The organism is Bradyrhizobium sp. LB11.1 (assembly GCF_040549385.1).
Classification (GTDB): Bacteria; Pseudomonadota; Alphaproteobacteria; order Rhizobiales; family Xanthobacteraceae; genus Bradyrhizobium.
Genome location: NZ_JBEPTH010000024.1, coordinates 1 through 45,596, shown reverse-complemented (window position 1 = coordinate 45,596; position 45,596 = coordinate 1). Strand labels below are relative to the sequence as shown.

The following is a 45,596-nucleotide window of genomic DNA, read 5'->3' as shown; positions in this document are numbered from 1 at the left end:
CTCGTCATCGTCTCTCCTGATTCGCGGGACAATCTTGCCCGCCGTCAGGCAGAAGCTCCACTTATCCCCTTGTTCAGATTTGCGAAGCCGGCTCTCCAGCCCAGGTGAATCGTTCCGTCCCAATCTGAGATTTAGCGTCCTGATCGCACCGCGGATGGCGCGCTGACCCTGTTTTGACCCTTGAATCGCTCTGTAACCACTGATTCGGCAACCGAACATGAATTAACTGGCTATTTGGTTCGATCGGGATCCATATAGCTCCATCACCGCCGCACCACGGGCATCCACCGGTGACAGAGAGTGTTGCGCTCCCGCTTATTCGAGGGAGGCATCCTATGCCCCAATCTCAACGCATGTCGTCCGCCATTCCGCCGGTTGCATTTGGGCGCCCCGCCTGTCCGGAGTGCAAGGCCGAGATGATGCTTACCCGTATCGAGCCAGCACGCCCAGGCGTCGACTTGCATACGTTTCAATGTGCTGTCTGCAATCACGTAGTCACGGCCCTTGCCGCGTATGAAGATCCTATGAAGTCCAAGGCTCTTGGACGCTGGCTTCAAGGCGATTTGCACCCGCCGACGTAAGCGTAAAGACAAAAGGCCAAATTAGGCCTCGAGCTCCCGGGAAACTCCGATGCGACTTTCGACCCACCGACAAGAAATCGCGTAGTGAGCAAACGCAAAAGGAGGAGGAGATGAGGGATTACGCACACGAACGAAAGGTGCCCACCGCGGCCGAGTGTGAGGCTCGAAAGGCCTTCAAGGAAGCGGATGCCAAAGTAGCTTTGTCCGAATATGAACGCACTCAACGGGCGTTCCATGCAAACCGAGAGCGGTTAAGGGCGGAGCGATTGGCTCGCGACGCCGAAGCAGCGCGGAAGCTCAAAACCTGATTGGAGGCTTTCGGTCAAATCTGAGTAGCTCTCGAACCTGTTAGGCTGAAATATCTGGCCGTACTTGGCGGTGATCTGCACCTGCCATCCGGCCCAAACTTGGGTGCGAGCTTTCGCAACCGCCAGCATTGGACTGACGTGGCTCGCAACGACGGTTTCCCGTCCTCCTACCTCGCATGAATGCTGAACGTCATCGCATCCTCAAAAAGGAAAGGCCGGCGGGCGTTACGCCGCTCTGCAGGTGTATTAGCTGCAACCACTGATGGCCGGCACCGCCTGGTCATACGTCGGTCGATATCTGCCCCTCAGCGAAAGCCAGCATAGATGCGTGCGCTCGACACCTCGTCCCTTACCCACTGGGTGTGACAGTTACACTGTCCTTTACGACAGCTAGGTCACTGCAAGCGTCGATTCGGTGTCACGACTGAAATGACCAATGTCTCAATTGGGTCACAAGCAGCGGTGGAGGACCGCGCTCAGCCGTGTCCGGTCCACCTCAGACTGCCGACATTGCAGCGTCAGGTGTAGTCTTCAGATCCGGGCCGAGGTTGGTAGGCGATCCAGGTAAGGAGGAAGTCGGCGGCGACGCGAGCGCGGCCTCGATGCTTGGTGTTTGCTCAATCGTGTTAGACTTTGCCTACCCGATCAGGGAGAACAGCCATGACAGCCGAGTTCGATGAAGACCGCTTCAATATGGCTATCCGTAAATTTCTGAAGCATGTCGGAGTTACATCGCAGCGTGAAATCGAGAACCTAGTGCGTAGCGGGGTGGTGAAAGGTGGCAAGCTCAAGCTGCGAATGATCCTGTCCGCTGAGGGGACGCCGCTGAAACATGTTGTCGAGGAAACAGTCGCACTCTGACGAGGTCCCGGCTGCCCCGGCATTGCCGCCCTCTTGGTGGAGGATTCAATCCTGCTGATTTCCAATTTGGTCTGTGGTGTCGATTCAAAAACTTCCGTGGTAGGGGCTCTGACCGCGAGAGAAGTCTTACCTACAAACGACGCAGGAAATAGAGCAGGAGAGTTGTTTCCATGATCGAGGGGATCAGCGCGGTCACGCTCGGCACCCACGAAATGCCACGGGCTGTCCGATTCTACCGCGCCTTGGGGTTTGAGGTCCTGCATGGCGGCGAACAGTCGTCATTCACCAGCTTTCGGGCTGGAGCGAGTTATCTCAACCTCATCGCCCAGCCTGCCGATCGGTGCTGGTCCTGGTGGGGACGCATAATCTTTTATGTTGCCGATGTTGACACACTTTACGACCGTTCGCTTGCAGCAGGATACCAGCCGGCTACTGTCCCCCGCGACGCCGAATGGGGTGAGCGCTACTTCCACCTGATTGATCCCGACGGCCACGAACTCAGTTTCGCCCGGCCTCTGCTCCCGGTTTCCGTCCAATAGCAGCTCGAAGCGACCTACCATCCCGCGCGGCAGCCGACCTGGATACTCAAATGCCACGCCGCATCACAATTATCCTCGGTGACGGCGTGACGCGTTCATCATCCGCCCGTCGCCGCGTCGCGCTAATGCGAACATCGCCGGATGTCGCAGAAGGGTCACACTCGGTACTCCCCATTTCACGCGAACCTTGTCCGCTCTACCTGCGACAACTGACGAGGACGCCGGCGGCTCGGGCCGTAGCGTCGCGAAGACCAGCAACTCGCGTCGCGCGCGTGAGACGCGACGTAAAAGGCGGCGGTAGCCGCCTTTGTTGTTGGGCGAGGATATCTGGGCTGTGATGCGGCCGGTCTTGTCAGGACCGACGGCCACCGAGAAGATGATACGTCCCGTTCGTCGCCCTGTACATTCTCGATGTTCTTGACCAGGATGGGTTCGTTCGTCTGGTTGCGGCCGAAATGGGCCTCCAGCGACGGGTCGCTGCGGCGGGCCTGGTCGAGCAGTTCTCGATCAGGCGCGGCTGGTCGTCGTTGAACGTGACGACCCGGAACACGGTTCGCCGGCGCAGGCTTTTGTCACTTCAGATCGCCCTTGATGCGCCGTTAGCGCGTGAGGTCAGGACGATCCGGCCTCTCGATGCAGTTCGCCACCCCGCATCAAGTCGCGACGAAGTGCGCGAAGTCAGCGACGCCTCTGCAGAGAAGTGACCGCCGCGCCTTTTTGAAACGCGGGGCCGCTTCCGCCATCGCAGCAGGGTTTGCCGCGCGCCGGAAATTGGAACTCATGTGGCCGCGCCGTACGGTGTTACCCATGCGCAATTGTGCCTGATAGCGCACTTGCATCTAAGCCCCGATGATGTTGCAAGAAGAAAATCCGCTTCGTGGTTGCGGGCGTTTTTGAGTTTAACTGTTGAGCGTGAAAGCGTTTGGAAGTGAACTGGATCTCGGTACGAATAGAGAAGGCTGCCCCGAACAGATGTTGAGGCCACTGGTCCGCGCCGCTCGGAATGGAGAAGGCGGCCGATGCCTCACCCTGCAGTGACGCGTCCCGGCGGAAGTGGTAACCGGCTTCTGGCAGCACTGCTGCCACCGGACTTCGCTCTGCTGGCGCCCGAGCTGGAAGCGGTCGCGCTCGATCAGAACGCGGTCCTCGCGCGAGCGGGTGACGAGGTCGAGCATGTCTTCTTCCCTCATAGCGGCGCCATCTCGCTGATGATCGACATGGCGAACGGGCAGACGGTTGCCACCGCGGCAATCGGGTGTGAGGGAGCAGTCGGCATCCTCTCCGCGCTAGGGCCCTCACCTTCGGCCATTACCGCCATCGTGCACGCGGCAGGGACCGCCTCGCGGATCCCCGCCTCCCGATTTCGCGCCGCTTTCAACCGCAGCCCCGCGCTCCGGCACGCGCTCCAGGCCCACCTCAGCGCGATGCTGACACAGTTCCAGCTCGGCGCGGCCTGCAATGCGCTGCATCCGGTCCAAGTCCGCATGGCACGCTGGCTGCTCCATTTAAGCGACCACATCGACCGCAACGTCCTCCCGCTCACCCAGGAAGCGCTGTCGCAAATACTCGGTGTGCGACGAACGACGGTGACGCTCCTGATGCGCAGTCTGCGCGCGTCGGGCGCGATCAGATCTGATCGACGAGGCCAGATCGAGATCGACCGATCGCGCCTCGCGGCGGTGGCGTGCGGATGCCACGAGACCATGTGTTTCGAAGTTGAGGAATCTTCCTCGACGAATACGGCCCGATCTCGCTTTCTGGATGTTGAAGATGATGAGCGCGTCTCACTAGGTGCATTGGTTGCTCGCTCCGGCAAGGACTACTCGGTAACCGCGCACCCGACCAGCGTTGGGAACAGGCTCTTGGCGGCGTTGCCGCCGGCGGATCTCGACCTGCTCACGCCCCACTTCCAGAAAATCTCGTTCGAACCCGACGCCGTGTTGGTGCGGGCGGGCGATGAGCTCGATCAGGTTTATTTTCCCCATAGCGGCGCCATCGCCTTCATGGTCGACATGCCCGACGGGCAAACGGTCGCGACCACGTTGATGGGACGGGAAGGCGCATTGGCCTCGCTCTCGGTGCTCGGCCCATCGCGGTCGTCCGTGACCGCGATTGCTCGCGTGGCCGGCACCGCATCGCGGATTTCCGCCGCGAAATTCCGGCTCGCCTATGCGCGAAGCGCAGCCATCAGGCACGTGGTGCAGGTCCACGCCCGCACCCTGCTGTTGCAGCTCCAGCACGTGGCCGCCTGCAACGCGCTGCATCGGGTGGAAGGTCGCATGGCGCGATGGCTGCTGCAGATTCACGACCGCGTTCCCGACGACGTGCTTTCGCTGACGCAGGAGGCACTTGCCCAATTGCTCGGGGTGCGGCGGACGACGGTGACGCTGACGATGAGCAAGCTTCGCGCGGCGGGGGCCATCATGTCCGACCGGCGCGGCTTGGTCGAGGTCGACCGGGCGCGGCTCGACGGCATGGCGTGTGAATGCTACGCGCTGATGCAGAGCAGGATCGATCGTATGTCCTGCCAGGAATTGTCCGCGCCGCGACTTGCCCTTGCGCTGTTCCAGGAAAGCTCCTTCGTCACCTCCGGTGAAGCCGGCGAAGACCGTGCTGAAATCAAGGCCGCTTCGCCGGTGAGGTAGTAGCGGGTCCCTCCGTCCCGATCAGGCTCTCTCCGGCCGATCAAAGTGTCGCCCCGGCCTTCCTAGCACCCCAACCCAGCCTACGGGTTATCAATGGCTCCGGGCTACGAAACCCTGGCCCCGGATCGCGACGGTTTGTGAGGCAGTTCCCGCCGTGAAACAGGTGTCGGGAACCGCCTCATTCAATAGTCGTTTCAGATCAGTCCTGGAACTGCATCTCCGAAAATCGGGGGCCATCCAAACGGGACAAAGCGCGCCGCGGGCGCCACAACTGATGGTCAACGGCCATGAAAAGCGCCGTTCCTTCCAAAAGCCAGAACTCCCGGATGCTTCGACGCATGGCAATCATGCTGGTCGCTGTCGGACTGGTTTTGGGGGCCGTGTTCGGATTCGAAGCTTTTCGGGCCAGGATGATCCAGAAGTCGATCGCCGGACTGCGCAACCCGCCGCAGACGGTTTCCACGATCACGGCGGGCACGCAGCGGTGGCAGGACCGCCTGGAGGCCGTGGGCAGCACCCGGGCGGAAAAGGGAGCCGACCTCAGTCCGCAGGTCGCCGGTACCGTCAAAGCCATCCACTTCCAGTCCGGCGAAGAAGTCGAGCAGGGAACATTGCTCGTCGAGCTGGAAGATGCCGATGACGTCGCGCATTTGCACGCTCTGGAGGCAACGACGGCGCTGGCGCAGCTCAACTACGATCGCGACGTCAGGTTGCTCAAGAGCCAGTCCGTGAGCCAGCAGACTGCTGATACGGACTTGGCGACGCTCAAGAACGACCAGGCGCAGGTTGCGCAACAACAGGCGCTTGTCGGCTACAAGTCGATCCGAGCACCTTTCTCCGGCCGAATAGGCATCCGTCAGGTCGACCTCGGCCAGTATATCGCGCCGGGCGCGCCGATCGTGACGTTGCAGAAGCTCGATCCGATCTTCGTGGATTTCTACCTGCCGCAGCAGGACCTGGCAAAGATCAGGGTCGGCCAACCCGTCATTGCGAAGGTCGACACCTATCCTGATCAGACATTCACCGGCACGATCATGGCGATCAACTCCCTCGTCAATACGGCGACCCGGAATGTCCAGGTCCGGGCGACATTCAAGAATCCCGACGAGAAGCTGCTGCCGGGAATGTTCGCGACCGTCGATATCGAAGTGGGGACGCAGAAGGATTACGTGACGCTGCCGAAGACGGCGATCTACTACAACGCGTATGGAGATATTGCCTATCTGGTCGAAGATGCCGGCAGGGACGAGAGCGGGCAGGAGCAGAAGATTGCGCACCAGGTCTTCGTGAAAACCGGCCAGACCCGCGGCGATCAGGTCGCAGTGCTAGATGGGATCAAGCCTGCCGATGTCGTGGTCACGGCCGGGCAGAACAAGCTGCACAACGGATCGCCGGTCCAGATCAATAATGAAGTCACCACGCCTTTCAGCGCGAACCCTCAGGTCTCCGAACAATGAGAGGCCTGCCATGAACTTCACCGACCTCTTCATTCGCCGGCCCGTTCTTGCCACTGTAGTCAATCTGATGATACTCGCGCTCGGCCTGCGCGCCATGACCTCGCTGCCTGTGTTGCAATATCCGCGCACGCAGAATGCGGTCGTCACCGTTACCACCACCTATTACGGCGCTGCTCCCGATGTGATCGCCGGCTTCATCACAACGCCGCTCGAGAACGCGATTGCCCAAGCGAACGGCATCGATTACATGAGCTCGAATAGCGCAAGCGGCGCCAGCACGATCACCATCAACCTCCGCCTCAACTACGATGCCGACAAGGCACTGACGGAAATCAACACCAGGGTCAGCTCGGTGCTCAACCAGCTTCCCTCAGGGTCGCAGCAACCGGTGCTGAGGGTGCAGATCGGTCAGACGATCGACGCCATGTATCTCGGCTTCGACAGCGACGTGCTGGGACGGAATCAAATCACCGATTATCTCACCCGCGCCGTTCAGCCGAAGCTGCAGGCCGTACCGGGCGTCCAGACTGCGGAAATTCTGGGCGGACAGAACTTTGCCCTGCGGGCGTGGCTCGACCCGAAAAAGCTGGCTGCTTATGGCCTCAGCGCCGCTGATGTAGCGGCTGCGTTGACGCAGAACAATTTTATCTCCGGGCTCGGCACCACCAAGGGACAGATGGTGGAGGTCAATCTCACAGCATCGACCGGCCTACATTCGGAAAACGAATTTGCCAACTTGATTGTCAAGCAGGCGGGTGGCGCGATCGTGCGGTTGAAGGATGTCGCAATCGTCTCGCTCGGCGCGGACGACTACGACACACAGGTCGCATTCGACGGCAAGCCGGCGGTCTATATCGGCATCCAGGTGGCGCCGACTGCCAACCTGCTCGACGTGATCGCGGGCGTGCACCGGATCGTCCCGGGCATACAAGAACAGCTGCCCAACGGGCTGCGCGGACAGATCGTTTACGATTCCACCAAATTCGTGCGCGCAGCGATCTATGACGTCGTGCAGACGCTCGTCGAGGCCGTGCTGATCGTCAATCTCGTCGTGTTCCTATTCCTGGGGTCGGGGCGTTCCGTCCTGATCCCGATGGTCGCGATCCCGCTGTCGCTGGTGGGCGCCTTCACCATCATGCTGGCGGTCGGTTTCTCGATCAATCTATTGACGCTGCTGGCGCTGGTGCTTGCGATCGGGCTCGTGGTCGATGATGCCATCATCGTCGTCGAAAACGTCAACCGTCACCTTGAGGCCGGCAAGGCGCCGGTCGTTGCGGCGATCGAGGCGGCGCGAGAGCTCGGCCGCCCGATCATCGCCATGACGGTTGTCCTTGTCGCGGTCTACGTCCCGATCGCGTTCCAGGGCGGTCTGACCGGCGCGCTGTTCACGGAATTCGCCTTCACCCTGGTCGGCACGGTGACAATATCGGCCGTTGCCGCGCTGACGCTGTCGCCGATGATGAGCTCCCGTCTGCTCAGGCCGCATGGCGCAACGCGCGGCTGGCAGGCACGATTCACTGCCCTCGTTGATCGCCGTTTTGAGGCGCTACGTCGGCTTTATCTGAGCTGGCTGCACGGCAGCCTCGACTATATACCTGTAACAGGCGTCTTCGCACTGCTCGTGCTGTCCAGCATCTATTTCCTTTATGCAGGCACCAAGAGCGAACTCGCTCCCCAGGAAGACCAGGGCGTGGTGATTGCGACGTCCACGTTGGCGCCGGACGCGACCCTGCAGCAAAAGGTGCTGTATGCGCGGCAGGTCTTCCAGATCATGAAGAAATATCCTGAGACCGATCACGTCTTCCAGATCAACTCGCCTGCGCGCGTTGTTTCGGGCATGGTGTTGACGCCGTGGGACGAGCGCACAAGGACGAGCAACCAGCTGCAGCCGATCGTTCAGCAGCAACTCGACCAGGTTGCCGGGGCGCGGATCGCCGCCTTTCAGCTGGCTCCGCTGCCGGGCAGCCAGGGGCTGCCGATCCAGTTCGTGATCAAGACGACCGATTCGTTCGACAAGCTCGACGATGCCGCCCAGCAGTTCCTGAAGGCTGCGATCGCCAGCGGGATGTTCATCTTCCTCGACACGGATCTGAAGATCGACAATCCCGAAGCAGTCGTCGAGATCGATCGCGACAAGGCTGCGCAACTTGGGCTCAAGATGAGCGATGTCGGCAACGCGATGGGGGCGATGCTGGGCGGTGGGTATGTGAACTACTTCAGCCTCGACCAGCGTTCCTACAAGGTAATCCCGCAAGTCCAGCGACGGTTTCGTCTGAATACCGATCAGCTGCTCAACTACTACGTGGCCAACGTTTCGGGCATTCCCGTGCCGCTGTCGACGATCGCGCACATCGCAATCAAAACGGTCCCGGAGACGCTCAATCATTTCCAGCAGCTTAACAGCGCCACCATTCAGGGCGTTGCGGCGCCCGGCGTAGCGCAGTCCGACGCACTGGACTTCCTCAGCAATCTTGCTGCCAAGACGTTACCGCGAGGCTACACCGACGATTACAGCGGCTTGTCCCGGCAATATATCCAGGAATCCTCCGGCTTTGTCGCCACGTTCGGATTTGCGTTGGTGATCATCTTCCTGTCGCTTGCGGCGCTGTTCGAAAGCTTCCGCGATCCATGCATCATATTGGTATCGGTGCCGATGTCTATCGCCGGTGCGTTGATCTTCGTGAGCCTCGGCATCGGCGGCGCATCGTTGAACATCTACACCGATGTCGGCCTGGTGACGTTGATGGGTCTGATCAGCAAGCACGGCATTCTGATTGTCGAATTCGCAAACGAGCTGCAGCGCGCCGGCGTCGCCAAGCGCGAAGCCATCGAACAGGCGGCCGGAATCAGATTGCGGCCGATCCTCATGACCACCGCGGCAATGGTCTTTGGCGTGGTTCCGCTGATCCTCGCAAGCGGCGCTGGAGCGGTCTCGCGTTTCAACATGGGACTTGTCATCGCAAGCGGACTCTCGATCGGTACACTGTTCACGCTCTTCGTGGTGCCGGCCATTTATCTCCTGATCGCGACCGATCATTCCCACCAGGTAGCGCAGGACGCATCACAGCTTGCGCCGTCGGGTGATGAGGCGAGAACAGTCTGACCCGGCAATCTGTCTCACCCCGACGGCTGATCGGCAAGGCCAGGCGCAGGTCAGCTTGTGACGGAGTACTCACACGGTGACTACCACGGTTGAACGCGACGACGGCCGCGCTGCGACTGACAACGCGACGCGCTGCGTGAGCGGTCGGCAGATTCGTGCGCGTTACAGCGGAGGCGAGCGGGCAACATCCGTCTTCGCGATCACGACCTCGCAGAGCAACCCGTCGTGGCCAAACGGCAGCAGGCGCTGCTCGACGTCGCGCAGCATCGCGTCGACTCTTTCCCCGAATGCCGCAAGCGACGAAGTCGAAAAAGTGAGTGTGCGGGCGGCAAACCTTCGCCGGCATCGAAGTCATCGAGCGTCCGCTGCCGCGCATCGTCCCGCCGCTACCCCCTCCCCGGATCGGGCGAGGCTTGAGAGTGGCGGACGGAGCGGGCGCTGTGAAATACCTGATTTTCCTGTTCATGCTCCTGTCGACCGTCGCGCGGACCGACGACTGCAAGCCGGATGCGCCGACGAAGCAGTCGGCCACGCCCGTTCGCGTTACCTGATCGAGAGGGAACGGGGCGAAGATGGCCGATGCAAAGTCGTCTGACTATCTCTCCACCTGCCCACCAATCTGCCTCGCCCCTTATCTACCCTCCGCCCCACCAGCCATCCGCCATTCCTAAACTTCCCTCTGCGCGTTGCGCGGAAAACCGATACTTGAGTTGGTCGGGCCGCTGCTGAGAGATTCGGGTAAGCGGCGACCACGTCCTACACGTGATGGGCCCAGTCTGGTCCCGCAACGCCGGCTCTTACTTGACCTTTTCGGCGTCCGAGCTATTGGCAGGCTTTCCGGTCAACGGCTCGCCCTTCCGATAGGTCGATTTCTCGTAGCGGTTGCCGTTCTTCGTGATTTTGGTAGTCCACCCGGTATTCCAGTTGATCACAGCAGCATTGCCCTCTTCCTTCCAGCTGCCTGTCATTCCCTCCCCGCGCGTGGCCTTCGCAGTCGCACCGCCTGACAGGGTGATCTCGAACGGTTGTCCGGCCGTGTCCTTGACTTTCCACACGCCCTCGAAGTCGCTGGCCGCAAAGCTAGCCGAGCTCATCGTCCCGATCAGCCACGCCGCCATGACCGTCACAATCGTTGCTTGCTTCATGACGTCTTCCTCCAAAAAACAACGCCATCATCGAAACTACTTCATAGATCGAAGGGTTCCGCGGCGGTCGTTCTGCGGCAAGCATGCCTCTTTGGGTAAAATCGGACGCCACGATTCCGCTGACCGGCGTTACTAGAGCGGCCCTGTGCCTGGAGAGGTCAGAAACTCACCCATCCGGTCCCGCCGATAAAATCGCTCGCTTGCCGATCACGAAACTCGCTATTGACGCTTGACGACGCGTTGCCGCCGCGCTGCATTGGCAGACGCCGCGATCACAGACGCCGATTATGAAACGAGCGCTTCCAATCTGCGTTTGATGAGCATTGCCTGCGAGGGTGCTGCAGTTAGACTGGCGATCAAGGAGCGCTCCTGCTTGGTCGAAACTGCCGAAGCGATCGAGCTCTACCTCGGTTCCGTACCGCTTGATGATCCAGTGCGGTTCCTTTCGCGCAGCCGTAAGCCACGGCATCCTCTCGCCTTAGCGCGAGAGGATATCTATGTTGCGGAGTACCTGCAGTGCCCCAAAGTGACAATGGGAGGTATGCTCGTGGACACGCCTAGCAAGGAATTTGCGCTGGCGGGCAGCCTTGAGGAGCTGAAGATCAAGGGGCGGCTCGCTGTGCACGGTGGCCATCGTCCGATCCTCGTCATCTACGACCGCGGGCGTGTCTTCGCCCTCGACAATCGGTGCCCGCACATGGGCTTCCCGCTCGAGCGCGGCAGCGTCGAGGACGGCATCTTGACCTGTCACTGGCACCACGCTCGCTTCGATCTCGAAAGCGGCTGCACCTTCGACCTATGGGCGGATGACGTGCCGACCTGCCCGGTCGAGGTGCGCAATGGCGACGTCTGGGTGAAGACCACGTTCACTGATGCCGATCCCGCCGTGCACTGGCATCAGCGGCTTGCGAACGGCCTCGTCCACGACCTCAGCCTCGTCATTGCCAAGGCCGTCCATGGCCAGCTCGCCGCCGGCGTAGCGCAGGCCGAAATCGTACGGCAGGTGGCGCTGTTCGGGGCGCAAAACCGCGACGGCTGGGGCGTGGGTCTTACGATTCTTACGGCACTCGCCAATCTCCTGTCTGCGCTGCCGGAGGACGAAGCCTATCTCGCTCTGTTTCACGGCGCCCGCCACGTGGCGACGGACTGCGACGGCGCGGCGCCGCGGCGGGAACGCGCGCCGCTTGGCAGCCAGCCGCAGCTGGCTGCGCTCAAACGCTGGCTGCGGCGTTGGACAAACGTGCGCCATCGCGAGGCGGCCGAGCGCACCCTACTCACGATGATCGCGGCCGGCTTCTCCCCGGCTGAACTCGCTGATGCCCTGTTCGCCGCCGCGACCGAGCGGGCTTTCGCCGACACCGGACATTCGCTCGACTTCATCAACAAGGCGTTCGAGTGCCTCGAGCTGGTGGGCTGGGGAACACGCAGCGGCTCTGCTGCCGACTGTCGTCGGTCAGATGGTCGCGGCCCGTGGCGCCGAGGAATCAACGGCCTGGCGCCAGCCCGGTGACCTTGTTGCGTTGTGTGAGGAATCGACCAGCGAGCTCGCGGACCTGCTCGCTGCCGGATGCGGCTCGCGTGATTGGTCGGGCCACGCCGCACTTGCTCAAGAGCTGCTCGGTGACGATCCGGCCAGGATCGTTGACGCGCTCAGGGAGGCTATCCGCGCCGGCGCTGCTCCAGCCGACCTTGGCCAATCCCTCGCCTACGCGGCAGCGCTCAGGGTTGCGCACTTCGGCAATGCCAACGAGCACGCCGACTGGGAGACGGCGCATCACGTCTTCACCTACGCCAACGCGGCCCACCAGATGCTGACGCGCATCGGGACTGCCAACATCGACGCTCACGTCACAGCCGTCCGCGGCGTGTTGCACGGCGCGATGGCGCTGTACCTTGCGCGCTATCTGAATGTGCCGCCGGCGCGCATCCCGGGCGACGGCGGCGAGGGGCTCGATGATCTGCCCGCGGATCAATTGACGATCGGCGTCGCCTTGCTCAACGCCTTCGACCGGCAGAGACAGGTCGATTTCGCCGCGCGCCTAGTAGCACGGCATCTTAAGCTCGGCCATTCGCCGCCGGCGCTGATCGCCACGCTCGTACACGCCGTGCTGCGCGAAGATGCCGGCTTCCACGCGTATCAGATGCTGGAGGCGGGAGTCCGGCAGTTCGGCGCGTGGGGCAATACGGCCGAGGGCCGGCACATCCTCATCGCAGTCGGCCGCTATTTGGCAGCCCATTTCCCGACGGAACGCGCGGCGCTGCAGACAGCCGACGTCGCCCGCCGCTTGATGCGGGGTGGCGAGTTGCATCAAGAAACTGTGGGCGATCCAAACTGACAAAAGCCCGCGAACCGAGTGCGGAACTTTCCCGCGTTGGCTCTGCCTTGCGCTGAGTATGGCGCCTGGATCATGTCCCGGACAGAACCGCAATAGCACGGCTCAGTTGGGGGTCGTCTGACCCGGCGGAGGCCGCGCCTGCCTGGACCTCGATCGTCGGCATCACGCCCACGCCCTCCAGGCGTTCGCCATCGACCCGGACATCTTCGACTGCGAGCAGCAGTAGGCCGTTTCCGATGAGGAATGCGGTTGCGGCAAGGACAGCGCCCTCCGTGCGGGTGCCGATGAGCTCGCCCAACCCGTACTTTTTGAACCCGTAGGCAAGGACCTCCTTGCCGCTGCCCGTACGGCCGTTGATAAGCATCGCAACCGGCTTGCGCCACTTCACATTCACGAATTCGCTGGTGCCGCTTCGGCCTGTGACCTGCATTGTCGGCGCGCGGGCATTGAAGAGATCGAGATATTCGGGTTGCGCGCCGCCCCAGCCATCCCGCAAATCCCAGATCAGCGCGTCCGCGTCTTTCAACGCCCCTTGAGACAGCAGCTGTTCAAGCGCGCGTTGATAGATGGTGCCGGCATAGCACCAAACATGGACATAGCCGATGCGTCGTCCGTTGGACTCAATGACGCGCGCGCTCGACTCCAACCCACGGAGGAACATTTTCGTGGGCTCGAGGTCGATCGGCATGAGCGGGATTTGCACCACGGACACGCCCCGATGTACCTCCAAGACAACCGATTTGCCGACCTTGCCACGGAATGACCCGATCGGCTCCAATGCCGCCCCGTCAGCCGCAATTATTTCGTCAGCGGCACGGAGGCCCGCCTGCTGAGCCGGCGTTCCATCTATGACCCCGGTGATCGTGCTGCGACCAGTCGCCTCGAAACCTGAAATGATACCTATGCCAGGGTACGAAATGCGGCCGTCTGGAAAGGCACGCTGCAGTCCCCGGCGTCGCAGCGCGCCGGCAAAGATGTCTGCAAGCTGACAATATTCCGGCTCATCCGGCGTATAGAAGCGCGTGTGTGAGGCGTGCAACTCAGACAACATGGCATTGATGACGCGCGCCAAAGAACTCTGGTACGCCGCCCGCTGAACGTCGGGGAGATACCTCTCCCGAGTCGCCGGCCAGTCCAGTCCGTTGTGACGCGGATCGTAAAAGCGATCACGTACGATCTGCCAAACCCTCTCGAAGGTAGAGACGCCGTCACCGGGAATAGAGGAGTTATTTGCCTCCTCCTTTAGAGGCTCCGCGGCGTTCGGGGCCTTCGCAACCACGGCAGATGCCGTAACTATGGCTGCCAGTCGCAACACTTGGCGACGCGAAGGCGAAGTATCGATAGCCTGTTTCATCGTCCGATCTCGCGGGGAAGCGCCTGCCGGTCCCATTCGCCGGCCGTGCGATACCGCTACCGAATGCTCGCGCTCCGCTGGCGAAAGGAGCCGGCGGGTGATTGAGACTACTACGGAATTTCTGCTTGTCGGAATGGCATTCGAGGCTGCTGCCGCTTGCGGCAAGGCGTGACGACTGCCGACTAGGCTCGACAGCTACTACACATCAGTGCTTACGTTCCAGAAGTGAGCGCGCGACCTCAGCGCTGCCCCGTCAAATGCCATCCAGTGACAGCCAACGTGAGCTAGCGTGGATCAGTCCAATCCATCATGGGCAAGTTTCAGCTAGCTCCAGCAACCGAAGTCTAACTGGATCCTACCAACGACGGTATCGATCGCCGATGGAAATACAGAAGTTCGAATCCTCCTCCTTGCCCGTCACAGAACACATGCGACAATACCACCACGGTAGTCGTACCCATGGATACCGTCGTCATGAGGCGATCACACTCACTACAATCCCATAATTCCGGCAATCCTAACGGACGGAGCAGCCTACGACCCTCGGCGACTATAGAATTGCCGGCGACCGACGTGTCAACCGCAGTCCGGTTCGGGAACACAAAACACCGCGATCCCGACATCGCTGATGGGGGCCATCTGAAGTAGGGAGTTCGTTCCGAAGCTACACAGCACGGTAATTCTGGTGCACAAGGATCCCACTCGATACCCTACTTGCACGATTGGTCACGGCTAGCCATTCGCGCGCGGCTTCAGCGGTGTGGATCGTCGTTTTGGCGTAATCGTTTGTGCCGGGAATCCAAAGATCCGATGTGATCTACAGCGACGTCTGGACGCCGGGCTACGATCGCCGAAAAGGCGCATCGAGATCACGCCCGCTGAACTAAAAAGGCCCCGCATTTCTGCCGGGCCTTTCCAGTTGATGGCATGCTGAACGGTTGGACTTAGAAGTCCATACCACCCATACCGCCCATTCCACCACCGCCAGCCGGCATACCGCCGCCGGCGCCGGCGTTCTTCTTCGGCAGTTCGGCGACCATGGCTTCGGTGGTGATCAGCAGCGCCGCAACCGAAGCTGCGTTCTGGATCGCCACGCGAACCACCTTGGTCGGGTCGATGATGCCCTTGGCGACCAAATTGCCGTACTCGCCGGTCTGAGAGTCGAAGCCGTAGGAATACTGCTCCTTTTCCAGGATCTTGCCGACGATCACCGAGCCGTCTTCGCCAGCGTTGATCGCGATCTGGCGGGCCGGCGCGGATAGCGCCTTGCGCACGATCTCGACGCCGGTCTTCTGGTCGTCGTTCTTGGTGCGCAGGCCCTTGAGATGCTCGGAGGCGCGCAACAACGCGACGCCGCCGCCCGGCACGATACCTTCCTCAACCGCCGCACGGGTCGCATGCATCGCGTCATCAACGCGATCCTTGCGCTCCCTCACCTCGACTTCGGTCGCGCCGCCGACGCGGATCACCGCGACGCCGCCCGCGAGCTTGGCCAGACGCTCCTGCAGCTTCTCACGGTCGTAGTCCGAGGTGGTCTCCTCGATCTGCGCCTTAATCTGGGCCACGCGTGCCTCGATGTCAGCCTTCTTGCCGGCACCGCTGACGATGGTGGTGTTCTCCTTGTCGATCATCACCCTCTTGGCTCGGCCGAGCATGGCAAGCGTGACGTTCTCCATCTTGATGCCGAGATCTTCCGAGATTGCTTGACCGCCGGTCAGCACTGCGATGTCCTGCAGCATGGCCTTGCGGCGATCGCCGAAGCCCGGAGCCTTGACGGCGGCAACCTTGAGGCCACCGCGCAGACGGTTGACGACGAGGGTGGCGAGCGCCTCGCCTTCGACGTCTTCCGCGATAATTACAAGCGGCTTGCCGCTCTGCACCACGGCTTCAAGCAAGGGAAGCAATTCATTCAACTGAGACAGCTTCTTTTCATTGATGAGGACGTAGGCATCTTCCATTTCAACGCGCATCTTGTCGGCGTTGGTGACAAAGTATGGCGAGATGTAACCGCGGTCGAACTGCATGCCTTCGACGACCTCGAGTTCGGTCTCGAGCGACTTCGCTTCCTCGACCGTGATCACGCCCTCGTTGCCGACCTTCTTCATGGCGTCGGAGAGGAACTTGCCGATCTCGGCGTCGCCGTTGGCCGAGATGGTGCCGACCTGCGCGATCTCGTCGTTCGAGGTGACCTTCTTGGAGTTCTTGACGAGGTCGGCGACCACGGCTTCAACCGCCAGATCGATACCGCGCTTCAGGTCCATCGGGTTCATGCCGGCGGCAACCGACTTGGCGCCTTCACGGACGATCGCAGCCGCGAGCACGGTTGCGGTGGTGGTGCCATCGCCGGCCGCATCGGCGGACTTGGAGGCGACTTCGCGCACCATCTGCGCGCCCATGTTCTCGAACTTGTCGTCGAGCTCGATCTCCTTGGCGACGGTGACGCCGTCCTTGGTGATGCGGGGAGCGCCGAACGACTTGTCGAGCACGACGTTGCGGCCCTTGGGGCCGAGCGTCACCTTGACGGCGTTGTTGAGGATGTCGACACCGCGCAGCATGCGATCGCGGGCATCGACGCCGAATTTGACTTCTTTGGCTGACATAATGGTCTCCGTTTTCAACATCCCAAGACCCCGCGACTGGGCGAGTTCTTGAGGGATGAGATTTGAACTTGCGAGCCTCATCCTTCGAGACGCCGGCTCATCAGGATGAGGAAAGCTGACTGCCGCTTACGCGGCTTTCTTCTTGGCGGCAGGCAGATCGGTGAGAACGCCCATAATGTCGCTTTCCTTCATGATCAATAAATCCTGACCATCGAGCTTGACCTCAGTGCCTGACCACTTGCCGAACAGCACACGATCGCCAACCTTGAGATCGATCGGTATCAGCTTGCCGGCTTCGTCGCGGCCGCCTGGGCCGACCGCGGTGATCTCGCCCTGTGAAGGTTTTTCCTTGGCGCTGTCCGGAATGATGATGCCGCCGGTGGTCTTCTCTTCGGCGTCGATACGCTTGACCACAATGCGGTCGTGCAGCGGACGAAATTTCATGGCGTCCTCCTGGGTTTGGTTTTTGTGTGAAATTGGCACTCAAGGTTGGCGAGTGCTAGACACGTTGCACATAAGCCCGCGTTGCGCAGGCACAAGGCCTCATGACCGGCCCCTACGTGACTTTCCGTGAATTTGGGAATGTTGCGATGGTCCGCTCACCTCGCGCAATGGGCTGACAGCCACGTTTCGCAAGCTTTCCGACGCGGTACACAGTCAGTGACTATTCAATACGTTGGCCCGCACGCCAGCCCATTTCCCAGAAGTCGGCCTCGAGCCGGGTGGCTTCCTTGAAGATCGCGATCAGCTCTGCCTCGCGGGCCGGGGTGACGTAGAGATCCGCGAGACCCTCCAGGTGGGCCTGCGCTTTCGCCGCGACCTCCTGGTATGGTGCGCCGGCATACTCGGCGATCCAAACGCCATATGGGTTCGTTGCAGCGTGCGCATCGGGTCGCGAGGCGAGCCGCCTCGCGATCTCCGCGTAGCCGATCACGCAGGGGGCAAGCGCCACCTTGAGTGCCAGCAGATCGCCGCGCATTCCCGCGTCGAGTACGTAGCGTGTATAGGCCAGCATCTCGACCGCCGGAGGGGTTTGTTCAAGGTCGCTGGGCGATAAGCCCCAGCCAGCGCAGAGCTTCACATGCATGTTCATCTCGACGTCGAGGATGGCCGAGATGCCGGCCGCCGCTTCACGCATGTCGGCGAGCTTGGGCGATTTATAGACGGAGAGCGCGTAGGCACGAGCAAACTCGATGAGGAACAGGTAGTCCTGAACGAGGTAGTGACGAAACGCCGCTTCGGCGAGCGAACCGTCTGCCAACCCGTTCGTGAAGGGATGCTCGGTGTAGGCCCGCCACTCGGCGGATGCATCTGTCTTCAGACGCTCGAAGAAACTCATGATCTTTCGCCGGGTTTGCTTCTCAATGAGTGGCTTTGGCTCGCCACCATAGCACGTCGCAAACCGGGTGGACCTTGACCTTGTCCGCCTCAATCACCAGTGCCGGGATTTGGTGAGAAGTATCGGAGTTTGTCCGGCTTCCCCTCCCACTCCTTAGAGTCGGGCGGGGGCGCCTTTTTGATCGTGATATTTGGCCAGATTTTCGCGTATTCCGCATTCAGCGACAGCCATTTCTCAAGCCCCGGCTCGGTGTCGGCTTTGATCGCGTCGTACGGGCATTCCGGCTCGCAGACTCCGCAATCGATGCATTCGTCCGGGTGGATGACGAGCATGTTCTCACCCTCGTAGAAGCAGTCCACGGGACACACGTCGACGCAGTCCATGCTTTTGCAGCGAATACAGCTCTCGTTGACGACGAAGGTCAAGTAAGCGTCCCTTCAGCAGAGCGCAGTGTGAACTCATTCATGGTGTCCGTCCGTCCTCGCGGTGCTCGTTCGTTGGTTGAAAATGGATGCACAGAAGACCTACGTCCTCTGGCTCAATCGGAACACCGAGGAGCAGGCATTCAGCAGCCGAGGAGCTCGCGCTCGGCGGGTTGCCGCACATCTCTGCGCCGAAATGCGCGCAGTCCGGGCAAACACCGATCCGCCGATGCGCACCACTCGTAGCTAGAGTGGACAGCACTTGGTGCAGAGCGCGACGCATCGCAGTTCGCTGCGGCGCATCGAGCGAATCCACGGCGCGCACCAGAACTTCGAACGGATCGCGTGCAAGCGCTTTTTGGCCCTTGCTCGTCAGTCGCAGACTTACGCTTCGCCCGTCCGTCTTGAATGGCTGTCGGACCAGGTACCCACCCGCTTCAAGCGCCTTAATGACTTGTGTGGCGGTGCCGCGTGTTGTCGCTTGAAATTCCGCGAATGCCGACGGGGTCCGCGAGAACGGGTTGGCGCGCGCGAAGAAGCGGAGCGCCATCCATTGGGCCGGACTGAGTTCGCCGTCATAGCCCTCAGCTTGTACGAGCCGTCCCACCTGCAGCAGCAGCTCTGCCGTTTCGCGCGCTGACATGATTGCCTCTTTTGATCATATAATAGCGTTTCGAAATCAACTTGACAAGCGATCGGATGCGGATAATTTTGTTTCGAAACTAGTTGGAGGGCTTGATCATGGCCCGCAGCGCGGCCCTGCCGATACTTACGGCGGAACCAGGCCTCACCCATTATCTTGAGGAAATTCGGCGGTTCCCGATGTTGGAGCGCCAGCAAGAATACATCCTGGCCAAGCGCTGGCGCGAGCACGGCGATCGCGACGCGGCGCACAAGCTCGTCACCAGCCATCTGCGGCTCGTGCCCAAGATCGCCAGGGACTATCGCGGCTACGGCCTGCCGATCTCCGAGGCGATCTCCGAGGGCAATGTCGGCCTGATGCAGGCGGTCGAGCGCTTCGAGCCGGAGAAGGGCTTCCGGTTCGCCGCCTACGCCGTGTGGTGGATCAAGGCGGCGATCCAGGAATACATCCTGCGCTCGTGGTCGCTGGTGAAGATGGGCACCACGGCCAACCAGAAGAAGCTGTTCTTCAACCTCCGCAAGGCCCAGAGCAAAATCTCGATCCTCGCCGATGGCGACATGCGGCTGGACCAGGTGAAGCTCATCGCCGGGCGGATCGGCGTCACCGCAACGGACGTGATTTACATGAACCGGCGGCTCGGCGGCGACGCATCGCTCAACGCCGCGATCCGTGAGGACGGCAATTCCGGCGAGTGGCAGGACTGGCTGGTGGACGAATCCCCGGACCAGGAGACGATGCTCGCCGCACGCGAGGAGTTCGATAACCGTCGCAAGAGGTTGTCCGATGCGCTCACCGTGCTCAACGAGCGCGAGCGGCGCATCTTCGAGACGCGCCGGCTCGCCGAGAAACAGATCACGCTCGTGGAGCTGGCCGAAGAATTCGGCGTCTCGCGCGAGCGCGTGCGCCAGATCGAGGTGAGCGCCTTCGCGAAGGTCCAGAACGCAGTGAAGCACCACGTCGCGGGGATGGCGCCCCCGGCGCCTCTACAGGTGGGCTAGCTCGACGCGAGGCCGCCATGGCCGAAGCCGCTTTTCGCAATTTCACCATCAATTTTGGACCCCAGCACCCGGCGGCCCATGGTGTCCTACGGCTCATAATCGAGCTCGATGGCGAGGTCGTCGAACGCGTCGATCCGCATATCGGACTTTTGCACCGTGGCACGGAAAAGCTGATCGAGCATAAAACATACCTGCAGGCGCTGCCCTACTTCGACCGGCTCGACTATGTCGCGCCGATGAACCAGGAACACGCGTTTTGTCTAGCAACCGAGAAACTGCTGGGCATCACCGTTCCCAGGCGCGGTCAGCTTATCCGGGTGCTCTTTTGCGAGATCGGCCGCCTGCTCTCGCACCTTCTCAACGTCACAACGCAAGCGATGGATGTCGGCGCGTTGACACCGCCGCTGTGGGGCTTCGAGGAGCGTGAGAAGCTGATGGTGTTCTACGAGCGCGCCTCGGGCGCGCGGATGCATGCAAACTATTTCCGGGTCGGCGGCGTGCATCAGGATCTGCCGCCGAAGCTACTCGACGACATTTGGGCATTCTGCGATCCGTTCCTCAAAGTCTGCGACGATCTCGAGGGCCTGCTGACGGACAATCGTATTTTCAAGCAGCGCAACGTCGGAATCGCCGAAGTCAAGCTCGCGGACGCCTGGGGGTGGGGCTTTTCAGGCGTCATGGTGCGCGGCTCCGGTGCCGCTTGGGACCTGCGCAAAGCGCAACCCTACGAATGTTATGCCGAGCTCGATTTCGACATTCCCGTTGGCAAGAACGGCGACTGCTACGACCGCTATCTCTTGCGCATGGAAGAGATGCGCCAGTCGGTGCACATCATGAAGCAGTGCTTAGAAAAGCTGCGGCTGCCCGAAGGTCAGGGGCCGGTCGCCATCGTGAACCGTAAGATCGTTCCGCCGCGGCGCGCCGAAATGAAGCGCTCCATGGAGGCCATGATCGAGCATTTCAAGCTATATAGTGAAGGTCATCGTGTTCCCGCCGGCGAGGTTTACGCTGCTGTCGAGGCGCCCAAGGGGGAGTTCGGTGTCTATCTCGTCTCTGATGGCACCAACCAACCCTACAAATGCAAGATCCGGGCGCCCTCCTTCGCTCATCTGCAGGCAATGGATTTCCTGTGCCGCGGCCACATGCTGGCCGACGTCCCGGCGATCATCGGTTCGCTCGATATTGTGTTCGGGGAAATCGATCGATAGACGCCCACCGCTCTTGACCGTCAGAGGGCCAATACATGACTGAGACGCTCGCCAAGAGAACATGCACGCCCTGTCGCAGCGGCATCCCGCCACTCACGTATGATCAATCTCAACGCTTCCAGTCCCCGGCCCTGGGTTGGGAACTGCGCGATGATGCCCATCGTATCGAGCACACCTTTCGATTTCGCAATTTTCGCGACGCACTCACCTTTGTTCAGCAAGTTGGTGAGCTTGCCGAGGCCGAGGTGTAAATCGGCGCCGAAGCATGACCCCTCCAATGTCATATGGATCAGAGACTTATCGTGCCGATCGGCGTCGGGCCCCCGCGCTGATTAACACAAAGGACTGCTTGTGAATGACTTCACTGAGCCTTGTCGTCCTTGGAGAGGCGCAACAGGCGCAACCACGATTCCAAGGAAGATGACGCTCGCAAGCGAACGGTGAAACTATCGGCCCCCTCCGCCCGAAACGGCACCACGCTCTCAATCTTGGACGAACAACAGACGCCGTCGCAGCGACCGTTGCCGCTCCTTGAGTTCAAGGACGTCAATACCTACTACGGCGAGCTTCACGTCCTGAAGGGCGTCAATTACTGCGTTGGCGAAGGCGAGATCGTCTGTCTGCTCGGCGGCAACGCCAGCGGAAAGTCCACCACCATGAAGGCGATCCTCGGCATCGTGACGCCGAAGAGCGGCGCAGTCACCTATGCGGGGGCGCGCATCAATGCCCTGCCGACCGCCGAGCGGGTGAAACGGGGCATTGCGCCCGTGCCGGAGGCGCGGCGCCTGTTCCCGCGCATGACCGTGCTCGAAAATCTGGAAATGGGCGCCTTCACGCGCCGCGACGCGATCGAGATCGAGGTCGACAAGGAACGCGTCTTCGGCCTGTTCCCGCGCATTAGGGACCGCCTCAAATAACAGGCGGGCACGCTGTCAGGCGGCGAGCAGCAGATGGTCGCCATAGGTCGTGCGCTGATGGCGCGTCCGAAGCTCCTGTGCATGGACGAGCCATCCATGGGTTTGTCGCCCGCATTCGTCGAGCAGGTGTTCGAAATCATTCAGGCGATCAATCGCCAGGGTACCAGCATCTTCATGGTCGAGCAGAACGCCAACATGGCTCTGTCGATCGCCAACTACGGCTACGTTCTGCAGACCGGCCAGGTGGTGCTGCACGGCTCGGCTCAGAGTTTGCGCGATAACGAAATTGTGCAGCAGGCCTATCTTGGCCAGATGAAATCGTGATCAATCTATGTTGACGACCGCCGGTGATCATGCGGATGGGGCGACCTGCATCAGCACAATCTTAGAAGGCAACCGCGTCACAGCAACGCGCGAAAGTTGAGAATTGCATCCACGTAAGGCGCTCTGTCGCGGCAGCGTTCTCGCCGTCGGGGGCGCAGCCCTCGGCCCAACGGATTCTACGGTGCCTTTCTAAATTGGGCCTCGAAGAGCCGGCCATCGGGAGTAATGATATCCGTCGTTATGCTTATTGCGCGCCCGTCCAATCGGTCGGAACTTCGTGGCGGAGTTGATGTTTTCATGATCGGGCCGACAAGACCGTCCTAGAGGCGGCAAGGGCATGAGGTTCGCGCGCTGTGCGGACGGGGGCGGACGGGAGGAAGCTGTGGCGCAAGCCGCTGCCGCTCAAGCGGACACATTCCCTAAGCTATTGATTCGAAACGCCCTTTTGTTTGGCTCCCGACCGAGCATGCGGCACAAAGACCTCGGCGTCTGGCAGACCTGGACCTGGAGCCAGGTAGCCGGGCTTGTTCGTGCTTACGCCATTGGGCTGCACCGGCTCGGCCTCAAGCCCGGCGAGACCATCGCCATCGCCGGTACCAACCGGCCGCGGCTGTATTGGACGATGATGGCGGCGCAGATGCTCGGCGCTATTCCGGTGCCAGTCTATGCCGATGCGGTGGCCAACGAGCTTGCCTTCGTGCTGGTACACGCCGAAGCACGCTTCGCGGCGGTCGAGGATCAAGAGCAGGTCGACAAGATCAGTTCGGTCCAGCAGAGCTTGCCCAAGTTGGAGCGCATCCTCTACGACGAGAAACGGGGGCTGCGCGACTACGACCACAGCCACCTGCACAGCATGGACGAGGTAATCGCCGATGGACGGCAGGCGCTCGCCAAGGACGCTCGCCTCTCCAGCTGGCTTGATGCCGAAATCGAGAACGGCAGGGGGTCTGACCCCTCCATTATCCTTTACACCTCCGGCACCACCGGCACCTCGAAAGGTGTGGTGTTTACGAGCGCGCGCTCGATTGCCGCAGCCACTGACACGGTGGCCTTCGACAAGCTCACCGAGAGAGATGTCGCGCTTGCCTATCTGCCGCTGGCCTGGGTCGGCGACCACTACCTCAACTATGCACAGGGGTTGGTGTCCGGCTTTTGCATGGCCTGTCCGGAGAGCCCCGACACGGCCATGGCCGATCTGCGCGAGATAGGTCCGACCTTCTATTTCGCGCCGCCGCGGACGCTCGAGGCGCTGCTGACCCGCCTGATGATCCGAATGGAGGACGCCGGTTATCTCAAGCGCAAGATGTTCCACTATTTCATCGGCGTCGCGCGCGCCTACGGCGGACGCATCCTCAACAAGCAGCCAGTGCCGCTAGCCGCACGGCTGCTCTACGCGCTCGGCAACATCCTGGTCTACGGCCCGTTAAAGAACGTGCTCGGCTTCTCGCGCGTACGCGTTGCCTATACCGCCGGCGAGGCCATCGGGCCCGATCTGTTCGGCTTCTATCGCTCGATCGGGCTCAACCTGAAGCAGCTTTACGGGCAGACTGAAGCTTTCCTGTATCTCACCGCCCAGCCCGACGGAGAGATCTACTCCGACACCGTCGGGCCCACCATCGCCAACGTCGATATTCGCATCGCCGAGAACGGCGAGGTTCTGTTCAAGTCGCCGGGTATGTTCAGTGGCTACTTCAAGGACGAGGAAAAAACCGCCGAGGCGTTCACAAGCGACGGCTATGTGAGGACCGGCGATGCCGGCTACTTCGACAAGCGGACCGGTCACCTGAAGATCATCGACCGCGCCAAGGACGTCGGCAAGCTCAATGACGGCACGCTGTTCTCGCCGAAATACATCGAGAACAAGCTTAAGTTTTATCCCAACGTCCGAGAGGCGGTCGCCTATGGCGACGGCCGCGACTTCGTCGCCGTCATGATCAATATCGACCTCACGGCGGTCGGAAACTGGGCCGAGCGCAACAATGTGACGTATGCCTCGTATCAGGAGTTGGCCGGTCACCCGCAAGTCTACGACATGATCGAGAAGCACGTCGCCGAGGTGAACAGTTCGCTTGCTACCGACAGCAAAATGGCGGGCGCGCAGATCAAGCGCTTCCTGATCCTTCACAAGGAACTCGATGCCGACGACGGCGAGCTAACCCGGACACAGAAGGTGCGGCGCCGCTTCATCGTCGAACGCTATGAGCCATTGGTGAAGGCCCTCTACGACGGTTCCAAGGAAGCCGATATCGCGACCGAGGTGACCCTCGAGGACGGCCGTAAGGGCACGATCAAAGCCCGGGTGAAGATCCGCGACATGGCGACCGCGCCGACTGCATCCGCCATGGAGAAAGCGGCATGAGAGCCCCCGGCCGAGCTGAAGCTGCCGTCGACACCGTGCTGTTGTCGGTGGAGCAGGTCTCGCTGGCATTCGGCGGTGTCAAGGCGCTGAGCGGCGTCTCGTTCGGCATCCGCAAAGGTGAAATCTGCGCCATCATCGGCCCCAATGGCGCTGGCAAGACATCTATGCTCAACGTCATCAACGGCTTCTATCAGCCGCAACATGGCCGCATCACCTTCAAGGGAGAGACGCGCGCCAAGATGCGCCCGTACGAGGCTGCGCGCGGTGGCATCGCCCGAACCTTCCAAAACGTAGCGCTGTTTCGCGGCATGACCGCACTCGACAACATCATGGCCGGCCGCTCGCTGAAGATGCACCGGAACTTCTTCTGGCAGCTGCTGCGCCACGGGCCTGCATTGAAGGAGGAGATCGAGCACCGCCTGCGAGTCGAGGAGATCATCGACTTTCTCAATATCCAGGAAATCCGTCGTGTACCGGTTGGCCGATTGCCTTACGGCCTGCAGAAGCGCGTCGAACTCGGCCGCGCGCTTGCCATGGAGCCGGACTTGCTACTGCTCGACGAGCCGATGGCCGGCATGAACCTTGAAGAAAAGGAGGACATGTCGCGCTTCGTCCTTGACCTCAACGACGAGTACGGCACCACGATCGCACTGATCGAGCATGACATGAGCATCGTGATGGATTTGTCCGACCGCGTAGTGGTGCTCGATCACGGCATCAAGATTGCTGACGGCACGCCCGACAAGGTGAGGAGCAACCAGGTCGTGATCGATGCCTATCTCGGCGTCGCACACTAAGGGAGACGTCATGGAGCTTCTCTACATGGTCTTCGTCGACCCCTTCGCGCAGATGGCACGGTCGCCCGATCTCTTGGCGCAGACGTTGTGGGAGGGGCTGGTCAGCGGCACGCTCTATGCGCTCATCGCCCTCGGCTTTGTGCTGATCTTCAAAGCCTCGGGCGTATTCAACTTTGCGCAGGGCATCATGGTGGTGTTCGCCGCGCTGACGCTGGTTGGCCTACACGACGCTGGCGTTCCGGCCTTTCTCGCGCTCGCGCTCGCGGTTGCGGTGATGTTCTCTCTTGCCCTCGCTGTGGAGCGGCTGGTGTTGCGGCCGCTGGTGAATCAACCCGACATCATTCTGTTCATGGCCACCTTCGGCATCACCTATTTCCTCATAGGCTTCGGCGAATTGGTGTTCGGCGGCGACCCAAAGGTGATGATTACGGACGAGCTGTACCTGCCGCGAGGACCCGTCACCTACCACACGTTGGGTGGAATCGTGCAGCTGCAGAAGCTAGACATCGCTTCCGCCGCAGTCGCCTCGTTGATGGTGGCAGGGCTCGGCCTGTTCTTCTCAACGACGCGCATCGGACGCGCGCTGCGGGCGGTTGCGGACAGTCACGCGGCAGCACTTTCGGTTGGCATCTCGCTTGAGCAGATCTGGGTGATCGTCTGGTTCGCTGCCGGCCTGGTGGCACTAGTCACCGGCATCTTCTGGGGCGCACGCTCGGACGTCTCGTTTGCGCTCGACGTGATCGCACTGAAGGCACTGCCGGTGCTGATCCTTGGCGGCCTCACCTCGATCCCCGGCGCTATCGTCGGCGGTCTCATCATAGGGGTCGGCGAGAAGCTCGCCGAGTTCTACTGGGGACCTTTAGTTGGCGGCGGCACCGACGCCTGGTTCGCCTATGTGATTGCGCTGATCTTCCTGCTGTTCCGTCCACAAGGGCTGTTCGGTGAGCGGATCATCGAGCGGATATGAGCTGTAGCTGGTAGTCCCATGCTTTATCGCGAAACTGGACAATTCAAGACCGACTACGCCAGCGATCAGGCGATCTTTCCGATCCTGCAGGACCGCATCGGCATCGCGATCATCCTGGCAATCGCCATCGCCATTCCATTCACCGGGAACGACTTCCTCCTCAACGCCGTGCTGATCCCGTTTCTTATCTTCGCGCTCGCGTCGATCGGGCTCAACCTGCTCACCGGCTATACCGGGTTGCTGTCGCTCGGCACAGGCGCCTTCATGGGGGTTGGCGCCTATGCGTGTTACCGGCTGACGTCGTCGTTCCCGGACGTAAACATCCTTGTCTGGATCATTGCTTCGGGACTCATCACCGCTGCGGTAGGCGCGGTGTTCGGCATACCCTCGCTGCGCATAAAGGGTTTCTATCTCGCTGTCGCGACGTTGGCGGCGCAGTTCTTTCTGGAATGGTGCTTCATCCGCATCCCTTGGCTCTACAACTACAACACCTCGGGCGCCATCGAGGTGCCGCAACGCGAATTGTTCGGCGTCATCATCACCGGGCCGCGCGCCACGTCGGCGACCCGCTACTACGTCGTGCTCGCCTTTGTGATAATCATGACCTGGTTCGCCTCCAACCTGGTGCATGGGCGCATCGGCCGCATGTGGATGGCGGTGCGCGACATGGACATCGCCGCAGAGTTGATGGGCATCCGCCTGCTGCCAACCAAGCTTCTTGCCTTCGCGGTGTCCTCCTTCTATTGCGGCGTGGCCGGCGCGTTGATGGTATTCCTCTGGTACGGCGGAGCGGAAGCTTCTGCTTTCAGCATCAACCAGAGTTTCACGGTCCTGTTCATGATCATCATTGGCGGTCTGGGCAGCCTGCTGGGCTCCTTCCTGGGCGCCGCGCTGATCTACATTCTTCCGATCGTCGTGCGCCTGCTGCCGGAATCACTCGGCCTGCCGCTGCACGCGGACACCGTGGAACACATCACCTCCATGACACTCGGCGTGTTGATCATCGTCTTCCTGGTCAGCGAACCGGCCGGGCTGGCGCGTCTGTGGCAGATAGGAAAGCAGAAACTGAGGGTGTGGCCATTTCCGTATTGATGGAGCAAGAGAGGAGCAATTTTCGACCCGTAGCCGGTTTTTGAGGCCGCGGCTCCCAAATTGTCGCCTCGCAAAGCGGGGGCGAAGCTAGATGCGCCGTCTATCGGCGCGGTTTGATGGGAGAATGTCATGAATACAAGACAACTGCTTATCGCCATTGCCTGTGCTGGTTTGCTGGGAACCTCTGCGCTGACCAGCCCGGCTCTGGCGCAAGACTCGATCTACGTGCCACTGTTTACCTACCGCACCGGTCCCTATGCCAATTCCGGCATCCCGATCGCCAACGGCATGCACGACTATCTCACCATGCTCAACGAGCGCGACGGCGGAATCGGCGGCGTCAAGCTCAAGGTCGACGAATGCGAAACCGGCTACGACGTCAAACGGGGCGTCGAATGCTGGGAGTCGGTGAAGGACAAGAACCCGACAGTCGTCAACCCGTTCTCGACCGGCATTACACTGCAGGTGATTCCGAAGGCCGCGGTCGACAAGATTCCGATTTTGTCGATGTCCTATGGCTTGTCGGAATCCGCGATCGGCCAGGACTTCCCCTGGGTGTTCAATCCGCCCGCCACCTACTGGGACGGCATGTCGATGATCATCCGCTACATCGGCGACAAGGACGGCGGCCTGGCAAAGCTCAAGGGCAAGACGATCGGCTTCATCTTTCTCGACGCCGGTTATGGCCGCGAGCCGATCCCGCTGCTCCAGCAATTGGGCAAGGACTACGGTTTCAATGTGAAACTATATCCGGTGGCCGGCAAGGAGATGTCCGATCAGTCCGGACAATGGCTGTCCGTCCGCCGCGACCGTCCGAACTGGATGATCATGTGGGGTTGGGGTGCCATGAACCCGACCGCGGTCAAGCGCGCAGCCGAGAACGGCTATCCTATGGACCACTTCATCGGCATCTGGTGGTCGGGAGCCGATAGTGACGCGAGCGCCGCAGGTCAGCAGGCCAAGGGCTATCTAGCGCTCAATATCAGCGGTCTGGGCTCAAACTACCCTGCCATCCAGGACATCAAGAAATATGTCGTGGACAAGGGCAAGAGCCAGGTCGAGAGCGATCGGTTCGGCAACACCTTTTACGATCGTGGCGTCTATAACAGCGTGCTGATCGCCGAGGCCATCCGAAACGCGCAGAAGATCACCGACAAGAAAGTCGTGACCGGCCCGGATGTCCGGCGCGGCCTCGAGACGCTGAATATCACCGAGGCGCGCTGGAAGGAACTCGGCCTTCCGAACTTCGGAACGGTCGTCCATACGAGCTGCGAGGACCATAACGGCCACAGTCCTGCTTACATGCAGCAGTGGGATGGCGCCAAGTGGGTGAAAGTCTCCGACTGGATCGAGCCGATGAAGGACAAGGTGCTGCCACTCCTGGAAAAGGGTGCAGCCGAGTACGTTGAGAAGAATACCGGTTGGCCGAAGCGCACCGAGGCTTGCGATAAGCCGTCGTAACTTGAGAAAGCCCTCGTCCGTGAGGAGCGTTGTTGGACGCGTCCCTTACGGACGAGGGATAAATTGGCCAATTGCCCCCATCCTTCGAGACGGCGCCTCCTCCGGATGGGGGTGGCTCCAACAACGGAAAGACTGGCATGGCTACCGTCGAACTCGCCGCTTCCAAGCCAACGACCGCGCCCGCTAATCTCCTGCTGTCGGTCAACAATATCGAGGTCATCTACGACCGCATCATCCTGGTGCTCAAGGGCGTATCGCTCGACGTGCCCAAAGGCGGCATCGTGGCATTGCTCGGCGCCAACGGCGCCGGCAAGACCACCACCCTAAAAGCGATCTCCAATCTGCTTCACGCCGAACGCGGCAACGTCACCAAGGGAGCCATCCTGTTCGACGGCACCGAGGTGCAACATCTCTCGCCCAACGAGCTGGTGCGGCGCGGCTGCATCCAGGTGATGGAAGGCCGTCATTGTTTCGGTCACCTCACCATCGAGGAGAATTTGCTCACCGGTGCCTTCACCCGGCGCGACGGCAAGACCGCCATAAGGCGCGATCTGGATCTGGTGTATAGCTATTTCCCCCTTCTCGCCCGGCGGAAGAATGCGCTGTCCGGCTACACCTCCGGCGGAGAGCAGCAGATGTGCGCGTTGGGGCGCGCGTTGATGTCGCGCCCGAAGATGATATTGCTTGACGAGCCCTCTATGGGGCTGGCACCACAGATCGTCGAGGAGATCTTCCGCATCGTCAAAGACCTGAACGAGAAGGAAGTCGTATCGTTTTTGCTCGCCGAGCAGAACACCCATATGGCGCTACAATTCGCGCGTTACGGTTACATCCTGGAGAACGGCCGCGTGGTGATGGATGGCGAGGCCAAGGCGCTCGCCGCCAACGAGGATGTGAAGGAATTCTACCTCGGCATTTCCGAAGATCGCCGCAAGAGTTTCCGTGACAGCAAGCACTACCGCCGCCGCAAACGGTGGCTGGCGTAGCGATCTCGTCAGTGCTGGCGCGTGGCGCGCCTCGATCCTGGGGATCCGGCATCCAGGCGTAACCTCTACGGGCACGCTATCGACCGCTCGGTCAATATGTAGTCGTCCGTTAAGAAGCCGAATTGAGTGGGGCTGGACAGGCGAGCGTGCGCCATAGCGGGAGCAGGAGCAGGCACAAGAGTTGTCTGAGCCAGGCGAGGATGCGGCGGAAGTTGTGGCCCACGGCTGAGAGGACGATGTTGGCGGCGTCTCCTCGGCGGCCTTTGAGATAGCAGCGGCCGAGGTGACCTTCGGCCTTGAGGTGTCCGATGATGGGCTCGATGGCGGAACGGCGGCGCAGCTCGCGCTTGATGACACCGAAGACGCCGCGCTTCTGGCCGGAGATGAATACGCGGCGGGGATTTTGCGCGTCGTGGCCGCGGTATCCCTTGTCGACATAGGCCCGCTCGATCGCGCAGCCGGTGAGTGTCTCGATGCGGTCAATGACGTCCCGCAAGGTGTGACCGCCGTCCGGGTTATCGGGCAGCGCCCTGGCATGCAGCACGAACAGGCCGCCGGGAGCCCGGCGGTTGTTGGTGACGATGGAGGCCTTCATGCCGAACTCGTAAGGCGCGGCGGCCTTGCCCTTGCCGATGCACTCCACCTCCGGAGCATGGAAGGAATAGGGCTTCCAGCCGCGCTGGCGCTGCTGTTGCGAGCGGAGCTGCCCGGCTCGGCCAAGCGGGAGGGCGAACGTCTCCTCCAGTGCAGGCTGGCCCTCGATCTTGCGGCGGATGTCGCGGATGATCCAGCCCAGCCGGCTGCGCAGGATACGCAACTGCCGCTGATGCCGCCTGAACTGTTTGGCATGGGCGTAGCGGCCCGCTATCATCGCGGCGGCCTTGGCGACGCGACAATAGGATTGCCGCAGCCTGATGCCGTGCCTGGTCGGCAGGCGGTTGAGGCTCTTGATGGCCGCATGCAGCAGCTTGGCATCGGTCGGGAAGCTGATGGCCTTGGGCTGCACCGTGGTGTCGACCGTGACCCGCTTGAGGTCTTGGCTGCGCAACGCGCCGGCCTCGTGCGCCACCCGCAGGCTCTCGGCCAACAACAGCTCCAGCTTGTCTTGCTCGGTCAAGATAGCCGGCTCATTGGTGCCGATGCAATTGTGACCGTACGACGTGTCGCATCTGAAAGCCATAAGGTCGGCATCGCGAAGCGGTGTTCGCTGCCGCATCAAATCGCAACCAAGACGAGCGGGTGAGGAAGTTCCGATTGTGCGCTCAGAAGTAGCGCCACCATACATAAACCTGACAGATCACCATCGAAACGAGCATCATTGGAAAGGCATAGAGCGTGTAGGTAACGAAGCTAAACGGAACCCCGTTGCGCTCACCGATACCAGCGACCGTCAAATTGGCCGACGCTCCGATCAGGGTGCCGTTGCCTCCCAGGCACGTGCCAAGCGACAGGCACCACCACAGCGGCTGGATGTGCTCCGTGCCGCCGAAAGCCGGCGCCATGTTCTTGATCAGCGGAATCATGGTCGCAACGAATGGAATGTTGTCGACGATGGCAGACAGCACGGCTGATGACCACAGAATGGCGTAGCCGGCATGCGCCATGTTTCCGCCCGTCGCGGCCAGCAGATCGTTGGCAAGAGTACTGAGAAGGCCCCCGACGTCGACGCCGTGCACCACCACAAAGAGACCGATAAAGAAGAAAATCGTGATCCACTCAACATCTCCGAATGTCTGATGAATGTTGCGGGAAGCCCTCTCGGTGTGATGAGCCCAGTTGTCGAGCAACATCAACAGGGCGGCGCCCAGCATGGCTATTGTGGCGGGCTGAAGATGCAGCGGGCGAGCCAGGACGAAAGCAATCATGACCAGAGTCAGAATTAGCAGCGACTGCTTAAGCAGCGTCCCGTCGAGGATTGCATCGGTCGCATTCATGGCCATCACTCGGACCTCGGCATCGTGCGACGCCTTGAGATCCTTGCCCCAGAGGAGATGAATGATCACCGCTTGCACTAATGCGACAAGGCCGATCACCGGCGTCAGGTGAATGACGAAGTCGTTGAAGGAGAGCCCGACTTGCGAGCCGATCAGGATATTAGGCGGATCGCCGATCAGGGTTGCGGTGCCGCCGATATTGGAGGCGAAGATTTCCGCGAGCAAGTACGGATAAGGCGGTACCTTTAACGTGCTGCAGATAGCGAGTGTGACGGGCACGATGAGTAGCACGGTGGTGACGTTGTCGAGGAACGCGGAGAGCACCGCCGTAGTGATCTGCAGGACGAGCAGAATGCCGGCGGGATGGGCTTTGGCTGCCTTCGCCGACCATATCGCCAGGTACTGGAACATGCCGGAGCGCCGCGAGATCGACACCAGGATCATCATGCCGGTGAGCAGCCCGATCGTATTCCAATCGATGCCCTTGATCGCCTCGTCCTGGTCGAGCACGCCAGTTAGGATCATCACGCCGGCGCCGACTATTGCGACAATAGAGCGGTTAATCTTCTCCGACATGATGATGGCGTAGGTGATGCCCAAGACGAAGGTGGATACCCACGTCGGACTAAGGCCGAAATAGACGTGAGATGCCGCCTGTGCGGTCATTGCCGAAATCCCCACAGATCAAGCGCGCTTGGTGGGCCCCATCAACACTGGGCGCCCTCCTTTCGGGGGAAAGCTCAGGGTTGCCAGGCGCCGAGTCAAGGCCGTTGATAGACGCCAAATCGGCAGGAGCACGAACAATTGGCCCGAATGCTGAAGGGTTACCGCGCCGCGTCGGATTGTACGGTTAGGGACCATCTGTCGGCATTGAAGCGATTGCGGCCAAGGACCGCATCTGCATCGATCGCACCGCATCATCGGCGGCGGTGTGACCGCTGGCATTGCGCCGCACAAGGCGGCGGTGTGTGGCTCGGCATCGCTCGGGCGAAAGGCGTAAAGACAGACTATTGAAAAGGGATTATTAAAAACCTGCAATTCTCGGATCGGTTGAGGCCGACGCCGTCTGCCAGACGGAATCATGGCCGGCGTACGGCTGTCAGATACGACAAGGCGTACAACAAGGCAGCTGACAATGTCGCCACGAGCCAGGGAGGGAATTCCATGGTGACGAAACCGCAATCGAAACCAACGAGCCGGCGCAAGTTCCTTGCCGGCGCGGCACTGACCGGCGCGGCGACGATCGCCCTGCCGCAAATCTCGCGGGCACAGACTGTCACCCTGAAGATGCAGGGTTCATGGGGCGCCGGCGACATCTTCAACGATATGGCGAAACAATACGTCGATATCGTCAACGAACTGGGCGCACCGCGCCTGAAGCTCGATTATCTCAATGCCGGCGCCGTTGTGAAGGCGTTCGAAGTGCAGGACGCGGTAAACAAGGGCGTGCTCGATGGCGGTCATCTGGTGGCCGCCTATTGGTACGGCAAGAACCGCGCCGCCTCACTGTTCGGCACCGGCCCTTGCTACGGCTGGGATGCGCACCAGTTCTTGTCGTGGTTCTATTATGGCGACGGCCATAAGCTCTACGCGGAGCTGACGCAGAAGGTGCTCAACCTCGATATCGTCGGCTGGTACCTAATGCCGCTGCCGACCCAGCCGCTCGGCTGGTTCAAGTTCGAGCCGAAGACCCCGGCCGATCTGAAGAACCTGAAATACCGCACCGTCGGCCTTGCCTCCAACGTCATGCAGGCGATGGGGCTGAAGGTGACGCAGCTTCCCGGCGGCGAAATCATCCCCGCAATGGAGAAGGGCGTCATCGAGGCTTTCGAGTACAACAACCCGACCTCGGACATGCGCTTCGGCGCCGCCGATGTTGCCAAGTACTACATGATGAGCTCCTATCACCAGAACAATGAGTGTCTGGAAATCGAGTTCAACAAGACCAAGTTCGAATCGCTGCCCAAGGAGCAGCAAGCCATTCTCACCCATGCCGTCGCTGCGGCGTCCTCGAAGAATCTCTGGATGGCTTTTCCGCAGTATGGGAAGGACCTGCAGACCCTGATTCAGAAGGATGGCGTGCACGTCTACCGCACATCGGAGTCGATCCTTCAGGCTCAGCTCGCTGCCTGGGACAAGGTGGTCGCGCAGTACAGCAGCGAAAACGAATGGTTCAAGAAGATATCCGATAACCAGAAGGCCTGGGCGAAGGACGTGGCATATTACAACATCCTCAACGCGTCTGACTCCAAGCTCGCCTACAATCACTATTACGGCCAGGAGCAGCCGCTCGGCTTCTGAGCCGGCCGCCGCGAACGGGCCCGGTGCGACAGGGGACGGCATCGGATCCGCCGTCCCCGCCTGTTGTTTGGATGAGAGGGACACAGGTCACACATCATGCTTGCCTATATCAGCTTCGCCGATCGCCTCAGCGTTGCCATCGGAAAAGCCTTCGGCTGGTACATCCTCATCATGACCTTCGGCACCAGTTACGAGGTCTTCGTCCGCTATGTGCTCGATGATCCGACGGTCTGGGCCTACGACCTTTCCTACAACATGTACGGCGCGCTGTTTATCATGGCGGGTGCCTACACGCTCTCGCGCAACGCCCACGTCCGCGGCGACGTGGTCTATCGGCTGTGGCCGCCGCGCGTCCAGGCCGCGACCGATCTGCTGCTGTACATCGTTTTCTTCTTCCCCGGCGTGCTGGCCTTGACCTTTGCCGGCTACCGCTATGCCGCGGAGTCCTGGCTCTACCAGGAGGTCAGCATCTACAGTCCGGCTGACATCCCGATTTTCCCGCTCAAGACATTGATCCCGGCGGCTGGCGCGGCGCTGCTGATTCAGGGCTTGGCCGAGGTCTTCCGCTGCATCATCTGCCTGCGCACCGGAATATGGCCGCAGCGCGCCCAAGACGTGGAGGAAATGGAGACCGCCATCCTGCACGAGCGCGAATACGCTGCCAAGCATCGCGCCGACATCGCAATGCCCGGCGCCGCTGGGGAGAACCGGTCATGACGGGCGGCGAAATCGGCGTGGTGATGATATGTCTGTTCATCATCACCATCCTGCTCGGTTTTCCGATCGTCTTCACGCTCATGGGAATGGGCATCTTCTTCGGCTACTACGCCTACGCGACGCCGGATCAAATTCATCACATCTTCCAGAATCGCGTCTTCGACCTGCTGGTCCAGAACACCTTCAGCATCCTCAGCAACGACACGCTGACCGCGGTGCCATTGTTCCTGTTCATGGGCTACGTGGTCGAACGCGCCAACATCCTCGACCGGCTGTTCTTCAGCATCCAGGTCGCGGCGCGCCGCATCCCTGCCTCACTCGCGGTGGCAACGCTGATTACCTGCGCGCTCTTCGCCACGGCGGTCGGCATCGTCGGCGCCGTGGTGACGCTGATGGGCTTGCTGGCGTTCCCGGCCATGCTTAAGGCCGGTTATGATACCAAGCTCGCGGCGGGCGTGGTCTGCGCCGGCGGATGCCTCGGTATCTTAATCCCGCCCAGCATTCTGCTCATCCTCTACGCTGCGACCGCCGGCGAGTCCGTGGTCAGACTGTATGCGGCCGCGTTCATCCCCGGATTCGTGCTTGCCGGCTTCTACATCGTCTATGTCGTGGGCCGGACGCTCATCAACCCCAAGCTTGCGCCGCCGCTGCCGGAGGATCAAGGCAGGGTGCCGATGCGGCAGATCTTGTTCGCGCTATTGACCTCGTTTTTTCCACTGGCGGTGCTGATCTTGTCGGTGCTCGGCGCCATCCTGCTTGGACTGGCGACGCCGACCGAGGCGGCCGCCGTCGGTTCCTTCGGCAGCCTGGTGCTGGCGGTGGCTTATCGCGAGTTCGACTTTCCGCGCCTGAAGGAGGCCGTCTATCTGACGGCGCGGACCTCCGCCATGGTCACTTTCCTGTTCGTCGGCTCGTGGACCTTCGCCTCGGTGTTCGCCTATCTCGGCGGGCAGAGCGTCGTTGAGGACCTGATCAAGAGCCTCAACTTGGGCCGGGTCGAGTTCCTGCTGCTCACCCAGTTCATCATCTTCCTGCTCGGCTGGCCGCTGGAATGGACCGAGATCATCATCATCTTCGTGCCGATCTTCCTGCCGCTGCTGCCGTATTACCATGTCGATCCGATTATCTTCGGCATCCTCGTGGCGCTTAACATCCAGACCTCGTTCAATACGCCGCCGATGGCCATGGCCGCCTATTACCTCAAGGGCATCGCGCCTCCGCAGGTGCGCCTGACGCAGATTTTCGCCGGCGCCTTGCCATTTGTCTTCATGGTCTTCATCACCATGGCGCTGCTCTATACTTTCCCGAGCATGGCGCTGTGGCTACCCGACCATCTTTATGCCAAGTGACCATGGCCAGCCTTGCCGTCATCGGCGCCTGACGGGCGCCACGCGAGCGGCAGCATATCGGCATCGCAAGGAGCGCATGCATGGCTAACGCTTCGACGCTGGCGGAGACGATCGCCGCGCTTCGTGACGGCGCCGTCACTGCGCAGGACGTGGTGAACTCCTGCCTCGCTCGCATCGAGGCGCTCGACAGCGCTATCGAAGCCTGGGCTTTCCTCGATCCCGAACACGCACGCAACCAGGCGCGCGCGCTCGACGAAGCGCGCGCCAATGGCCGGCCGCGCGGTCCGCTGCACGGCATTCCCGTCGGCGTGAAGGATATTTTCGACACCGAAGACATGCCGACCGAGGATGGCACCGTGCTGCATGCTGGCCGCCGGCCGCACCAAGACTGTACCGCCGTCGCCCGGCTGCGCCAGGCCGGCGCCGTGATCATGGGCAAGACGGTGACCACCGAGCTTGCGGTGTTTCACCCGGGCAAGACCCGCAATCCGCATGATCCCGGGCGCACGCCGGGCGGCTCGTCGAGTGGATCGGCGGCCGCGGTGGCTGCCGGCATGGTGCCGCTGGCGATCGGGTCGCAGACCAATGGTTCCACCATCCGCCCGGCGTCCTTTTGCGGCGTGGTGGGCTACAAGCCGACCCACGGCCTGATCTCGCGCCGCGGAGTGCTGCCGCTGTCGCGCACCCTCGATCATGTCGGGGTTTTCGCCGGGAGCGTTGCCGATGCCGCGCTCATAGCGGAGGTCATGACGGGGTATGATCCGGGCGATGCGGACATGCGCCCGCAGGCGCTCCCGGATCTCGTCCGCTTGACGGCCGATGAACCGCCCTTGCCGCCGAAATTGGCGTTCGCAAAGACCCCGTTCTGGGACCAGGCCAAGGACGACACCCAAGCCGCATTCGCCGAACTGGCGGACATGCTCGGCGACAGTGTCGCCGAGGTGGAGCTGCCTTCGGTGTTTGAACATGTCCCCGATTTGCACCGCAGCATCCACGACGCGGAGCTCGCGGTGAGCTTGGCGCCGGAATACGAGAAAGGTCGGGACAGGCTGAGCGCACGGCTCTGCGGGACCATTGAGCACGGACAGGAGGTGCCCGCGGCCGACTATATTCGGGCGGTCGCCAGAATTCCTTTACTCAACCTGGCGCTCGACGACGTCTTCGCCCGTTATGATGCCATTCTGACGCCGGCTGCACCCGGTGAGGCGCCGCGTGGTCTCGACAGCACCGGCAACCCGATTTTCTGCACCGCCTGGACGCTCTTGGGCACGCCTGCGATTTCGCTGCCGCTTATGCGGGGGGAGAACGGCATGCCGATAGGGGTGCAGCTCGTCGGGCTACGCGGCAATGACGGCCGGCTTTTGCGCACCGCGCGCTGGTTGTCTGAGTTCATTGCGGCGCAGAGCTGACCTCCGGGCCGCCTCATCAGTGCGGCTGCGGCGGCCGAGCGGCGTCCGCGCTACTGCGACTTGTCGTTCTCGGCGCGAATTTGCGCGATCGTGCGGTCATTCCGCAAGTCGTCATAAAATGAATAGACCATCAGGCCGAGGCACGCAGCGACGATGATAATGAGCGGAAGCTTATCCACCTTGTAGGCGAAAAACCCGACATAGATGATGGCGCACAGGGCTCCGAACAAGGTGGCAAGGATCTTGAACACGGCACTTCCCTCCCTGGCGGCGGTAGATCCGTAAAGTGGCGCCGCCGCAGCGGTAGACTAAGCACGTCAAGTTGCCCACCCGCAAGGCCTGCTGCCACCGAACGCGAGTAGCGGAAAGTGGGTGCGTTAATCGGCGTGGGGTCTCGACGCCGATCGGCACGATAAGTCTATGATCCACTTGACTTTGGAGGGGTCATGCTTCGGCGCCGATTTACAGTCAGGTCGAACGACCGCGAGATTTCCTCCAAGGCCGTAGAAACGAGGCATCGTGCCTTCCCACATATCGATGAGCGCAGTGCAGGATGGACACGTTCTCTGCTTGAGCGGCAACTCCGCCGTGGTACCACCCGTCGGACCGGGTCGAGTATCGCCAGCGTGCCGCGGGAACATGTAATGGTAGAGCATTAACGTATCGCCACCCGTAAAGAGCTCAGACATCCTGACGGTCGCAGGCGCCCCTCATCGCCAACGTAATCGAAGACATAGTCCTCTGGGATCTCGCCACCTGGCGGCAAGGCCCTGAGCCCGGCTGCAACAGTTTCCGTCCGGCGGCGCAAAGCGATTTCCTGCTCAAGCAGCCCGTTGCGCGCCGCACGATACTCCGATGACTCGTTCGGGAAGGTGATGCTCATGGATTCCACCTCATAGAGCAGAGAGCTCCGCAACAACTAGAGGCGTATGTTTGCGAATCGCGGTGGCCGGCGAAGGATTGAAAGAGCGAACCGTTGATGCGGTCCGCGCCACGCTCGAGGAGCTCGGCGCCGAGTTCACCAACGGCGACGCGCCCGGCGTCAAGCTGAAGAAATCGAATCCGTGAAAGAGAGCAACTTCGCGCTCGCCATCCGTGTCACCGCGCGCACCAAGGCCGCGTTGGAACGCGCCGCCGCGGCCAAACGTCGAGTCTCCATTCGGCCCTTACCCTTTCGCTTACGAAATCAAGTGACCACAGATATCGAGGAATGCGACCGTCCAACCGGTCAGAAGCCCTAGAAGCATCAGCCAGACCAACAGCAGGAAGTGCCAGTACGGCGCACAATTCCACGCTCAAGCGCAATTTTGGCAAGTCGCCGCCGTGCCACAGTTTGGCGATGGTCCGGCCGAGCGCCACGAGGCCGCCGAGCAAATGCAACCCATGAATCGCCGTCACCAAGTAGAAAAATGAATTGGCCGGATTGCCGGCCACCACATAACCGGCCACGATCAATTGCCGCCACGCCAGCAATTGGCCGATCAGGAAAACGACTGCGGAAATGCCGGCGCTGAGCACTCCTGTAACCATGCCGTCGTGGTCGCCGCGACGTGCCGCGGCAAGTGCCCATTGCAGGGTGACGCTGCTCAGGACCAGAACGCCGGTATTGAACCAGAGCAGCGGGAGGACCGGCAGCGGCCGCCAGTCCAGCAGACCCATGCGCACCACGTAAGCGCTGATGAGGAGCGCGAACAGTGAGCCGGCAACCGCGAGAAAGACGCCGAGGCCGATCTTCGCCGGCGGCGCCGATAATCCGCCGCCGCCCGGGAACTCGCCGATCACCCCCTCCTCGAGCCAGGGTTTTGCCATCAGCCGCTGGTGTGACAGCCACCATCCGGCATATGCTGCAAGTCCGACCACGAACAGGAGGATCACACCCACGGCTTGGCTCCTTGCCCGCCTCCCTGCGCGGCTAGCCGATCACAAGCTCAGCGCTTGGACAAGGAAAAGACGTTCCGCAGCGCAGCGCGAGTTCTATCGTTCCTTATTTTAGCATCACCCGGCGCTGCCGCATATCCCGCTATGCCCAACCTCTTGGGCGATTGCCGCGGAACCGGCGGCGCGTTTTGATGTCGCAACTTACCCGCCGACTTTCCAAGGACCGAGCCGACTGCTGGCTGATCTATTTCGGCGACGTCCATGTCGGCACGATCGCCTGGCTGTGGGCCCCCTAACGCTGCATCGTCATGAACATGGCGCTGCGGCTTCTATCCAGGCAGCCGCCTCGGCGAACAAACGGGTGGCTCGGCATCCAGCTTCGAGGAAGCGCGGGCGGCCTTCCTGGCGGCCTCCCGTGCGCCCCTAGCCCGGGGATCTCCGCGCTCGTGATGGCGCCCTAGATGACCTTGCCACCTGGCGCGGTCGCCCATTTTGCCGCAGGCCAGAAAGGCCTTTCGAACTGTGATCTCAATTACAAAACAAGGGTCAGCTTGATCGTACTCTCGGGCAATCTCAAAAAGGAGCGACGGCAATGATCGGCCCAACGTGGACTCGTACAGCGCGCGCGCTCGTCATCGCAAATTCGTTGGCCGGCGCGACTGTTCTGTTGATAGCGATGGCTGCCCCCCAGCCCGTGTCAGTTGCGGCGCTCGGTAGTGAATGGCAATGCAGCAGGACGGCGTTTGTTTTGACGACGTGCCGTCAAGCCGAACACATCCTCACATCAGCTGTAGCGCAATAGACGGCTGCAGACGCAATCGGGCGGCAGCTCTGCCCGCGTGAACTCCCGTAGAACTACCGCTGTGCGTCGGCGCACGAACCTGCGGCCGGCCGGATCAAGGCGAAGTGAAACCACCGTTGAACGTGCCAACAACTCAAGTGTGGATCGGGAGTTTGGGTACCGGTTATCCCGTTCAAGTTCACCGACCGGCGCCAACTGCGGCGCCGATCGGTTGTTTGTGGCATCGGCGGTGTCCCTGCCCACGGCGAGCCTCGCCGAGCCCGATATGGCAAAGGTTTTGATGACCAGATTGCGGAATACCCAGCCGGCGCGCGTCTTCGACGCGAACGCGCTGGCAAAGCGCGATGCGGGCTGCCTGGGTCGAGAAGAACCCACGTGCAGCAAAAGCTTGGTTAATGGCAGTGATGGAAGCGCAGCAATGGTGTGACAAGGACTCGAAAAAGGACGAACTGGCCGCGCTAAGCAGCAAGCGCCAGTGGATGAACGTTCCTGTGTCCGATATCGATGAGCGCATCAAGGGCAATTTCAACTTTGGAAATGGCCGCGTTGAGACGAACAGCCCTCTGCTCATGAAGTTCTGGCGTGATCATGCTTCGTACCCGTTCCAAAGCCATGATCTCTGGTTCCTCACCGAGAATATCCGTTGAGGAAAGACGCCTCAGACAACAGATACCAAGGCGTTGATAGAGAGGGTCAACCGCGAAGATCTGTGGCGCGATGCCGCGAAAGAATTGAACGTTCCTGCTTTGGACATTCCCGCCTCGAAATCACGCGGCAAGGAAGTCTTTTTTTGACGCTACGCCCGGGGGTCGGGGATTCGATTCCATCCACCGCTACTTTGCCCACATGTTTGCCGCCAAGCTACATTTTCCGCTGCTCCGTACGCTCCGTGATAGCGCCGCCGGCTTGCTCAGGGTCCGAAGTACGCCATCTCTCCAGTGACCTTCATGTATTTCAGGCACCTAGGTCGCGCCCGGAAGGCGGCGATTGCGGCTCGCGCTTGGGGTCTTTCCGAATGCTATGCAGCCAATTTTCGGGAAGCGACGTCCGAAGGGAATCGAACTCGCGCAGAAGCGACGCCGCTATCGTTTTGTGCGGCGGCGGGAGATCATGGCTTCCACCAAGGACAAATGCCGCTTAGTTTCTCGCGATTCCCTTTTCTTAACCTGGAGCCGGGCACGCCATCAATCGCCCCGTCGGTCTGCAGGGAAAACGTGAGTGACTGGAGTAACAACCTATTTTGGTGGGTATAGTCTTCCTTGGTCATCGATGGTGGCGAACCATATGCTTTTGAGAAGCCCGCACGTGTCTTTCGTCTCGTTCGCCATCGACATCACGCCGGCTGGCACGGTCGATGTGATAGTCGTGGATACTGACCTGCACCTGTACCCGCGACATCGCGAATACAATGGCGTGCAACGGCTGCTCACGGCCGCGCAAGAATACCTCGCCGCCAATGCCGATCGCGTCACGCACATCCGCTTGGTCTCCAACCGGAGCGGAGAAATCTGACGGTGCGGCGACGCCGTGTGGGCCGGTCAGTGCAGCAGTCTGAATTGCACGACATAGACCGCAGCGCCCGCGAAATAGCCGAGCATCGCCAGCGACGCGATCTTTCGCATGTACCACATGAACTGGATCTTCTCGATGCCCATGGCGGCAACCCCCGCCGCGGATCCGAGGATCAGGATCGACCCGCCGGTTCCCGCGCAATAGGCCATGAACTCCCACAAGAAACTGTCGGTCGGGTATTGCGAAAGGGGGTACATCCCCATCGCAGCCGCCACCAGGGGTACGTTGTCCACGATCGCGCTTAACAGTCCAAGCAGCAGGACGATGACATCCTGGCGTCCGATCGCGCGGTCCAGCCAGCCGGCGAGCGCTTCGAGAATCTTGGCGTGTTCTAGCGTCGCCACGGCGAGTAGAATCCCGACAAAGAACAGAAGCGAACTGAGATCGATCCGGCTCAGCGCGTGCGCCAACGTCAGCTTGTTCCGCGCCTCCTGCGGCTTGCCCTTGTGCAGGATTTCGCCGGCAAGCCAGAGAATGCTTAGGCCGAACAGGATGCCCATGAAGGGCGGCAAGTGCGTGATCTGCTTGAACGCAGGTACCAGCACAAGAACGGCGAGCCCGAGCCCAAGCATCAGGTTCCGCTCGATCGGTGCAACAGCGGAAGCTTCGGCGACGGCGCTTGGAGTGAACGACCTGCCTCTGAGCCCGAAGGTCAGGACGACCAGGGGCACCAGCAGGTTCACAACGGAAGCAAGAAACAGCGCCTTGATGATTCCGAGCGAGGTCACCTGCCCGCCAATCCACAGCATCGTTGTGGTGACATCCCCCATCGGTGACCATGCACCGCCCGCATTGGCCGCGACGACGATCACGGAGGCGAACAGCAGCCGATCGTCGCGCCGGTCGAGCAGCTTCCGCATCAACGAGACCATCACGATAGCGGTAGTTAGATTGTCAAGAATGGCGCTTAGAAAGAACGTCCCCCCTGATATAAGCCACAACAGACCCGTTAACCGCCGTGCGCGGATGCGGGAGGCGATGATCGCAAAACCGTCGTGCGCATCGATCACTTCCACGATCGTCATCGCACCTAGCAAGAAGAATATGATCCGTGCGGTCGCCGTAACAGTTTCGTCTAGTTCATGCCCTATGCGGTCGGGATCGCCAACGGAGAACGCATAAATCGTCCAGAGCAGTCCAGCGCCAAACAAGGCGGATGCGGATTTGCTGATTTTAAGCGGGTGCTCCAGCGCAATCGCGGCATAGGCGATCACGAAAACCAGGACAAGCATGACAACCAAGGGAGGTCCCCGAACGAGAAGGCAGGTGCGCCTTGTGCGCCTCAACGATAGTCTTGACCATGCGACGAGGTGCCCCGCGGTTCCATACAACAGGGTCTGACGTCCGCCTGTGTGATTCCCTTGCGGACATACAGATCGTATGCTTCACCCTAGGCGCTGGGGCCGCCCGGCATTGCGGGTTGGCCGGCTCCCTGCGACACGTTTCACAGGCAGTGCCAAATCGCGCGACCTTGAGGACTGGACTACACAGTCATGACAGGCGATCTGTGGGCATTAGCCGCGGCCATGTTGCTGGCGGTCGTTCAGCTTACGCTATCCAGTGTGCTGACACTGCGCCAGCTCGGCGGCGCTTGGGTCGCAGGGCCTCGTGACGAACCGCGCGAGGTTATAGGTCTTAGCGGCCGCTTTGTTCGGGCGCACCGAAACTTGCTTGAGATATTTCCACAATTCGTCGCCGCCCTGTTCCTGGTGCATGCAGCTGATGCCGTCGGCTCACTGTCGACAATTGGGGCTTGGGTGTTTGTCGTCGCCCGGATCCTCTATGTCGCTGCGTACGCCTTCGCGCCTCCAGGCGTACGGCCGATCTGTTGGCTCGCCGCACAGGTTGGGATTTTCACGATCGTCGCCGACATATTTGTCTGAACACGCGGGATGGGCACGCGTTCGACCCAAGACAAACACCTTAACCCCTTAGTTTGGCGTCCGGCGAGTCCAGCCCTCAAGTGCCGGACCTGGCGGGGCTTAGCGCGTCCTAGCTCTCAAGCACTTCCTGGACGGTCTCAAAAATCTCCTCTGCCTCCCCCTCGATTTTGCCATCAGCCCAAGCCTGAAACGCTTTGGCGTAGAGCAGCTTTTCTGCGTCGGGGAAGTTCGCACAGCTTACCTCTCTCGTACTCTCGTCGAGAACGAGAGCTTTGACGTCAATTCCGATCTCAGTGATGACCGCGACCCGGTTGTCGTGCTCATCGATAAACTTCGTTGCATTGCTCATGGCGCAGCTCTCTCCTGCGGTTATGAGGTTGCGATCTTGTTCGGCATCCAGGTCGGCAGGTTCCTGTCTCATCACGGGGTAGCGCGAGGAAGCGACCATTGTACTTCGCCTCTCCCTTTTGACTGCTCTTTCCTACACATGAGACAGAGCGAACGTACCACTTGCTTCCCGTCAACGGCCAGGCGCTCGTGCACGTGCGGCGCCTTAGCGGAACAGAACACGCAATGAGCCTGCGGATACCGCAATCCGGGTTGGTCTAATTTGCCCATGTGAAGCCCCCCTGCGCAATATTCCCGGCATCGGAGCGCACACACAATGAGCAAGGAACATTCATACGGCAATCGGTACGTCACCGTACTGGCTTTTTTCCGGACCAACTTGACTTCGCCCAGCACGAACTGACGTGTCGCCCGCATGGAAGAGCGAAATATTGGCCGGAGAACACGCGGGCTTTTCGAATTTAGAACAGCGCAGTTTCTCAGCTGCTCCTAAAGACGATTCCATGGCGCATTCTTTTTGATGATGGCTAGGGCGATCAGTCCGAACGTCACAAGGCGTGGCACGAAGTACACGGGCTCGGCTGCATCGGAAATTTGAACCATCCCCAGCACGAAGCGTGAGATCGCGTCGATTGCAAAAGCAGCCGCAAACAGCAGGAAGAACGAGTCCTTTGTTCGCCGCCAAAATTTCAGAAAGAACAGAGCGACCGTAAGGGAGGCCGTGGCCGCGGCACCCGCAAGGACGCTGGAGACGTGCTCCATCACTCCGCCTCCCAGATCAAGCCGTACAGGAGGGTCAGAGTTGCGATTAATGCGATCGAGGTCCGGACAGCGGAAAGGTCGATGTCTGGGAATACCAGCTTATCGGTAGAGTCGAGATGTGGCGCGGTGGCGGTAGGCTGAACATATCTGTTTGCCGCCTCTTTCGTCTGGCGGTGCCTTAGTGGTTCACCCTTGGCTC

37 protein-coding genes and 5 pseudogenes are annotated in these 45,596 nt (G+C 60.9%); 26 read left to right on the top strand and 16 right to left on the bottom strand.

From position 1 onward, the window contains the following. Window positions 1-1,549 precede the first annotated feature (1,549 nt). From ABIA96_RS34465 to ABIA96_RS34435, 7 genes and pseudogenes are all read left to right on the top strand, one after another. Complete coding sequence (locus ABIA96_RS34465; RefSeq protein WP_354141368.1) at window positions 1,550-1,750, top strand: DUF6494 family protein; 201 nt, start codon at window positions 1,550-1,552, stop codon at window positions 1,748-1,750. A 170-nt stretch (window positions 1,751-1,920) separates the two neighbouring features. Then, window positions 1,921-2,289 (top strand): VOC family protein, encoded by a 369-nt coding sequence (locus ABIA96_RS34460; protein WP_354141367.1) that lies wholly within the window; start codon window positions 1,921-1,923, stop codon window positions 2,287-2,289. Between the two features lie 633 nt (window positions 2,290-2,922). Then, window positions 2,923-3,114 (top strand): twin-arginine translocation signal domain-containing protein, encoded by a 192-nt coding sequence (locus ABIA96_RS34455; RefSeq protein ID WP_354141366.1) that lies wholly within the window; start codon window positions 2,923-2,925, stop codon window positions 3,112-3,114. Between the two features lie 194 nt (window positions 3,115-3,308). Beyond that, window positions 3,309-3,956, top strand: a pseudogene (locus ABIA96_RS34450) (Crp/Fnr family transcriptional regulator); the annotation flags it as partial. Between the two features lie 129 nt (window positions 3,957-4,085). Beyond that, window positions 4,086-4,934 carry a Crp/Fnr family transcriptional regulator gene (locus ABIA96_RS34445; RefSeq protein WP_354141369.1) on the top strand — a complete coding sequence of 283 codons (849 nt, stop codon included), beginning with the start codon at window positions 4,086-4,088 and terminating at the stop codon, window positions 4,932-4,934. Window positions 4,935-5,272: 338 nt separating this feature from the next. Then, window positions 5,273-6,391, top strand: coding sequence for an efflux RND transporter periplasmic adaptor subunit (locus tag ABIA96_RS34440; protein WP_354141365.1), 1,119 nt, complete (start codon window positions 5,273-5,275; stop codon window positions 6,389-6,391). Between the two features lie 10 nt (window positions 6,392-6,401). Then, complete coding sequence (locus tag ABIA96_RS34435) at window positions 6,402-9,494, top strand: efflux RND transporter permease subunit (RefSeq protein ID WP_354141364.1); 3,093 nt, start codon at window positions 6,402-6,404, stop codon at window positions 9,492-9,494. Between the two features lie 797 nt (window positions 9,495-10,291). On the opposite strand, the gene ABIA96_RS34430 is transcribed toward ABIA96_RS34435, so the two are convergent. Further along, window positions 10,292-10,639 (bottom strand): hypothetical protein, encoded by a 348-nt coding sequence (locus tag ABIA96_RS34430; protein ID WP_354141363.1) that lies wholly within the window; start codon window positions 10,637-10,639, stop codon window positions 10,292-10,294. Between the two features lie 229 nt (window positions 10,640-10,868). On the opposite strand from ABIA96_RS34430, the gene ABIA96_RS34425 reads away from it, so the two are divergent. Together ABIA96_RS34425 and ABIA96_RS34420 are read left to right on the top strand one after the other, a co-directional pair. Further along, entirely contained in the window at window positions 10,869-12,149 is a 1,281-nt protein-coding gene (locus ABIA96_RS34425) for a Rieske (2Fe-2S) protein (protein WP_354141362.1), read from the top strand. Then, the gene (locus ABIA96_RS34420; protein ID WP_354141361.1) at window positions 12,097-12,975 is read left to right on the top strand and encodes a hypothetical protein; all 879 of its coding nucleotides are present in this window, start codon (window positions 12,097-12,099) and stop codon (window positions 12,973-12,975) included. The genes ABIA96_RS34425 and ABIA96_RS34420 overlap by 53 nt, the downstream gene beginning before the upstream one ends. Before the next feature lie 70 nt (window positions 12,976-13,045). On the opposite strand, the gene ABIA96_RS34415 is transcribed toward ABIA96_RS34420, so the two are convergent. The 6 genes from ABIA96_RS34415 to ABIA96_RS34390 form a co-directional block, all read right to left on the bottom strand. After that, window positions 13,046-14,329: a S41 family peptidase gene (locus ABIA96_RS34415; RefSeq protein ID WP_354141360.1), complete on the bottom strand. Its 1,284-nt coding sequence runs from the start codon at window positions 14,327-14,329 to the stop codon at window positions 13,046-13,048. A gap of 944 nt (window positions 14,330-15,273) precedes the next feature. Further along, the gene (gene groL / locus ABIA96_RS34410) at window positions 15,274-16,929 is read right to left on the bottom strand and encodes a chaperonin GroEL (protein ID WP_354141359.1); all 1,656 of its coding nucleotides are present in this window, start codon (window positions 16,927-16,929) and stop codon (window positions 15,274-15,276) included. Between the two features lie 126 nt (window positions 16,930-17,055). Then, window positions 17,056-17,373, bottom strand: coding sequence for a co-chaperone GroES (locus ABIA96_RS34405; protein WP_354141358.1), 318 nt, complete (start codon window positions 17,371-17,373; stop codon window positions 17,056-17,058). 220 nt (window positions 17,374-17,593) lie between these two features. Next, complete coding sequence (tenA, locus tag ABIA96_RS34400; protein ID WP_354141357.1) at window positions 17,594-18,268, bottom strand: thiaminase II; 675 nt, start codon at window positions 18,266-18,268, stop codon at window positions 17,594-17,596. Window positions 18,269-18,357: 89 nt separating this feature from the next. Then, the gene (gene fdxA / locus ABIA96_RS34395; RefSeq protein ID WP_354141356.1) at window positions 18,358-18,693 is read right to left on the bottom strand and encodes a ferredoxin FdxA; all 336 of its coding nucleotides are present in this window, start codon (window positions 18,691-18,693) and stop codon (window positions 18,358-18,360) included. A gap of 37 nt (window positions 18,694-18,730) precedes the next feature. Continuing rightward, window positions 18,731-19,333 (bottom strand): MarR family winged helix-turn-helix transcriptional regulator, encoded by a 603-nt coding sequence (locus ABIA96_RS34390; RefSeq protein WP_354141355.1) that lies wholly within the window; start codon window positions 19,331-19,333, stop codon window positions 18,731-18,733. Between the two features lie 98 nt (window positions 19,334-19,431). Here ABIA96_RS34390 and rpoH point away from each other — a divergent pair, with 98 nt between their 5' ends. The 10 genes and pseudogenes from rpoH to ABIA96_RS34340 all read left to right on the top strand — a co-directional run bounded on the left by rpoH (window position 19,432) and on the right by ABIA96_RS34340 (window position 30,442). Continuing rightward, a complete protein-coding gene (rpoH, locus tag ABIA96_RS34385; RefSeq protein WP_354141354.1) occupies window positions 19,432-20,331 on the top strand; it encodes an RNA polymerase sigma factor RpoH in 900 nt (299 codons plus the stop codon). 17 nt (window positions 20,332-20,348) lie between these two features. Next, the gene (locus ABIA96_RS34380) at window positions 20,349-21,539 is read left to right on the top strand and encodes an NADH-quinone oxidoreductase subunit D (protein ID WP_354141353.1); all 1,191 of its coding nucleotides are present in this window, start codon (window positions 20,349-20,351) and stop codon (window positions 21,537-21,539) included. A gap of 35 nt (window positions 21,540-21,574) precedes the next feature. Next, a complete protein-coding gene (locus ABIA96_RS34375) occupies window positions 21,575-21,790 on the top strand; it encodes a 4a-hydroxytetrahydrobiopterin dehydratase (RefSeq protein ID WP_354141352.1) in 216 nt (71 codons plus the stop codon). A gap of 189 nt (window positions 21,791-21,979) precedes the next feature. Further along, window positions 21,980-22,780 (top strand): annotated as a pseudogene (locus ABIA96_RS34370) (ABC transporter ATP-binding protein). Between the two features lie 337 nt (window positions 22,781-23,117). Next, entirely contained in the window at window positions 23,118-25,139 is a 2,022-nt protein-coding gene (locus ABIA96_RS34365) for an AMP-binding protein (RefSeq protein ID WP_502918875.1), read from the top strand. Continuing rightward, the gene (locus ABIA96_RS34360) at window positions 25,136-25,936 is read left to right on the top strand and encodes an ABC transporter ATP-binding protein (RefSeq protein ID WP_354141350.1); all 801 of its coding nucleotides are present in this window, start codon (window positions 25,136-25,138) and stop codon (window positions 25,934-25,936) included. Before ABIA96_RS34365 ends, ABIA96_RS34360 begins: the two co-directional genes overlap by 4 nt. A gap of 10 nt (window positions 25,937-25,946) precedes the next feature. Then, complete coding sequence (locus tag ABIA96_RS34355) at window positions 25,947-26,903, top strand: branched-chain amino acid ABC transporter permease (RefSeq protein WP_354141349.1); 957 nt, start codon at window positions 25,947-25,949, stop codon at window positions 26,901-26,903. Window positions 26,904-26,921: 18 nt separating this feature from the next. Next, the gene (locus ABIA96_RS34350) at window positions 26,922-27,995 is read left to right on the top strand and encodes a branched-chain amino acid ABC transporter permease (RefSeq protein WP_354141348.1); all 1,074 of its coding nucleotides are present in this window, start codon (window positions 26,922-26,924) and stop codon (window positions 27,993-27,995) included. 129 nt (window positions 27,996-28,124) lie between these two features. Beyond that, the gene (locus ABIA96_RS34345; RefSeq protein ID WP_354141347.1) at window positions 28,125-29,456 is read left to right on the top strand and encodes an ABC transporter substrate-binding protein; all 1,332 of its coding nucleotides are present in this window, start codon (window positions 28,125-28,127) and stop codon (window positions 29,454-29,456) included. A gap of 137 nt (window positions 29,457-29,593) precedes the next feature. After that, complete coding sequence (locus ABIA96_RS34340; RefSeq protein WP_354141346.1) at window positions 29,594-30,442, top strand: ABC transporter ATP-binding protein; 849 nt, start codon at window positions 29,594-29,596, stop codon at window positions 30,440-30,442. Between the two features lie 109 nt (window positions 30,443-30,551). Here the strand turns inward: ABIA96_RS34340 and ABIA96_RS34335 are convergent. Next, window positions 30,552-31,547, bottom strand: a pseudogene (locus tag ABIA96_RS34335) (IS5 family transposase); the annotation flags it as partial. 157 nt (window positions 31,548-31,704) lie between these two features. Further along, window positions 31,705-33,042 carry an ArsB/NhaD family transporter gene (locus tag ABIA96_RS34330; RefSeq protein ID WP_354141345.1) on the bottom strand — a complete coding sequence of 446 codons (1,338 nt, stop codon included), beginning with the start codon at window positions 33,040-33,042 and terminating at the stop codon, window positions 31,705-31,707. 498 nt (window positions 33,043-33,540) lie between these two features. Between ABIA96_RS34330 and ABIA96_RS34325 the strand changes: the two genes are divergently transcribed. The 4 genes from ABIA96_RS34325 to ABIA96_RS34310 all read left to right on the top strand — a co-directional run bounded on the left by ABIA96_RS34325 (window position 33,541) and on the right by ABIA96_RS34310 (window position 38,152). Continuing rightward, window positions 33,541-34,677, top strand: a complete 1,137-nt coding sequence (locus tag ABIA96_RS34325; RefSeq protein WP_354141344.1) for a TRAP transporter substrate-binding protein — start codon at window positions 33,541-33,543, stop codon at window positions 34,675-34,677. Between the two features lie 96 nt (window positions 34,678-34,773). Beyond that, window positions 34,774-35,394, top strand: a complete 621-nt coding sequence (locus tag ABIA96_RS34320) for a TRAP transporter small permease subunit (protein ID WP_354141343.1) — start codon at window positions 34,774-34,776, stop codon at window positions 35,392-35,394. Further along, complete coding sequence (locus ABIA96_RS34315) at window positions 35,391-36,743, top strand: TRAP transporter large permease (protein ID WP_354141342.1); 1,353 nt, start codon at window positions 35,391-35,393, stop codon at window positions 36,741-36,743. The genes ABIA96_RS34320 and ABIA96_RS34315 overlap by 4 nt, the downstream gene beginning before the upstream one ends. Before the next feature lie 80 nt (window positions 36,744-36,823). Continuing rightward, window positions 36,824-38,152, top strand: a complete 1,329-nt coding sequence (locus ABIA96_RS34310) for an amidase (RefSeq protein ID WP_354141341.1) — start codon at window positions 36,824-36,826, stop codon at window positions 38,150-38,152. 50 nt (window positions 38,153-38,202) lie between these two features. Here ABIA96_RS34310 and ABIA96_RS34305 read toward each other — a convergent pair whose 3' ends face one another. From ABIA96_RS34305 to ABIA96_RS34295, 3 genes and pseudogenes are all read right to left on the bottom strand, one after another. Continuing rightward, on the bottom strand, window positions 38,203-38,403 hold the full coding sequence (locus ABIA96_RS34305; RefSeq protein ID WP_354141340.1) for a hypothetical protein: 201 nt from the start codon (window positions 38,401-38,403) through the stop codon (window positions 38,203-38,205). 404 nt (window positions 38,404-38,807) lie between these two features. Next, a complete protein-coding gene (locus ABIA96_RS34300) occupies window positions 38,808-39,035 on the bottom strand; it encodes a DUF899 family protein (RefSeq protein WP_354141339.1) in 228 nt (75 codons plus the stop codon). A 295-nt stretch (window positions 39,036-39,330) separates the two neighbouring features. Further along, window positions 39,331-40,033, bottom strand: a pseudogene (locus tag ABIA96_RS34295) (cytochrome c oxidase subunit 3). 1,140 nt (window positions 40,034-41,173) lie between these two features. Here ABIA96_RS34295 and ABIA96_RS34290 point away from each other — a divergent pair. Then, window positions 41,174-41,623, top strand: a pseudogene (locus ABIA96_RS34290) (ABC transporter substrate-binding protein); the annotation flags it as partial. Window positions 41,624-42,137: 514 nt separating this feature from the next. After that, a complete protein-coding gene (locus ABIA96_RS34285) occupies window positions 42,138-42,344 on the top strand; it encodes a hypothetical protein (RefSeq protein WP_354141338.1) in 207 nt (68 codons plus the stop codon). 26 nt (window positions 42,345-42,370) lie between these two features. Here the strand turns inward: ABIA96_RS34285 and nhaD are convergent, their stop codons facing one another. After that, on the bottom strand, window positions 42,371-43,645 hold the full coding sequence (gene nhaD / locus ABIA96_RS34280; RefSeq protein WP_354141337.1) for a sodium:proton antiporter NhaD: 1,275 nt from the start codon (window positions 43,643-43,645) through the stop codon (window positions 42,371-42,373). A gap of 252 nt (window positions 43,646-43,897) precedes the next feature. On the opposite strand from nhaD, the gene ABIA96_RS34275 reads away from it, so the two are divergent. Next, window positions 43,898-44,287 (top strand): MAPEG family protein, encoded by a 390-nt coding sequence (locus tag ABIA96_RS34275; protein WP_354141336.1) that lies wholly within the window; start codon window positions 43,898-43,900, stop codon window positions 44,285-44,287. Window positions 44,288-44,396: 109 nt separating this feature from the next. On the opposite strand, the gene ABIA96_RS34270 is transcribed toward ABIA96_RS34275, so the two are convergent. The 3 genes from ABIA96_RS34270 to ABIA96_RS34260 form a co-directional block, all read right to left on the bottom strand. Further along, a complete protein-coding gene (locus ABIA96_RS34270; RefSeq protein WP_354141335.1) occupies window positions 44,397-44,735 on the bottom strand; it encodes a hypothetical protein in 339 nt (112 codons plus the stop codon). Between the two features lie 389 nt (window positions 44,736-45,124). Continuing rightward, entirely contained in the window at window positions 45,125-45,397 is a 273-nt protein-coding gene (locus tag ABIA96_RS34265; protein WP_354141334.1) for a DUF5985 family protein, read from the bottom strand. Then, window positions 45,397-45,596, bottom strand: a 200-nt coding sequence (locus tag ABIA96_RS34260; RefSeq protein ID WP_354141333.1) for a DUF5985 family protein, incomplete at its 5' end; no start/stop codon positions are given. The genes ABIA96_RS34260 and ABIA96_RS34265, both read right to left, overlap by 1 nt.

Coding starts and splice junctions, on each gene's coding strand:
- ABIA96_RS34465 (WP_354141368.1), top strand. CDS start 1,550: ATGACAGCCGAGTTCGATGAAGACCGCTTCAATATGGCTATCCGTAAA.
- ABIA96_RS34460 (WP_354141367.1), top strand. CDS start 1,921: ATGATCGAGGGGATCAGCGCGGTCACGCTCGGCACCCACGAAATGCCA.
- ABIA96_RS34455 (WP_354141366.1), top strand. CDS start 2,923: ATGCAGTTCGCCACCCCGCATCAAGTCGCGACGAAGTGCGCGAAGTCA.
- ABIA96_RS34440 (WP_354141365.1), top strand. CDS start 5,273: ATGGCAATCATGCTGGTCGCTGTCGGACTGGTTTTGGGGGCCGTGTTC.
- ABIA96_RS34435 (WP_354141364.1), top strand. CDS start 6,402: ATGAACTTCACCGACCTCTTCATTCGCCGGCCCGTTCTTGCCACTGTA.
- ABIA96_RS34430 (WP_354141363.1), bottom strand. CDS start 10,639: ATGAAGCAAGCAACGATTGTGACGGTCATGGCGGCGTGGCTGATCGGG.
- ABIA96_RS34420 (WP_354141361.1), top strand. CDS start 12,097: ATGGTCGCGGCCCGTGGCGCCGAGGAATCAACGGCCTGGCGCCAGCCC.
- ABIA96_RS34415 (WP_354141360.1), bottom strand. CDS start 14,329: ATGAAACAGGCTATCGATACTTCGCCTTCGCGTCGCCAAGTGTTGCGA.
- groL (WP_354141359.1), bottom strand. CDS start 16,929: ATGTCAGCCAAAGAAGTCAAATTCGGCGTCGATGCCCGCGATCGCATG.
- ABIA96_RS34405 (WP_354141358.1), bottom strand. CDS start 17,373: ATGAAATTTCGTCCGCTGCACGACCGCATTGTGGTCAAGCGTATCGAC.
- tenA (WP_354141357.1), bottom strand. CDS start 18,268: ATGAGTTTCTTCGAGCGTCTGAAGACAGATGCATCCGCCGAGTGGCGG.
- ABIA96_RS34390 (WP_354141355.1), bottom strand. CDS start 19,333: ATGTCAGCGCGCGAAACGGCAGAGCTGCTGCTGCAGGTGGGACGGCTC.
- rpoH (WP_354141354.1), top strand. CDS start 19,432: ATGGCCCGCAGCGCGGCCCTGCCGATACTTACGGCGGAACCAGGCCTC.
- ABIA96_RS34380 (WP_354141353.1), top strand. CDS start 20,349: ATGGCCGAAGCCGCTTTTCGCAATTTCACCATCAATTTTGGACCCCAG.
- ABIA96_RS34375 (WP_354141352.1), top strand. CDS start 21,575: ATGACTGAGACGCTCGCCAAGAGAACATGCACGCCCTGTCGCAGCGGC.
- ABIA96_RS34365 (WP_502918875.1), top strand. CDS start 23,118: ATGAGGTTCGCGCGCTGTGCGGACGGGGGCGGACGGGAGGAAGCTGTG.
- ABIA96_RS34360 (WP_354141350.1), top strand. CDS start 25,136: ATGAGAGCCCCCGGCCGAGCTGAAGCTGCCGTCGACACCGTGCTGTTG.
- ABIA96_RS34355 (WP_354141349.1), top strand. CDS start 25,947: ATGGAGCTTCTCTACATGGTCTTCGTCGACCCCTTCGCGCAGATGGCA.
- ABIA96_RS34350 (WP_354141348.1), top strand. CDS start 26,922: ATGCTTTATCGCGAAACTGGACAATTCAAGACCGACTACGCCAGCGAT.
- ABIA96_RS34345 (WP_354141347.1), top strand. CDS start 28,125: ATGAATACAAGACAACTGCTTATCGCCATTGCCTGTGCTGGTTTGCTG.
- ABIA96_RS34340 (WP_354141346.1), top strand. CDS start 29,594: ATGGCTACCGTCGAACTCGCCGCTTCCAAGCCAACGACCGCGCCCGCT.
- ABIA96_RS34330 (WP_354141345.1), bottom strand. CDS start 33,042: ATGACCGCACAGGCGGCATCTCACGTCTATTTCGGCCTTAGTCCGACG.
- ABIA96_RS34325 (WP_354141344.1), top strand. CDS start 33,541: ATGGTGACGAAACCGCAATCGAAACCAACGAGCCGGCGCAAGTTCCTT.
- ABIA96_RS34320 (WP_354141343.1), top strand. CDS start 34,774: ATGCTTGCCTATATCAGCTTCGCCGATCGCCTCAGCGTTGCCATCGGA.
- ABIA96_RS34315 (WP_354141342.1), top strand. CDS start 35,391: ATGACGGGCGGCGAAATCGGCGTGGTGATGATATGTCTGTTCATCATC.
- ABIA96_RS34310 (WP_354141341.1), top strand. CDS start 36,824: ATGGCTAACGCTTCGACGCTGGCGGAGACGATCGCCGCGCTTCGTGAC.
- ABIA96_RS34300 (WP_354141339.1), bottom strand. CDS start 39,035: ATGAGCATCACCTTCCCGAACGAGTCATCGGAGTATCGTGCGGCGCGC.
- ABIA96_RS34275 (WP_354141336.1), top strand. CDS start 43,898: ATGACAGGCGATCTGTGGGCATTAGCCGCGGCCATGTTGCTGGCGGTC.
- ABIA96_RS34270 (WP_354141335.1), bottom strand. CDS start 44,735: ATGGTCGCTTCCTCGCGCTACCCCGTGATGAGACAGGAACCTGCCGAC.
- ABIA96_RS34265 (WP_354141334.1), bottom strand. CDS start 45,397: ATGGAGCACGTCTCCAGCGTCCTTGCGGGTGCCGCGGCCACGGCCTCC.